Source organism: Lacinutrix chionoecetis, assembly GCF_053604665.1.
In genome coordinates this window covers 1-57,671 of the sequence record NZ_JBSHNQ010000070.1, presented here as the reverse complement: position 1 = coordinate 57,671, position 57,671 = coordinate 1, and the positions used below count along the sequence as shown (strand labels likewise).

Annotated in this window: 54 protein-coding genes (1 of these 54 running past the window's edge); 30 read left to right on the top strand and 24 right to left on the bottom strand. The window is 33.1% G+C overall.

The features are described 5' to 3' along the window. The 3 genes in view from cls to ACVC43_RS04590 are tightly spaced (at most 45 nt apart) and all read right to left on the bottom strand, a layout consistent with a single transcriptional unit that may run on beyond the window. Positions 1–527: the 5' end (the start) of a cardiolipin synthase gene (cls, locus tag ACVC43_RS04600; RefSeq protein WP_452223398.1), read on the bottom strand. 934 nt of this gene lie to the left of the window's left edge; the window shows 527 of its 1,461 coding nt (coding positions 1–527); the start codon lies at positions 525–527; the stop codon falls past the left edge of the window. Further along, positions 528–1,457 carry a lytic transglycosylase domain-containing protein gene (locus ACVC43_RS04595; RefSeq protein WP_452223397.1) on the bottom strand — a complete coding sequence of 310 codons (930 nt, stop codon included), beginning with the start codon at positions 1,455–1,457 and terminating at the stop codon, positions 528–530. It lies immediately after the preceding gene. 45 nt (positions 1,458–1,502) lie between these two features. Further along, positions 1,503–2,174 carry an alpha/beta hydrolase gene (locus ACVC43_RS04590; protein WP_452223396.1) on the bottom strand — a complete coding sequence of 224 codons (672 nt, stop codon included), beginning with the start codon at positions 2,172–2,174 and terminating at the stop codon, positions 1,503–1,505. A 121-nt stretch (positions 2,175–2,295) separates the two neighbouring features. Here ACVC43_RS04590 and ACVC43_RS04585 point away from each other — a divergent pair, with 121 nt between their 5' ends. Then, on the top strand, positions 2,296–2,592 hold the full coding sequence (locus ACVC43_RS04585) for an N-acetyltransferase (protein ID WP_452223395.1): 297 nt from the start codon (positions 2,296–2,298) through the stop codon (positions 2,590–2,592). A 63-nt stretch (positions 2,593–2,655) separates the two neighbouring features. Here the strand turns inward: ACVC43_RS04585 and mtaB are convergent, their stop codons facing one another. Further along, complete coding sequence (mtaB, locus tag ACVC43_RS04580) at positions 2,656–3,990, bottom strand: tRNA (N(6)-L-threonylcarbamoyladenosine(37)-C(2))-methylthiotransferase MtaB (RefSeq protein WP_452223394.1); 1,335 nt, start codon at positions 3,988–3,990, stop codon at positions 2,656–2,658. 109 nt (positions 3,991–4,099) lie between these two features. Here mtaB and ACVC43_RS04575 point away from each other — a divergent pair, with 109 nt between their 5' ends. Genes ACVC43_RS04575 through ACVC43_RS04565 form a run of 3 tightly spaced genes read left to right on the top strand, consistent with a single transcriptional unit; the run spans position 4,100 to position 8,654 of the window. After that, on the top strand, positions 4,100–5,254 hold the full coding sequence (locus ACVC43_RS04575; protein ID WP_452223393.1) for an ABC transporter ATP-binding protein: 1,155 nt from the start codon (positions 4,100–4,102) through the stop codon (positions 5,252–5,254). Between the two features lie 10 nt (positions 5,255–5,264). After that, positions 5,265–7,034 (top strand): hypothetical protein, encoded by a 1,770-nt coding sequence (locus ACVC43_RS04570; RefSeq protein ID WP_452223392.1) that lies wholly within the window; start codon positions 5,265–5,267, stop codon positions 7,032–7,034. Between the two features lie 6 nt (positions 7,035–7,040). Further along, positions 7,041–8,654 (top strand): ABC transporter substrate-binding protein, encoded by a 1,614-nt coding sequence (locus ACVC43_RS04565; protein WP_452223391.1) that lies wholly within the window; start codon positions 7,041–7,043, stop codon positions 8,652–8,654. On the opposite strand, the gene ACVC43_RS04560 is transcribed toward ACVC43_RS04565, so the two are convergent. The 5 genes from ACVC43_RS04560 to ACVC43_RS04540 all read right to left on the bottom strand — a co-directional run bounded on the left by ACVC43_RS04560 (position 8,649) and on the right by ACVC43_RS04540 (position 12,457). After that, entirely contained in the window at positions 8,649–9,335 is a 687-nt protein-coding gene (locus ACVC43_RS04560; RefSeq protein ID WP_452223390.1) for a lysoplasmalogenase family protein, read from the bottom strand. The genes ACVC43_RS04565 and ACVC43_RS04560 overlap by 6 nt on opposite strands. Before the next feature lie 39 nt (positions 9,336–9,374). Continuing rightward, positions 9,375–10,085, bottom strand: coding sequence for a lysoplasmalogenase family protein (locus ACVC43_RS04555; RefSeq protein WP_452223389.1), 711 nt, complete (start codon positions 10,083–10,085; stop codon positions 9,375–9,377). 25 nt (positions 10,086–10,110) lie between these two features. Beyond that, on the bottom strand, positions 10,111–10,812 hold the full coding sequence (locus ACVC43_RS04550; RefSeq protein ID WP_452223388.1) for a lysoplasmalogenase family protein: 702 nt from the start codon (positions 10,810–10,812) through the stop codon (positions 10,111–10,113). A 65-nt stretch (positions 10,813–10,877) separates the two neighbouring features. Continuing rightward, entirely contained in the window at positions 10,878–12,053 is a 1,176-nt protein-coding gene (locus ACVC43_RS04545) for a GlmU family protein (protein ID WP_452223387.1), read from the bottom strand. Between the two features lie 152 nt (positions 12,054–12,205). After that, the gene (locus ACVC43_RS04540) at positions 12,206–12,457 is read right to left on the bottom strand and encodes a type B 50S ribosomal protein L31 (protein WP_290469316.1); all 252 of its coding nucleotides are present in this window, start codon (positions 12,455–12,457) and stop codon (positions 12,206–12,208) included. Between the two features lie 157 nt (positions 12,458–12,614). On the opposite strand from ACVC43_RS04540, the gene ACVC43_RS04535 reads away from it, so the two are divergent. The 7 genes from ACVC43_RS04535 (at position 12,615) to ACVC43_RS04505 (ending at position 19,572) form a co-directional block, all read left to right on the top strand. Further along, on the top strand, positions 12,615–13,145 hold the full coding sequence (locus tag ACVC43_RS04535; protein WP_452223386.1) for a DUF4199 domain-containing protein: 531 nt from the start codon (positions 12,615–12,617) through the stop codon (positions 13,143–13,145). A 36-nt stretch (positions 13,146–13,181) separates the two neighbouring features. Continuing rightward, positions 13,182–14,147: a glycosyltransferase family 2 protein gene (locus ACVC43_RS04530; protein ID WP_452223385.1), complete on the top strand. Its 966-nt coding sequence runs from the start codon at positions 13,182–13,184 to the stop codon at positions 14,145–14,147. Positions 14,148–14,206: 59 nt separating this feature from the next. Next, the gene (locus tag ACVC43_RS04525) at positions 14,207–15,937 is read left to right on the top strand and encodes a phospho-sugar mutase (protein ID WP_452223384.1); all 1,731 of its coding nucleotides are present in this window, start codon (positions 14,207–14,209) and stop codon (positions 15,935–15,937) included. Continuing rightward, positions 15,938–17,767, top strand: coding sequence for an ABC transporter ATP-binding protein (locus ACVC43_RS04520; RefSeq protein WP_452223383.1), 1,830 nt, complete (start codon positions 15,938–15,940; stop codon positions 17,765–17,767). Between the two features lie 273 nt (positions 17,768–18,040). Continuing rightward, on the top strand, positions 18,041–18,583 hold the full coding sequence (locus ACVC43_RS04515) for an RNA polymerase sigma factor (RefSeq protein ID WP_452223382.1): 543 nt from the start codon (positions 18,041–18,043) through the stop codon (positions 18,581–18,583). A 64-nt stretch (positions 18,584–18,647) separates the two neighbouring features. After that, complete coding sequence (locus ACVC43_RS04510; protein WP_452223381.1) at positions 18,648–19,121, top strand: hypothetical protein; 474 nt, start codon at positions 18,648–18,650, stop codon at positions 19,119–19,121. Positions 19,122–19,131: 10 nt separating this feature from the next. Further along, positions 19,132–19,572, top strand: coding sequence for a hypothetical protein (locus ACVC43_RS04505; protein WP_452223380.1), 441 nt, complete (start codon positions 19,132–19,134; stop codon positions 19,570–19,572). A 69-nt stretch (positions 19,573–19,641) separates the two neighbouring features. Here ACVC43_RS04505 and ACVC43_RS04500 read toward each other — a convergent pair whose 3' ends face one another. The 13 genes from ACVC43_RS04500 to ACVC43_RS04440 form a co-directional block, all read right to left on the bottom strand. After that, positions 19,642–20,703 carry a WD40/YVTN/BNR-like repeat-containing protein gene (locus ACVC43_RS04500; RefSeq protein WP_452223379.1) on the bottom strand — a complete coding sequence of 354 codons (1,062 nt, stop codon included), beginning with the start codon at positions 20,701–20,703 and terminating at the stop codon, positions 19,642–19,644. An 82-nt stretch (positions 20,704–20,785) separates the two neighbouring features. Continuing rightward, on the bottom strand, positions 20,786–21,454 hold the full coding sequence (locus ACVC43_RS04495) for an SCO family protein (protein WP_452223378.1): 669 nt from the start codon (positions 21,452–21,454) through the stop codon (positions 20,786–20,788). Positions 21,455–21,458: 4 nt separating this feature from the next. Then, the gene (locus tag ACVC43_RS04490) at positions 21,459–22,076 is read right to left on the bottom strand and encodes a toxin-antitoxin system YwqK family antitoxin (RefSeq protein ID WP_452223377.1); all 618 of its coding nucleotides are present in this window, start codon (positions 22,074–22,076) and stop codon (positions 21,459–21,461) included. Between the two features lie 12 nt (positions 22,077–22,088). Continuing rightward, complete coding sequence (locus ACVC43_RS04485) at positions 22,089–22,874, bottom strand: YHYH protein (RefSeq protein ID WP_452223376.1); 786 nt, start codon at positions 22,872–22,874, stop codon at positions 22,089–22,091. Positions 22,875–22,965: 91 nt separating this feature from the next. Further along, complete coding sequence (locus ACVC43_RS04480; RefSeq protein ID WP_452223375.1) at positions 22,966–24,102, bottom strand: YHYH protein; 1,137 nt, start codon at positions 24,100–24,102, stop codon at positions 22,966–22,968. A gap of 12 nt (positions 24,103–24,114) precedes the next feature. Further along, positions 24,115–24,630 (bottom strand): EF-hand domain-containing protein, encoded by a 516-nt coding sequence (locus ACVC43_RS04475; protein ID WP_452223374.1) that lies wholly within the window; start codon positions 24,628–24,630, stop codon positions 24,115–24,117. A gap of 186 nt (positions 24,631–24,816) precedes the next feature. Beyond that, positions 24,817–26,199 carry a vanadium-dependent haloperoxidase gene (locus tag ACVC43_RS04470; RefSeq protein WP_452223373.1) on the bottom strand — a complete coding sequence of 461 codons (1,383 nt, stop codon included), beginning with the start codon at positions 26,197–26,199 and terminating at the stop codon, positions 24,817–24,819. A gap of 94 nt (positions 26,200–26,293) precedes the next feature. Continuing rightward, positions 26,294–27,043, bottom strand: a complete 750-nt coding sequence (locus ACVC43_RS04465; RefSeq protein WP_452223372.1) for a hypothetical protein — start codon at positions 27,041–27,043, stop codon at positions 26,294–26,296. A gap of 105 nt (positions 27,044–27,148) precedes the next feature. Continuing rightward, complete coding sequence (locus tag ACVC43_RS04460; RefSeq protein WP_452223371.1) at positions 27,149–28,576, bottom strand: CotH kinase family protein; 1,428 nt, start codon at positions 28,574–28,576, stop codon at positions 27,149–27,151. Between the two features lie 26 nt (positions 28,577–28,602). Next, positions 28,603–28,887 (bottom strand): EF-hand domain-containing protein, encoded by a 285-nt coding sequence (locus tag ACVC43_RS04455; RefSeq protein WP_452223370.1) that lies wholly within the window; start codon positions 28,885–28,887, stop codon positions 28,603–28,605. 132 nt (positions 28,888–29,019) lie between these two features. Beyond that, positions 29,020–29,481 carry a Spy/CpxP family protein refolding chaperone gene (locus ACVC43_RS04450; RefSeq protein WP_452223369.1) on the bottom strand — a complete coding sequence of 154 codons (462 nt, stop codon included), beginning with the start codon at positions 29,479–29,481 and terminating at the stop codon, positions 29,020–29,022. Between the two features lie 84 nt (positions 29,482–29,565). Continuing rightward, entirely contained in the window at positions 29,566–29,886 is a 321-nt protein-coding gene (locus ACVC43_RS04445; RefSeq protein WP_452223368.1) for a hypothetical protein, read from the bottom strand. 42 nt (positions 29,887–29,928) lie between these two features. Beyond that, positions 29,929–30,507 carry an RNA polymerase sigma factor gene (locus tag ACVC43_RS04440; protein WP_452223367.1) on the bottom strand — a complete coding sequence of 193 codons (579 nt, stop codon included), beginning with the start codon at positions 30,505–30,507 and terminating at the stop codon, positions 29,929–29,931. A 162-nt stretch (positions 30,508–30,669) separates the two neighbouring features. Here ACVC43_RS04440 and ACVC43_RS04435 point away from each other — a divergent pair, with 162 nt between their 5' ends. From ACVC43_RS04435 to ACVC43_RS04365, 15 genes are all read left to right on the top strand, one after another. Continuing rightward, positions 30,670–31,890 (top strand): RsmB/NOP family class I SAM-dependent RNA methyltransferase, encoded by a 1,221-nt coding sequence (locus ACVC43_RS04435; RefSeq protein ID WP_452223366.1) that lies wholly within the window; start codon positions 30,670–30,672, stop codon positions 31,888–31,890. A gap of 11 nt (positions 31,891–31,901) precedes the next feature. After that, positions 31,902–33,773, top strand: coding sequence for an endonuclease (locus ACVC43_RS04430; protein ID WP_452223365.1), 1,872 nt, complete (start codon positions 31,902–31,904; stop codon positions 33,771–33,773). A 166-nt stretch (positions 33,774–33,939) separates the two neighbouring features. After that, positions 33,940–37,641: a phosphoribosylformylglycinamidine synthase gene (gene purL, locus ACVC43_RS04425; RefSeq protein WP_452223364.1), complete on the top strand. Its 3,702-nt coding sequence runs from the start codon at positions 33,940–33,942 to the stop codon at positions 37,639–37,641. An 87-nt stretch (positions 37,642–37,728) separates the two neighbouring features. Further along, positions 37,729–38,529 carry a helix-turn-helix domain-containing protein gene (locus ACVC43_RS04420; RefSeq protein ID WP_452223363.1) on the top strand — a complete coding sequence of 267 codons (801 nt, stop codon included), beginning with the start codon at positions 37,729–37,731 and terminating at the stop codon, positions 38,527–38,529. A 269-nt stretch (positions 38,530–38,798) separates the two neighbouring features. After that, positions 38,799–40,571, top strand: coding sequence for an AMP-dependent synthetase/ligase (locus ACVC43_RS04415; RefSeq protein WP_452223362.1), 1,773 nt, complete (start codon positions 38,799–38,801; stop codon positions 40,569–40,571). A gap of 121 nt (positions 40,572–40,692) precedes the next feature. Next, complete coding sequence (locus ACVC43_RS04410; protein ID WP_452223361.1) at positions 40,693–41,142, top strand: MarR family winged helix-turn-helix transcriptional regulator; 450 nt, start codon at positions 40,693–40,695, stop codon at positions 41,140–41,142. Positions 41,143–41,147: 5 nt separating this feature from the next. Further along, a complete protein-coding gene (locus ACVC43_RS04405; RefSeq protein WP_452223360.1) occupies positions 41,148–43,556 on the top strand; it encodes a 3-hydroxyacyl-CoA dehydrogenase NAD-binding domain-containing protein in 2,409 nt (802 codons plus the stop codon). Between the two features lie 80 nt (positions 43,557–43,636). Then, entirely contained in the window at positions 43,637–44,827 is a 1,191-nt protein-coding gene (locus tag ACVC43_RS04400) for an acetyl-CoA C-acyltransferase (RefSeq protein ID WP_452223359.1), read from the top strand. A gap of 28 nt (positions 44,828–44,855) precedes the next feature. Beyond that, entirely contained in the window at positions 44,856–46,667 is a 1,812-nt protein-coding gene (locus ACVC43_RS04395; RefSeq protein ID WP_452223358.1) for an acyl-CoA dehydrogenase family protein, read from the top strand. A 190-nt stretch (positions 46,668–46,857) separates the two neighbouring features. Beyond that, entirely contained in the window at positions 46,858–47,118 is a 261-nt protein-coding gene (locus ACVC43_RS04390) for a hypothetical protein (RefSeq protein ID WP_452223357.1), read from the top strand. Between the two features lie 32 nt (positions 47,119–47,150). Then, positions 47,151–48,095, top strand: a complete 945-nt coding sequence (locus ACVC43_RS04385) for a mechanosensitive ion channel family protein (protein WP_452223356.1) — start codon at positions 47,151–47,153, stop codon at positions 48,093–48,095. A gap of 2 nt (positions 48,096–48,097) precedes the next feature. Continuing rightward, complete coding sequence (locus ACVC43_RS04380; protein WP_452223355.1) at positions 48,098–48,628, top strand: DUF421 domain-containing protein; 531 nt, start codon at positions 48,098–48,100, stop codon at positions 48,626–48,628. A 93-nt stretch (positions 48,629–48,721) separates the two neighbouring features. Next, positions 48,722–50,368 (top strand): M1 family metallopeptidase, encoded by a 1,647-nt coding sequence (locus tag ACVC43_RS04375; protein ID WP_452223354.1) that lies wholly within the window; start codon positions 48,722–48,724, stop codon positions 50,366–50,368. Between the two features lie 3 nt (positions 50,369–50,371). After that, on the top strand, positions 50,372–50,944 hold the full coding sequence (locus tag ACVC43_RS04370) for a YdeI/OmpD-associated family protein (protein ID WP_452223353.1): 573 nt from the start codon (positions 50,372–50,374) through the stop codon (positions 50,942–50,944). Positions 50,945–51,001: 57 nt separating this feature from the next. Next, positions 51,002–52,213 (top strand): bifunctional alpha/beta hydrolase/OsmC family protein, encoded by a 1,212-nt coding sequence (locus ACVC43_RS04365; protein WP_452223352.1) that lies wholly within the window; start codon positions 51,002–51,004, stop codon positions 52,211–52,213. Positions 52,214–52,276: 63 nt separating this feature from the next. Here the strand turns inward: ACVC43_RS04365 and ACVC43_RS04360 are convergent, their stop codons facing one another. Both ACVC43_RS04360 and ACVC43_RS04355 read right to left on the bottom strand, forming a co-directional pair. After that, positions 52,277–53,743: a magnesium chelatase gene (locus ACVC43_RS04360; protein ID WP_452223351.1), complete on the bottom strand. Its 1,467-nt coding sequence runs from the start codon at positions 53,741–53,743 to the stop codon at positions 52,277–52,279. An 87-nt stretch (positions 53,744–53,830) separates the two neighbouring features. Continuing rightward, entirely contained in the window at positions 53,831–54,955 is a 1,125-nt protein-coding gene (locus ACVC43_RS04355) for a vWA domain-containing protein (RefSeq protein WP_452223350.1), read from the bottom strand. Positions 54,956–55,050: 95 nt separating this feature from the next. Between ACVC43_RS04355 and ACVC43_RS04350 the strand changes: the two genes are divergently transcribed. The 4 genes from ACVC43_RS04350 to ACVC43_RS04335 all read left to right on the top strand — a co-directional run bounded on the left by ACVC43_RS04350 (position 55,051) and on the right by ACVC43_RS04335 (position 57,521). Next, positions 55,051–55,536 (top strand): YdeI/OmpD-associated family protein, encoded by a 486-nt coding sequence (locus tag ACVC43_RS04350; protein WP_452223349.1) that lies wholly within the window; start codon positions 55,051–55,053, stop codon positions 55,534–55,536. 71 nt (positions 55,537–55,607) lie between these two features. Next, the gene (locus tag ACVC43_RS04345; RefSeq protein WP_452223348.1) at positions 55,608–56,168 is read left to right on the top strand and encodes a superoxide dismutase family protein; all 561 of its coding nucleotides are present in this window, start codon (positions 55,608–55,610) and stop codon (positions 56,166–56,168) included. A gap of 22 nt (positions 56,169–56,190) precedes the next feature. After that, positions 56,191–56,718 carry an RNA polymerase sigma factor gene (locus ACVC43_RS04340; protein WP_452223347.1) on the top strand — a complete coding sequence of 176 codons (528 nt, stop codon included), beginning with the start codon at positions 56,191–56,193 and terminating at the stop codon, positions 56,716–56,718. Between the two features lie 2 nt (positions 56,719–56,720). Continuing rightward, on the top strand, positions 56,721–57,521 hold the full coding sequence (locus tag ACVC43_RS04335; protein ID WP_452223346.1) for an anti-sigma factor: 801 nt from the start codon (positions 56,721–56,723) through the stop codon (positions 57,519–57,521). Positions 57,522–57,671 lie beyond the last annotated feature (150 nt).

Here is a 57,671-nt window from a genome sequence, read left to right as displayed (position 1 = left end):
TCTTTTGCTTTGTCACATAATATATTTAGCAGCTCGGACCCAATTTCATCGTCCTTTACTATATAATATTCAATATGTATATGGTGAGTGGCTGCTTTTAGATCTTCAAATAAATGTTTAAATTTTACTTCTCCATTTTTAAGAATTTTTACAGAATTGCACAACGTTAATGGCGCTTTATCACTTTTTTGAAGCAATTTTACCAATCTAATTTTATCATTCAAAAAATCGTCTTCTAATTCGTCTAACTCTTGTTTGTTTTGCTCTAAATCATTATTTAATTTTTTAATTATATTTTGATTGAGAATGTGTTTACGATTAAAAATTTTATTTTTTCTGTATTCCTGCCCAAATAAGTAGTAAACCAATAATCCTAAAAAAGGAAAAAACACTAACGCAATTATATATGTTAGTGTTTTTGTTGGGTTTATGTTTCTAAATAGAATGGTTATTACAGCAGATATTGCTAGCAAGTAGTTTATACCTATAATAATTGCAAACCAATTGTTTTTAACAAAATCTATCATTTACGGTGTTGCTGTATAGTAACCTTTTTCAGGAATTTCAATAAAATATTGCTTTCTTGATGAATTATTTAATTTGTTTTCCCTAAGCCATGGATTATGTATTTTTAAAATCTTATAGTTAATACCAAACTCCTTGGCAAATTGAGCAAAATCTGTTACAGCAGTATCTACAGCCACTTTGTAAGTGGGAATATTAGAATACAAATCTTTACTTCTAAAATTGAAGCCGTATTTTTTAGGATGGGATAGAATTTCCTTTAGAGCAATGATTCTAAAAACGTAACGACCAGTTTCTTCACCTAAAAGTAAGTCGTAATAATTTTCCACTTTCTGAGCCTCTAACCGTTTAGATATTCCATAATTACCAGCGTTATATCCTGCTGCTGCGTTGGTCCACGACCCTAAACGCTCTTTTGATTTTTTTAAATAATCGCAGGCCACTTGTGTTGCCATTTCAAGATTGTAACGTTCATCTACATTATCGTTTACTTCTAAGCCATTTTCTTTTCCGGTTGCTTTCATAATTTGCCAAAAGCCACTTGCACCAGCAGGTGATCTTGCATTTGTTAAACCACTTTCTATAACAGCTAAATATTTAAAATCATCTGGAATACCATTTTTTGCTAAAATAGGTTCTATAATTGGAAAATATTTTTGAGCCCGCTTAAACATAAGCAAGCCATTAGATTGCCAATAAGTATTCACCAGCAATTCTTTATCCATACGCTCAAGAATATCTGGATTATTTAACGGTACACGCTCTCCAGCAAATTCTAAATAATCTGGAACCTGCAACGCATACACGTTGTAATCGTTAATCATTTTCTTTTCTAAATTTTCATCTGTAGGTGCATCTTGAAAAGCATTAATAAATAATGCTCCCAAACAAACTAAACCTATTCCTGCCAATACTTTTTGTACTATTTTCATCGTCATATTCGTTTTTTATAAAATTATAAATTATTTACCAATTAACTATTCCTTTTCTTCTAAAATTAATTTGGGCAAATTCTCATTAAACCATTTATATTTATCAATAATCATAATATGCGTCCCGTTTTTAATAGTAATACAATCTCCTAAACAATGGTGAGGAAATACAATGTCTTTTTCACCATGAATATGAATAGCTTCTGGTATAATTTCGGTTTGGTTCCAGTTTATTACTTGCGAAATAGACCAATCTAAATAATACTTATCGTTTACCGAAAGGTACTTTTTATATAAATCTATACGTCGTTTAATAAGATCTCCAAAGGCGAACTTTGCCAATAAATCTATATTACCAGCCAATTGTGTTGGCAGTAATTTGTAAGCCCTTGTGGCTTTTAAGACTTTAAAACGTTTGGGCAGTTCGTGTTTGGTTTTTACACTCGATACCACAAACAGTTTGCGAAGTTTAATATGCTTGCTCATTTCCTGAACCAAAATTCCGCCAAAAGAAACGCCCAACAAGACTACATTATCGTGTTTTATCTTTTTTGTCATTCTAAGCGCATAGTCACTTAATGTTTCATTTTTTAATGGAATCTCCCAATGTAGCTTGTGTGTTTTAAACAGGTTTTCGGGTAGTGAGATATTATCAAAAATAGAAGGATTTGCTGCCATACCTGGCATTAAATAAACATGTATTATCTCTTGATTCATAAGGTTTTAACAGTAATTGGGAACTTATTATCGATAATTTTTAGTACTTTTGCAAAGTGTAAATGATAAAAATAGTTGGCACTATTTTTGAATCCCTAAAAATAAATTAAAATTTTTACTTATGATTGATGCTGCTGAATTAGTTGACAATGAATTTTTACGTCAATTTGAATTAAAAACCCAAGACCATTTTGCAAAAATTGAATATTCGCTACAGGAGCGAAAGATATTTTTAACAAAATTAATTATTCCGGAAGGAATTGAAGACGAGAATTTTACCAGTGATTTTTTAAAATTAGTCTTTGAAAATGTTGAGGAAAGGAATTTAAGTATTGTACCTACAAGTCCTGAAATAGCTAAATTTATTAGACGAAACAGGCAATACAAGAAATTATTACCTGTAGGATTAAGGATATAATTGCAATAAAATCTATAAAAAATAAATATTAGTAAAGCTGAAAATAAACGTTTTCAGCTTTTTTTATGCCATTATATTCTCAAACTCGAACCTAACCAATCCATCCTCATCTATTTTTGTGAGATTTACTTGATGTGTTGTGTTTACAAGTTCCGGATTCCAAGGCGCTTTCACTTTTACATAATTCTCGGTAAAACCATGAATGTAGCCTGCTTTGTTTTCACTTTCAAACAATACTATTCGGGAGCTTCCTATTTGGTTTTCGTAAAATGCACGACGTTTTTTTGCACTTAATCCTCTTAGCATTTTACTGCGTTTGCTTCTTACATTTTTAGGCACCACCTCTTTAAACTTTGCAGCTTCGGTATTATCTCTTTCAGAATAAGTAAATACGTGTAAATAAGCAATATTTAATTCATTTAAAAAATTATATGTCTCTAAAAAATGTGCTTCGGTTTCGCCTGGAAACCCAACAATAACATCTACACCAATACAGGCATGAGGCATGACTTCATTAATTTTAGATACACGATCGACATACAATTCTCTCATGTAACGTCGTTTCATGAGCTTTAAAATATCGTTATGACCACTTTGCAACGGAATATGGAAATGAGGTACAAATGCACGCGATTTACTTACCACATTAATAGTTTCGTTTTTAAGCAAATTAGGTTCGATAGAAGAAATGCGCAAACGTTCTATCCCCTCAACTTTATCTAAAGCTTCAACCAGTTCTAAAAAAGTATGTTCGTGCTTTTTATTACCAAATTCACCTTTTCCATAATCTCCTATATTAACACCTGTTAGTACAATTTCCTTAATGCCTTTAGCCGAAATCTCTTCAGCATTTTTTAATACATTCTCTAACGCATCACTTCTTGAAATACCTCGAGCTAATGGGATTGTACAATAGGTGCATTTGTAGTCGCAACCATCCTGAACTTTTAAAAAGGCACGTGTTCTGTCTCCTATGGAATAACTGCCCACATAGAAATCGGCATCGTTGATATCGCAGGAATAGACTTCTCCAAAATCATTTTTTGTAAGATCGTTAAGGTAATCTGTGATTTTAAACTTCTCGGTTGCTCCTAATACCAAATCTACACCACGAATATCTGCCAATTCTTGAGGCTTTAGCTGTGCATAACAACCCACTGCAGCTACAAAAGCTTCAGGATTTGCTTTCTGTGCTTGCTTCACTATGGTTTTAAAACGTTTATCTGCATTTTCTGTTACAGAACATGTATTAATTACATATATATCTGCAGTTTCATTAAAATCCACACGCTCAAACCCTTCATCTTTAAAACTTCTTGCTATTGTAGAAGTTTCAGAAAAATTAAGTTTACAACCTAAGGTATAAAATGCTACTTTCTTTTTGGTATTAACTGTCAAAATTTTAAGTCTATTCCTTATTAGAATTCTTATATTTACTTCCTACTTTATCTAAAGCATGCAAATTTAAGTAATTGTTTGCAAGTAAGCTTATAAGTGATTTATAAATATGACAAAATTTGAAGAACGAATTGAAGACGTCGCTCAGTTTTTAAAGAACAACGATGTGGTTTTAGGCTACAGAAAATTAATGGATTGTGCTACCGATACTCAAAATCTTGACATTTACAGAGCTATCATTGCTTTAACAGATTGGAAAGAAAATAACCCAGATGAGGAGGAAAAATTAATTGAAAAATCGTTATCAATATTAGAAGAAATAGCAAAAGAAACTGTTATCCCTTACGATGTTTCTAATCCTATAATTAGCGCCAAAAACATAAAAAAAAGTTATGGTTTTAACAGGTTTGAATTAGGCCCTATCTCTTTACAAATAAACAAAGGCAACGTTTACGGCTTGGTTGGTGAAAATGGAAACGGAAAAACCACACTGCTTCGCGTATTAGCCAACGAGCTCAAAGCCACCGAAGGTGTTATTAATTACAATTTTGACAATGAGATAGAAAGTGCGTTCGAGTTGCGCTCCAACTTGGTTTACATTCCTCAACGCACCCAAAAGTGGTATGGTAGTTTAAAAGATAATTTAAAGTTTGTATTGTCAAGTTATAATATACCTGCAAATGAAAATGAAACCAGAGTACTAATGATGATTGCCAGATTAGGACTCTGGAATTACAAACATTTAAAATGGAGCGAATTGTCTTCGGGCTACAAAATGCGTTTTGAACTTGCCCGAACCTTACTAAGACAACCAGAGGTTTTACTTTTGGATGAACCATTAGCAAATTTAGATGTCCTGGCGCAACAAGTTATATTAGAAGATTTAAAATCTATATGTAATTCTGTTAACAATCCCATTGCATTAATTTTAAGCTCGCAACAGTTATATGAGGTTGAAAAAGTATCGGACAAAGTTATTTATTTAAAAGACGGAAAATATACAGAAAACATAAGTAGCACTAAAGCACAAGAAACGACAGGACTTATTGTTGAATTGGATTGTGATGCCTCCCGAGAGACTTTGTCGTCCATTTTTAAATCACTTCAACTAAACAAACTGGTTTTTAATGGTGGTATTTATATTGCATATTTCTCGCCAGAAACATCTTTTGCTTCTGTACTAGAAGCCTTAGGCAAAAATAAAATTGATGTTACATACACAAGAAATATCTCTGACTCAACACGTCGATTTTTTGTCTCTTAAAACCTACTAAATGAAAAACTTTATACATAAAACAAATACCTATTTACTGGAAAACCATCCTGCATTATGGAATACCAAAATTGTTTGGATGCTTGGTGCTTCTCTAATCATTCATATTATATTCTACTTGTTTGGAATGGGTTCTTTTACAAACCCAGAAACGCTACACGATAGAAATGCCATCGATATATTTTATAGAAATGGAATGGTATTTTTTAGTGTAATGGTATCCATAATACTTTTAGTTGGCTGGCTAATTTTTATGTTTAAAAATAATGCTTTCAAGAATTTTTATCCAACAAATACACTCGGGATATTTAAGCATTTTATTCTTTATTTCATCATTATTTTAACTTCCATTACGTTTTATTATTCCTATATGGCTGGTGTTAAAACTTTTATTTCGATCACCTACCAAGACAAAGAAATGGCTCAGGATATTGCCTTTGCTAATAAAGCAGCACCTTTTTTCTCTCATGGGATAAGCAATTATACACTTGCAAATGTAAACTATCCAGAGCCTTTAAATACATTGTATTGCGAGGTACGACCAGAAAATATAGATTATGAAAAAACGTATTATACGTTTTTAGATAAAGAATATCAATTTTACGATTTAAGAACCGAAACTATCAAAATTGGTAATAGCTATCAAAATAATGCTAACCGGTTTAGTTTATTTTCTGAGCGAACCGACTCCACAATAACCTACTATTTTAAAAATAAGGCGCAAGACATAAGTCCATACATTAAAACCATAGAGCCTAGTTACTACAACTATTCTAAACTATTTTACTCCTCTAAAATTAGTAGTTATGATTCTTATAAAAACTACAATAGTTATAACGACAACTATTACCATATAGATAAAATAAACAAGGGTAAGTTTAACAAAAAAGAGGAGCTATTTCTCATAAATAAAGCACATTATAATCTATTAGAAACTAAAAGTGCAATAGCAATAAAAGCTATTCTAAATAACTTTTTAGAATGCTCCAAAAAATATAAAATTAAACACAATCTCGATCCAGACATCTGGTTAGGTTTAATTTATAATCCTAACGATTTTAAATTAAAACACATTATTAATGACGAAGAGCGAAATATTCAATACAACCATTTGGAGTATAAAGAAAACTTAACACCGTTTGAGAAACTTCACCAAGAGCTGATAACCGATTATTTTATAGAAACCGATAACTTAGGAATTGCCTTCGAAAATATCGAGGAATTAAAAACCAAACCACTAGTTGGTAGTGAAATTCATTTCTTTTTGTGGATTAGCTTTATACTTACTACATTAATATTTGTCTTTAGAATTGCCGGTTTAAAACCACTGTTGTTTTCTATAATTTCGTCGGGAATATTAATGATTTTTGTAGCATTAGTGGCTGCATTAGTTAATTATACTGCATTTAACGGTCAAGGTTTTGAATATTTTATGCTCTATTTTATACTTGCAATTGGGACGACTATTCTTCTTGTAGCGCTCTTTTTTATTACAAAAATAAAAAAATCTATTGCTGCCATTTTTATGAATATTACTTTAGCTGGTTTCGTTCCTTATATACTTTTAATTTTTGGCATAATAACTATGCACCAATCCGATACTTGTAGAGTTTTATACAGCGATTACAGAGTGCGTAAAGAAAGCTGTTTTATACTATTGGAAACATTAGCTCCAGGACTGTGGAGTTATATCCTTCTTGCTATCGGTTTTATTTTCGTGTTCTTGTTCTCTAAACAAATATTAAACTGGAAAGCCATGCCAGAAGGTTAAATAATTATGATTTTAAACTTTAATACCGTATTGAACTATCTGTCTATCTTGTGGTTGTTTTTGCTTATTTTTTCCTGCGGAAATAATAATAAGACAAAGGACCGCAAACAGGTTTTTAGATATAATGAGCATAAAAACATTGGCTCTTTAGATCCTGCTTTTGCTAAAGACAATGCAGATATTTGGGCTGTAAACCAATTGTTTAATGGATTGGTTGAAATGGACGATAGTCTAAACGTACAACCTTGTATTGCTAAAAGCTGGACAATCTCAAAAGATGCACTCACCTATTCTTTTTCTCTTAGAAACGATGTTTACTTTCATAAACATGCCTTATTTGGAACAGACTCCACCAGAACAGTGAATGCTTCAGATTTTGAATACAGTTTATTTAGAAACTGCGATGAGCGTCTTGCAGCGTCAGGGAGTTGGGTGGTTAATAACATTTGGGATATTAATCCGGTTACTCAAGATTCTTTAGTCATTACCCTAAAGTCTACAGACCCTTCGTTTTTAGGTAAATTAGCAATGAAATATTGTTCGGTTGTGCCTAAAGAAATAGTAACACATTATGGTAACAATTTTAGAGCAAATCCAATTGGTACTGGACCTTTTAAATTTAAACGTTGGGAAGAGAACATTAAACTTGTATTCAGGAAAAATCAAAATTATTTTGAAACTGATGCCAACGGCAAGAAGCTACCGTATTTAGAAGCCGTTGCCATTACTTTTTTGCCCGATAAACAAAGTGAATTTCTTCAGTTTATACAAGGTAATCTCGATTTTTTAAACTCTTTAGATGCCTCGTATCAAGACGATATATTAACGACTAAAGGCGAATTAAGAGCGAAATACACCGAATCAATTAACATGATTCGAGGCCCTTATTTAAATACAGAATATTTAGCTTTCTTTATGGATTCTCAAGCTACAGAAATGCAATCGAAATTAATAAGACAAGCCGTTAATTATGGTTTCGACAGACAAAAAATGATGACTTATTTACGCAACGGCATAGGTATTCCCGCAACTGGAGGATTTATACCAAAAGGTCTGCCTGGTTTTAAGGCCAATATTGGTTATCATTATAATCCTGAGAAATCTAAAACCCTTATCAATACATTTAAAAAAGAAACTGGTATCAACCCAGAGATTACAATAACCACAACAAGTAATTATTTAAATTTTTGCGAATACATCCAGCGCGAATTACAAAAAGCAGGTTTAATTGTTAATGTAGATGTTATTCCAGCCTCTACTTTAAAAAGTGCTAAAGCCAATGGTAAATTAGATTTATTTAGAGCCAGTTGGGTTGCCGATTATCCAGATGCGCAAAACTATTTATCACTGTTCTATAGTGAAAATTTCGCGCCAAATGGTCCAAATTATACGCACTTTAAAAGCGATATTTTTAATACTTGGTACACTCAGGCATTAAAAGAAACAAATGCTAAAACCAGAGAAAATCTATATTCTAAAATGGACAGTTTAGTAATCTCAGAAGCACCAGTTGTCCCACTTTATTATGATGAAGTAGTGAGGTTTACAAGAAAAAACGTTAACAACTTAGGCATTAACCCAACAAATTTACTGGATTTAAAACGTGTAAATAAACTATAATTTATACGGCTTCTGCTCTTCTATTAATCCAGAAACAATTAAATATTGAGAAAGGCCATAAAGAAACATAATTAAAAACTTATGATATGGAAAATCTTGATAGTAAAAAGATTGTAATACACTAATACTATCGCACAATGTGGCAACAACTACTCCAATTAGAACGATAATAAAACTCTTGTAATTGACTTCATTTTTTCTAAGATAGGCAAATAATATAACCGATAAACAAGCAAATAAATATAATAATGTTGGTATAAAAAATGCCCCTAAATTATTCATCACGAAGTGCATAATAAATATCATATATAAAAAACATAAAACAAAAAAAGGAGTAAGCGATAACATGCTAAAATCCCTTTCATTAGAAAACCTGTAAACATAACACAATTTTCCGGCTACAAAAAGCACTAAGCCTATGATGTATAATGCTGTTATTTCGAAGAAAATTAATAAGAGATCTCCAATTAAAAAGCATAATAAACCAATAATAACATATTTGTTTTTTGAGTTATTATTTTTATTGATTAAGAAGTAAGCAATAAGGGAAATTACTACCAAAGACTTAGTTACTATTCTAATTTGGTAACTATCTAAATTCGTTTTTACATAAATATCAAAAAATAAGATTATGAAGAATAGAATTCCAAAGCAAATTTTATTGGTTAACAGAAACTTCATAAGGACAGCTTATAATCTTAATCTCGTTGTAATACTAAGTTAATCATTTTCTACCGTTTTAACTTCAATAATAATACCATAAACAGTTAAAAACTGAGCTATGCCGTAGCCTAACATTACCAATATACTTTCATAAGGAATAGGTTTATAGTATGTTTTTAATCCCATTAATATTTCAGCAAACAAGAAAAAAAACATGGCTATTATTACATAGTTATAACTCCTGCTATTGACATCATTCTTTCTTAAATAGGCAAACAAAAATAAAAGAAGACATACAAAAAAATAGCTGAGGACTGGCACAAAATAAATCCCTAAGTTTTTATACATTAATTTAAAAACAATAACCATACAAATAAAACTACCAATTAAAAATGGTATTAATCGCATTAAGTTAAAATCTTTATTGTTGGTAAATCGCATGCAATACATGGCTTTAGCCATAATAAACACAAACATAGAAACAAAAAATAGAGTGGTGTTTAATTGATTAATTACTGTTAGGTCTGCCACTAAGTAAAAAGTAAGAGCAAGCACCACATATGCGTGATTTCTCTTATTTACAACAATTCTATTTTTAATATAAAACATTAAGAGCATTACAATTAATAAAGCCTTAGTTATATACCGCAATGGAAATGGGTCTAAATTAATTTTTACAAAAATATCAAATAGTAATACTGAAAAATAACCTATAGCAAAGTATGGTTTTTTAATATTAAAAAAAACATTATAAAATTTAGATATCATGATAATTTAATTTTGGGGTGGTCTTTTATAAATATTTAAAGCTTATTTTTCTGTTTTCTTTAACAATTCCTAACACTATAAAATATTGCGAAAAACCATAAAATAGCATAACGGTATACTCATTATATGCAAAATCCTGCCTGTAAAATTCTTTTAGAATATTAATACTATCTGAAAACATTGATAATATAACTCCTAATAAAACCAGCCAGAAACTGGCCGTGTTAACTTCATTTTTTCTTAAATAAGCAAATTGAGCTGTTAACATTACTACAAACAAGTAAAACAGAATGGGTAGAAAAAAAATACCAAGATTTCTGTACACAACCATCATTACTGTGGTTATATAGGCAAAGCAAAATAACAAAAAAGGGATAAGTTCTCTAATCTCAAAATCTTTTTTATTGGAAAACCTTAAGGCATAGCATACCTTTGCGATACAAAAGAAAACGCCTCCAGCTACCAGTTGGCTAGTAACATCACCACCAATTAAAAAAAAATCCCCAATTATAAAGCAAGTTAAAGCTAAAATTACCTGAAGTTTTCTAATATTAGATTTCTCTTCTTGGTTAGTTAAATAATAAATTAATAATAATAGTACGAGAGAAAGCTTAGTTAGGTATCTAAACGATGTAGGTGTATAAAATACCTTGATAAAGATATCTAAAATAAAAATTAAAAAAAATACAAAAGAAAAAAGAAGTGTATTTTTAAAAAGTAGGCGCATATGATGTGGGAAAAATATGGCACAATATAATTATATTTTTTAAATAACTGTAGTACAGGTAACTATTAGTTACGTCTAAATTTTTTAGTATCTTCAAATACGTGCTTTAAAATGGCTTGATCAATTTCAGAAAACTCAATTGCTCTTCTCCGCATCACAACTTTACACACCTCAAAAGCCTTTTTTGTTAAATAGGTTGTAAAGCCACCATGACCTCCCCAACTGTAGCTCGGCACAAAATTTCGTGGGAAACCAGAACCAAAAATATTGGCGTTAACACCAACAACTGTTCCTGTATTAAACATCGTATTTATACCACATTTACTGTGGTCTCCCATCATTAATCCGCAAAATTGCAACCCTGTTTTTGCAAAACTTTCAGTTTCGTAATCCCAAAGTCTAACTTCAGCATAATTATTTTTTAAGTTAGAGTTATTTGTGTCTGCACCTAAATTACACCATTCTCCTATTACCGCATTTCCCAAAAATCCATCATGACCTTTGTTAGAATACCCAAACAAAACCGAATTATTTACTTCTCCTCCAACTTTACTGTGCGGTCCAACAGTGGTTGGCCCGTAAATTTTTGTAGCCAGCTTTAAAGTGGCATTCTCACACAAGGCTAATGGTCCTCGCACAACACTGCCTTCCATAATTTCGGCATCTTTGCCTATGTAAATTGGGCCAGAACTGGCATTTAAAGTAGTAAACTCTAATTTAGCACCTTCCTCTATAAAAATGTTTTCTGGTGCAATTATATTATTAGATTGCGGGATTGGTTGAGATGTTCTTCCTTTAGTTAACAGCTCGAAATCCTGTGTTATAGCCTCTCCATTTTTAGAAAATATATCCCAAGTATGCTCAATAGTTAATAAATGCTCATTAAATTCTATAGCTTCAAAAGTGGATAAATCTATATCCTCTTGGTCTTCTTCTGTATAGAAGGCAATTACTTCTTCTGCTTTAAAAATAGCTTGATTCTTTTTAAGATCTTTTATCTTTTCAACTAAAATTTCCGTGGGACAAAAAGAAGCATTAATCATCACATTAGTTTCCATTTCTGCCATTGGCCATTTTACAGACAAATAATCTTCTGTGACTGTAGTTGTAGTGGCTTGTAAAAACAGTTCCCATTTTTCTCTTATGGTTAAAATACCAACACGAATATCTGCAACAGGTCGTGTGTATGTAAAGGGTAATAACTGGTTACGAGATGGACCATCGAAGAGTATGTAATTCATAATATAGTTTAAAGTTTCAAAAGTTTGAAAACAGCAAAGTTAGACTTACTGTTTTTGTAAACTTTTGTTTAAAACAAAAATAACTTAATTGCCTAAAACAAAAAAACCTTTCATTTTTAAATGAAAGGTTTTTAAATATTATGTAAGCTAAATTACTTTTTAAATTTAGCGTATTTGTTTTTAAACTTATCAATTCTACCAGCAGTATCTATTAATTTAGATTTACCAGTATAAAAAGGATGCGATGTACGAGAAATTTCCATTTTTACTACTGGATACTCAACACCGTCAACCTCAATAGTTTCACTTGTATTTGCAGTAGATTTTGTTAAAAACACATCGTCGTTAGACATGTCTTTAAATGCTACTACTCTATAATTTTCTGGATGTATATCTTTTTTCATCGCTTTATGCTTTTATTGTATTCTAAATTCGAGGTGCAAATTTAATCATTTTTTATAATTCAGCAACACTTTTTACAAAAATAATTTAAAGTTATTTTTGTAACGTTTCATTATCTTTGAATACTAACTATTATCATTAACCAATAAACTAAAAAATATGGAAACTTCTACAAAATCATCTGCAATTAATTATGGACTTTATTTAGGTGGATTTATGGCACTTATAACCATTTTAGGTTATGCTCTTTATCTTGATCTTTTAACAAAATGGTGGCTTGGCCTTATTTTATTTGTTGTTATTATTGTTTTCGGGATACTCTCTGCATTAAAATCTAAAAAAATTCAAGAAGGATATATAACCTTTAAAGAAGCATTCAGTTCATATTTTATTACTGTAGCAGTTGGTATTATTATTAGTATGATAATAAGTATTATAATTTTCAATTTTGTTGATCCTGAAGCTGCGATAGCATTAAAAGAAAAAACAATTGAAGCCTCTGTACAAATGATGCGTAATTTTAACGCACCTGAAGAGGCGGTAGCCAAAGCTGTAGAACAAATGGAAGCTCAAAAAAATCAATTCTCAATTGGGCCTCAATTACAGTCTAATGCCATATTTTTAATAATTCAGGCTGTAATAGGACTTATTGTGGCTTTAATTATAAAAAGAAACCCAGTAAGCGAATAATATTCTATATTTGAAGTATAATTTTCAAATTACCACATGGATATATCAGTAGTCATACCACTACTTAACGAACAAGAATCAATTACAGAATTACACGATTGGATTGCAAAAGTTATGCAATCCAATCGTTTTTCTTATGAAATACTTTTTATAGACGATGGCTCTACAGATGGTTCATGGAAAACTATAGAAGCACTTTCGCAAAACAACAGCAACGTAAAAGGTATTCGGTTTTTAAAAAATTTTGGTAAATCTCAAGCCTTACATGCAGGTTTCGAAAAAGCACAAGGTGATGTAATCATTACTATGGATGCCGATTTACAAGATAATCCCGAAGAAATCCCTGCGCTTTACAATAAAATAACTCAAGAACACTTCGACTTAGTTTCTGGTTGGAAAAAAAAGCGTTTCGATAATAAATTTACCAAAAATCTTCCTTCCAAACTTTTTAACTGGGCTGCACGAAAAACGTCTGGTGTAAAACTTAACGATTTTAATTGCGGCTTAAAAGCCTATAAAAAAGACGTGGTAAAAAATATTGATGTTAATGGCGAAATGCATCGGTACATTCCGGTTTTAGCTAAAAATGCTGGTTTTACAAACATTGGAGAACAAATTGTACAACATCAAGCTCGAAAATATGGCGAAACCAAATTTGGAATGGAACGCTTTATTAATGGTTTTTTAGATTTAATAACCATTTGGTTTATCTCGCGTTTTGGAAAAAGGCCTATGCACTTATTTGGTGCTTTAGGTGTTATAATGTTTGCTGTAGGCTTCGTTTTTGCCGCTTATATTGGTGTTGATAAAATGTTTTTTCATACTGATGGAAGACTTATAACCCAACGCCCACAATTTTATATTGCATTAGTAACCATGATTATTGGTACTCAGTTTTTTGTTGCTGGTTTTTTAGGTGAAATTATTTTACGCTCCAAACAAAATAAAAAAAGGTATTTGGTTAAAGAGGAATTAAATCTCGACTATCAATCACCAAATTAACATACTGTTAAATATTAACTTTTTTATAATGCGTACTTTTGCATTCTATTACTTACAATATGATACACATCGAGCCACAATTATTAGACAGAGTTAACAAATGGTTAACGCCAACTTTCGATAAGGACACACAACTTTATATTAAAGATCTTATTGGCACCAACCCAAAATTACTAAAAGAAAGTTTTTATAAAGATTTAGAATTTGGTACTGGTGGTATGCGAGGCGTTATGGGTATTGGCACCAATAGAATAAATAAATACACGCTTGGCAAAAGCACGCAAGGCCTTTGTAACTATATGCACAAGGTGTTTCCTAACCAGGCATTAAAGGTTGCAATAGCTTACGACTGCAGACATAATAGTAAATCTTTGGCAAAAGTGGTTGCAGATGTATTTTCAGCAAATAACATTGAAGTATTTTTGTTCGAAGATTTACGTCCAACTCCAGAACTATCTTTCGCACTAAAGCATTTAAACTGCCATTGTGGTATCGTTCTTACAGCATCTCACAATCCTCCAGAATATAATGGATATAAAGTGTATTGGCAAGATGGCGGACAATTAGTACCACCAGAAGATACCGAAGTTATAAACATAATTAACGAATTAGATTATTCTGAAATTAAATTTGATGCAAACGATGAACGCATTCACTATATAGGCAAGACAGTAGATGATGCTTTTATTGATGCATCGGTTAAAAACGGAAGCTTTAATACTTCAGCAGAAGCAAGAAAAAATTTAAACATTGTTTTCACCTCTCTTCATGGAACTTCTATAACCGCAATTCCAGAAACACTAAACCGAGCAGGCTATACCAATGTAAATATAGTTGAAGAACAACGCGTACCTAACGGAGATTTCCCTACAGTTGTATCACCTAATCCTGAAGAACCCGAAGCCTTAAAAATGGCAATGGAACTGGCTGATAAAGTGGAAGGTGACATCGTTATTGGTACAGATCCAGATTGCGATAGATTAGGCATTGTTGTAAGAGATTTAGACAATGAACTGGTTATTTTAAATGGTAATCAAGCCATGCTTTTAATGACGGATTTTCTGTTAAAACAATGGAAAAAAGAAAACAAACTCAACGGCAAGCAGTTTATTGCCAGTACCATAGTTTCTACACCAATGATGTCGGTGTTAGGAAAAGCCTATAACGTAGAGGCTAAAATTGTGCTAACTGGTTTTAAATGGATTGCGAAAATGATTAAAGATTTTCCACACCTAAATTTTATAGGAGGTGGCGAAGAAAGTTTTGGCTTTATGGTTGGCGATTTTGTGCGTGATAAAGATGCTGTTACTGCAACACTTTTAGCCTGCGAAATTGCAGCTCAGGCAAAAGAAAAAGGAAGCTCTGTCTATCAAGAATTAATTAAACTATATGTAGACCATGGTTTATTTAAAGAACGCTTAATATCTATTACCAAAAAAGGTATTGAAGGTGCTCAAGAAATTAAACAAATGATGATTGACGCTCGAGAAAACCCGTTAAAAGAAGTAAATAACTCTAAAGTAATTTTAATAGAAGATTATCAATTATCCATTTCAAAAAACACATTAACTGGTGAGACTACAAAAATTAATATTCCAACATCTAATGTATTAATTTATTATACCGAAGATGGCAGTAAAATTGCCTTAAGACCAAGTGGTACAGAACCTAAAATTAAGTTTTATATAAGCGTAAATACTACTTTAGAATCTGCAGAGCACTTTTTAGAAACAGAGGCTAAATTAGAAAGTAAAATTGATGCCATAGTCAACGATATGAAGCTTAACTAAATGAAGAAAATATTAAATCAATTATTTCCTTTTATAAAAAAGTTTAAAAAACATGTTGTTTTAAATATACTTTTTAATATTCTCTATGCACTTTTTAGTTCGCTGGCATTTGTAGCATTAATTCCTATGCTTAATGTGTTATTCGATAAAACAAGCAGAGTAACCGAGGCTCCAACTTGGAATGGCATTGGTGATATTAAAAACTATGCAAACGATTTTTTAAATTATAATGTTAGTAGTCAAATAGATAGTGGCAATGCACAAATAGCATTGTTAATAGTTGTTGCTATAGTAATTGTAACCTTTATTCTTAAAAATTTATTTGGCTATTTTGCAATGCAACATGTTATGTATCTTAAAAATGGTGTCCTTACCGACTTAAGAAACGATATGTATGAAAAAATTATTAATCTGCCTTTAAGCTTTTACTCTAAAAGACAAAAAGGCGATGTCATGGCGAGGGTTTTAGGTGATATCAATGAAATGCAAAACTCTTTCTTCATTATATTAGAACTTGTTATTCGCGAACCTCTTACCATAATATTTTCTATCATTTTTATGTTTTCTATAAGCTGGCAACTCTCATTATTTGTGTTAGTGTTTATTCCAACGGCTGGTTTTGTTATCTCAAGAATTGGTAAAACCTTAAAAAGCCAATCGCTAAGTGCGCAACAGGAATCTGGAAGGTTAATATCTATAGTCGAAGAAAGCTTAACGGGCTTAAAAATTGTAAAAAGCTACAATGCAGAGCCAGTATTTAAATCAAATTTTGAAAACTCTTCAAACAAACTTTTAAAATTATCTAACAGTATAGGTTTAAAAAATAACCTTGCAGGTCCTGTAAGTGAGGTGTTAGGTATTGTAACCATAGCCGTTTTACTGTGGTATGGTGGTAAATTGGTACTAATCGATCAAGTCATTGAAGGCACAACCTTTATAGCCTTTATGGGTTTAGCCTATGCTATATTAACACCTGCTAAAGCCATTAGTAAAGCCTCTTATCGGGTTAAAAATGGTATGGCTGCTGCAGATCGTGTGTTCGAAATTCTGCATCACGATAATAAAATGATAGATTCTCCAAACGCAATACAATTAAAAGATTTTAACAAAGAGATTTCTATTAATAACATCTCGTTTAAGTACGATGATGATTTAGTACTTAAAAACTTTTCTATTAAAGTTCCAAAAGGAAAAACTGTCGCTTTAGTAGGACAATCTGGAAGTGGTAAAAGTACAATTGCCAATTTGCTCACGCGTTTTTATGATGTTAATGAAGGGCGTATTGAAATTGATGGAAACAACATAAAAGACATTACAAAAAAATCGCTAAGAGATTTAATAGGATTAGTAACGCAAGACTCCATTTTATTTAACGATACTATTAAAAACAATTTATTAATAGGAAAAGGAAACGCAACAGATAATGAAGTTATAGACGCCCTTAAAATTGCTAATGCATGGGAGTTTGTAAAAGAGTTACCAAAAGGTATAGAAACTAACGTTGGAGATGCAGGGAATAATTTTTCTGGCGGACAAAAACAACGTTTAAGTATTGCCAGAGCAGTGTTAAAAAACCCTCCTATTATGGTTTTGGACGAAGCCACCTCTGCGTTAGATACTGAAAGCGAACGTTTAGTACAATTGGCTTTAGAAAATATGATGAAAAACAGAACCTCCGTTGTTATTGCACACAGATTATCTACCATACAAAATGCCGACGAAATAATTGTAATGCACAGAGGTGAAATAGCCGAACAAGGCAAGCACAACGAACTTATTATTAAAGATGGTATTTACAAAAAGCTGGTAGATATGCAGAGTTTCGATTAACAGGCGCAAAAATAAAAAAAGGATAAACTTTACGTTTATCCTTTTTAGTTCTATGTATAGAATTGGGGCTCTACAACATAAATACGCTTATAGTGTAAACATATATTAAAAAAAGTATTCCTCCAAAGAAAAATACATTTAATCGATGAAATGCAACTTTTAATCGTATTTTTATTTATTTAAACGCGTCTTTAGTTATTTAAAAGTGTTAAAAAATATTAGGTTCAAATTAAACCTTTAATAAATTTTACAGTCAAATATAAAATATTTTTTGTGTTAGCAGAAACCGAACTTATTACACAACTCCAGTCTAAAGACAATAAAGATGCTGCTTTTAAAGCGCTTGTTTCGCTATATAAAGAACGTTTATATTGGCACGTAAGAAATATATTAAAATCTCACGACGACGCAGACGATGCTTTGCAAAATACCTTTATTAAAGTTTACAAGAGTATTGATGGTTTTAAAGGCGAAAGCAAGTTATACTCATGGTTGTACAGAATTGCCACCAACGAAGCCATAACAATTATAAATAAAAACGCCAAACGCTTACAAATAACCAATGAAGAAGTACAGGATTTAGCCATTAATAATATAGAGGCAGATGTTTATTTTGAAGGCGATGCCATACAGTTAAAACTTCAAAAGGCCATTGCCACATTACCAGAAAAACAACAATTGGTATTTAATATGAAATATTTTCAAGAATTAAAGTACAAAGAAATGTCAGAAATTTTAGAAACCAGTGAAGGCGCATTAAAAGCATCGTATCATATAGCTACCAAGAAAATTGAAGCCTATTTAAAAGGTGATTAAACCATATCGAAAATTTTTAGTCTTATAAGTGTACAGAATTTATAAAAAATTCTCAGAAAAAATCATGAAAAAAGAACATTTAAATAATAGAAAATCAGGATTTAAAGTGCCTCAAAATTATTTTGAAGGGCTTGAAGATTCTTTACTAGTTCACGCAAAACTAAAAAATAAAGTGAGTGAGTCTGGTTTAAAAACACCTGATGGCTATCTTGAAAACTTTAGTGTTTCAGTTGAAAAGGAAACCAAAGTCATTTCAATTTTTAGTAGAAAGAATGTGTTATTCGTTTCAAGTATCGCGGCAGCGCTGGTGTTGTTTTTCAGCTTAAATATTTTTGATAATTCACCTCTATCTCTTAACGATTTAGACACAACGACTGTGGATAGTTATATATTAAACGAAACTGAAGTAAGCGATTTATCATCACTTTTTCAAGAGAACGAATTAACTGAAGCTCAATTTATAGATTACTCGCTAAGCGACGAAACATTAGATAGTTATTTTGAAGATGTAGATGTTAGTGACTTAATATTAGATTAAAATTACAATTATGAAAAACTTATTTATTATATTATTATTGGGCATCTTCTCGGTAAATGCTCATGCACAAAAACCAGATAGAGAAAAGATAAAAGCCCTAAAAGTTGCTCACATTACAGAGCAATTAAACTTATCTGCGAATAAAGCACAAGCCTTTTGGCCAATTTACAACAGCAACCAGGAAGCAGAAGATAAACTTAAAGAAAACTCTAAGTTAAATCGATTGGAAGATATCGACGCCATTTCGGAAGCTGAGGCTAAAACACATTTGGAGAAAATTATTGCCATGGAGCAATCGAGACAAAAGCTTCAAAAAGAATATTATGCAAGCTTAAGTGCTGTACTTTCTTCTAAAGAGATACTTAAACTCATGCAGGCTGAGCGTTCGTTTAGGCGCAAAATGATTCAGGAGTTTAAAGCAAGGCATCGTGGAGAAAAAATTAAAGAATAGTAAAAAAATGATTACAAAAAAGAGCAGCCGTTGGCTGCTCTTTTTATTTTATCTCGAATTATTAGTTATTTATCTAAAGGTGAGTTTAGCAATTCTTTGGTTTCCCGCAGCATAAGCCACACTATCGTTTACAAACCTAAGTGTATAGAAACCTTCGTCGCTTAAGTGCTTCCAACTCTCACCAGCATCATTAGAATAGTCGATGCCTTTAAAACCAATAGCAACTAATTCTTTTGCTTTTCTGCCAGGAATATATTGTACGCAACTTCTATATCCTGGGCTTTGGTTTTCCGCAACCAATTGCCATGTTTTACCACCATCTTGAGTGCGAATTTTATTAGCAGTGCTATCGCCTGCTTTAGTATAATCGCCACCAATGGCAAATCCGTTTTTATCATCGTAAAAATCTAAGGAATACATGCCTGTGGTTTCTAAGCCTTGTACTATTGGCGTACTGAAAACCTCCCACGTTTTTCCTTTATCTGGAGAAAACAAAATTCGGCTTGCTTTTCCTCCTGTTGCAACCCAAGTTTTATCGCCAACTATTGCAATATTGGTGTCGCTGGCTGCAAAAGCGGCTTCGCCTTCTTTAGCTTTTGGCAATGTATCGCAAGATAGCTTGCTCCAAGTATTTCCTCCATCGCGTGTAATGATAATACTCATACAATCGTCTGTGGGATCACCAATGGCAATGCCTTCTTTATCGTTCCAGAAATCCATAGCATCGTAGAATGCTTTTTCGTGATCTTCCTGATAAACTAATTTTGTTTCTTCTTCCCCAATTTTATACAGATAAGCAGGACTTGCTACAGACAGAGCAAAACCAGCATCATTAGTACTGGCGAACGCTCTAAAATTTAAATTGTCTTGTTCTTCATCAATTTCTATTGGAAATAAAATATCGTCATCATCAATCATTCCTCCTTTTCCTTTAGAAGTTAAAAAAAACAATCCGTTGTAACCTTCCACCATTTCTATAGCTCTAACATTTAACGTAGAATCTTTTAACAGCAAACCAATCTCAACTTCGGTAAAATCCCGAGGCATAAAAAGCTCTTCTTTTTTCTCTTCATCTTTTTGACAAGACAATAGGGTAAGTGCGACACAAAATATAATGAGTAGTTGTTTCATAAGTTTTTTATAATTTCTATAAATGTAAAAAAGCTTTACGACATTTCCGCAAAGCTTTTTTCAATTAAACAAAAAACAAAACTTAATCTTCTTTTTTCAGTGCATTTATATCTACAATTAATTGTGCTATTGATGCTCTATTCAATCCGTTATAGATACCTCTTATGTGTTTGTTTTTATCAATTAATAAGAAATTTTCAGTATGAAGGAAATCATCTATACTTTTTACTTCACCTAAATCACTTTCTACAAAATAATGGTCTCTTCCAAGAGCATATATTTCATTTCTATCACCTGTTACTAAATGCCATTTGTTATCTATAACATTATTATTTTTAGCATAAGCACGTAAAACAGAAACTGAATCTGTACTTGGCATTACAGAATGCGATAGTAATAAAATATCCTTGTCGTTTTTAAATTCTTCCTGAATTTTTGCCATATTTCCAGTCATTTTAGGACAAATACCAGGACAGGTTGTAAAAAAGAAATCTGTGATATAAATTTTATCATCAAATGTTTTTTGCGTAACCGCTTCACCTAATTGATTTGTAAATGAAAAATCCGGAATTTTATGAAACGCTTTTTCTTCTTCCGTATTTGGTGTTAACCAATGTGGTGTAAAAGAATCATCATTATAATAAGGTAAATACTCTACTCTGCTATTTTCAGCAACTTTGATGTTTTCTTTTTTTACTTCCTTATTACAGCTTGCAAAAAACAATAGTATTATGATGCATAGATATTTCATAAGTTTAATTTTTTCTTATTATAACTTCATCTTCTAATCTAACACATGAATTAGCTCTTTGCAATCCAAAAACACGCCCGTTTTTGGCCTCATAATTAACATAAAGTTTGCCGTTGGCTAACCAAGCTTTTTGAAAACCATGTTCTTTTCCGTCAACAAAATGTCTTAGTTTATTTAATTGCCCATTAGCAAACCATTTTTTTTCAACACCTTGCTTAACGCCATTTTCGTAATAAGTTTCACCCGATAAAACGCCATTTTCCCACCAGGTTTTATAAACACCTACTAAGCGATTGTTTTTATAATAAGATTCTAATTGAAGTTTTTCATTTATTGTCCAACGTTTTGCAACGCCTTCTCTTTTACCATTGTAAAATCCCCATTTTTCTTCTAAAACACCATTTGGGTAATACTTTAGCGAATAGCCATTGTATGGTTTTTCCTTATAATACCATATGCCTTTATTTCCATCAAGAACTAAATCTTTTTTTAACACCTCAACATTAGCGATAACTATGGGTTGAAACTTAGTAACATCAGTATTGCTACTTTTACTTGAAGAAGGTTCCTTACAACCAGTTTTTAAAAACACAATAAGAATTAAAAAAAGAATTGGTTTCATATTTTTTTAACTTTAGTACCCTTGAAATGGTCCAGCAAAAAGAATATGCGCTGGAGCATAGGCATAATTACCTGCAGGATATTCTTCGTTAATAATGTGGTAGTGATATTCTTCTACTCCATCTGTATATTGTGTAGTCGACGTGTGACCACCTGAAGCATCTAAATCTGTAGGATGTGTTCCTGTCGAACTACACTGTCTTCCATAAATAAAAACACCATCAAGTAATATACCAACTAAACTATCATCGTCGTTAGAAATTGGTGTTGGCTCTAAATGATAGTGGTAAACACCAGGACCTTTATGAGCACCAGCCCAATCTAAGCTTTGTGCAGCTTGGTCCAAGTCTCCCATCCCTTCTTGATCATTAAATATAGATGCGCCGCTAACTGCAATACCAATGGTATTTAATTGCGTTGATACGGTTGCTCCTGTTAAATTTGGAGTTGCATCAACTGTAAAGCTCGCAGCTTCACCTTGTCCTCCACCAATGTAGGTGTCTTGAGTTGTTTTTGTAACACCAGGCTCGTCGATATAAAGTGCATGGCTTGGTTCCCAATAAATTGAAGTGTGGTCTGGAAATCCAGTCGTTTCGATATAATATTCTGTACCATCATCAGATAAAATAACGGTAACCGCATCTGGATTGAAGGCTGCAAAAGCAGCGTGCAATTCTGTTACTGCAATGTCGTCATCGTCGTCATTACCATTATCGCTTACAGAATCGTCACTACTACAAGCAAATAATGTTAAAGCAAAAATTATAATGCAGGCAAATGGTTTAAAATAAATTTTCATAGGTTTAATGTTTTAAGATTATTTAGTATTTAGATGCTAATTTTAAAAAAAGCTTGCGTTATTTATTTTTTTCTTTCAATCTTACTTTTTTTTACCGTTTTTGTCTATGACCACGAGCGCCTTTTTCTAATTCTTCCTTTGAAAGAAAACCATCGCTATTTGTATCTACTGTTGAAAAATTTTCCTGCAACGGTCCTTCTACTTCAGCTTTAGACAGTTTACCATCCTTATTGGTATCCAATTGTTTAATTAAATGTGCAGCGCTTGGCCTTTCTCCTTGTGGTCTTCTTTCATTTGTCCTTCCTTGTTGCTGTCCTCTTGGTGGACCTTGTCGTTCTTCTCGCTCGACTTCTCCCATTAAACAACGACTTACATAAGGGAACACGTTCGTGACGAGATACATGTATTGATTGTTAATGGTGATGCCGTTACATTCATCTAAATCGCCAAAGCCTTCTACGAATTCAAAATCTGAAGTGAATGTGCCGTCGTGATGACCACCAACTGCAACATTTATAGTATGTTTTGGGTTTTTATACGTGCAATCCTCACCTTCTCTATCACCATCAACTGCTTTGTAGCTTGGCTTGTATTTTCCGCTTTTTGAATAATACATAGGGAAGCCATCGTGTGCAAAACCTATGTGCACTAAGTCTTCTCCAGTATCAAATTGTTTTATGGCAGCTGTTGGTGAGCCATGATAATGATAAGCGCCAGTTGGCTGAACGTGCGCATGATTAAAATCGAGTCCTAAATCTATGAGATTTTGAAACGCTTCTACGCGATAATTCTCTCCAGTGTCGCATGCTACAACTTCTGCTGTTCCAGGTTCAAACTTAATGCCATTGAGTGCCACACCTGGTTCTCTAATCCATTGGGCTTTTCCTGAATATTCAGGATGTAACGGAAACGTGTAGGTTTTGTTTTGCGACGAAATTGTATTTGGATTACCCTGATTTGGAAAATCACCTGTTTTATGGTTTGGCAACGAATTGGTCACCATTACACGCGCATCGCCTTTAATAGAAACTTTTGTTTTTGTACCGTAATTAGCATCTTCTAATTCGTAAGCTCCAAAATAATTTGTGCTATTATTTGAAACCGTTTCATTGTCATGAGAATGATTTTCTGATCCATCATGAGTATTCGAATTAGCATTTTTTTGACTATTACAACCTACTAAAATACCTGCTGCAATAATTGCTAAAATTTTATATTGATTTTTCACCTTCAAATTAATTTAGTCTCTTTTTTTTCGCTTTGGTTTAGCTGCTTTGGCATAAAACGCTTTTAATTCTTCTAAATCAAGCTCTCCATCTTCATTAGCATCAATCGTTTTAAAGTTTTTTGATAATTCTTTTTTCTGTTTTGCGGCTACTTCAAGTTCATTTAAAGTGCCATCTCCATTATCATCTACTTCTTTTATTAGTTTTTTTGCTGAAACCTTTTTGGCTTTCTTACCATTTAACGCCTCTTTTAATTCTTGCAAATCTATTACCTCGTCACCGTTAATGTCTATAGCATCGAAATCTTCGGCTATTTTACCTCTCCTATCTTTTGAAGCTTCGTCTCTGTCTATTACCTTATCGTTATTCGTGTCTAATTTTGATAAAATTTCTGATGCATCAGGCTTGCTGCTTCTTTGCTGGTTTTGCCCTCTGCCTTGTCCTCTTCCTCCATTTGTAGGGCCTTGTGCATAAACACCTATAGTAAGCAACAATGTGAATAAAGTGAATTTTATTGTTTTGTTTTTCATGATTTTATTTATTTGTTATATATACTTTTTTAATAAAAATCTTGGGTTTCCTATCTGCTTCATTTAATAAAAAAGTTTCGTGAAGCTTAAAAGTTTAGCAATAGTATATTCTATTCTTCTTAATTTATACTTCTAAAATTTTCACTTACAACATACCTATTTCTGTACTTGATTAATTCTTTCTAATTAAAATAAATTAAAATTATTTACTGCAGTGGATATCTCATAACCAAGTCGTAATCCCTCGTCAGCATCTTCTTGAATATGAACACCAAGTGGCACTCTTGAATACGCATTTTCTTCTGCCATTGTAGAAAATGAACTAAAACTTCTTGGAGTCCCAATAAATTCGGTTCTGCCTTCATGACTTCTATCGGTAAAGTCGATGCTGTCTGTTCCAAACTGGTCTATAAAAACGCCTGCAGCTGCCGAAGCAAATGTGGCGTGACCTGATGGATATCCTGGAAATGAAGGATTGGGTACAATTACCAGACGAGCGAGATTGGTTTCGAAATCTGCATTTATGTATTCATTAATGTAAGTACTTGGTCGCTCTGTATTGTAAGTGTATTTATCATCCCAGGTCGACACAGCCGCGTCATTAATAGCAAACCCTAATCTTAATAGAAGTTCTAAAGACTGCTCATGAGTTAAATCTTCGTTTGCAATGAATTGAATGGCTATGGAAATTTGTCTTCCAGGTGGACTCATCATTAATCCTTCTACATCATCAGACCAAAATTCTGCTATCCATAAGTCTTCATTGTTTTGAGCTGCCGCTGTAGTTGCAACGACGTTAACTTCATTCATAGTTGCATAGTATGCACTTGAAGTATCTGTACTATATGTTGTAGGAAATGGAACACTGGTTGTTTCGCTTGGCGAAATAACAAAAGTGCGAACTTGTCCCCAATATGGAAACCAAGCGACTTCTCCTTCATCTGCCACCCACAAACCATCACCAACAGGTGCTACATAATCATCAGGCGTTTGGTTTATAATTTGGTCTTCGGCTGCCTCGTCTGTTCTACTATACGCAATAACTCTTCGTGCCACGTGCCTTCCCCATTGTCTTGAATTCTCACGCTCAGACTGAGATAAATTTTGCGATAATTCCTCAGTCTTTTCATCTCTTAAATCAAAAATATCTCCTCTTGCATTGGGTGATATGTTAAACATAAAATGATCGAAAGCCTCTGCGTAAGCTATATTTAATGCAAGATTTAAATCTACGTTGTCTTCCCTTTGGCTAAAGTCTATATTTAATTCTTCAAGTCTGTCCTCGTTTGATGTATAACCAGCCATGTCTGTGACTGCTGTTTCGTAGGCTGCAAGGTGAATATAACCTAAAGCTCTTGCTGTTGCATTGGGTCTCATACCGTTAGTAAAGCGATCGAGCTCCAACCAGAGTTCGTTCCAATCGTAAATAAGTTGAGTGGTAGCGTCTGTAAACACTACAGATTCCTCACTCTCTTCTACAATAGTATTAACATCATCGTCTGAACATGACTGAAATACAGTAGTTATTACTACCATTAAAAATGAAATTTTAATTAGTTGATTTTTCATGGTTGTTTATTTTAATATTTAACATTTAATGTTTAGATGTTTTTTTTAAAAAAAACTTGTGATTTAAACTTTAGTTTTTTTTATTAAACTATAATTAGCTCCCTAATTCTTTATTTAATTTCACAGCCATTGTATGCGTTTTTTCTTTTAAACTTTTGGCAATTGCTAATTGATTTTCGGTTTGTAATAGCCTATCTACTAAAGCATTCTGGTATTCTCTACTATCAAGCAACTTCATATAATTTGATGCTTCTAAAAAGGTTTGAATACGTTTGTACTCTAAATCGCGCTCCGAAAGAATATCTAATAAAGACACATGTTTTTCTATTACTGGTTGCAATCTATTAACAACAATATTTTTAATTTTAGCCTCTTGACTTTCAAAACTATCTAACTCATTTGGATATGAGGCGATTAGGTCTTTTAATAAAACACTTTGTATAAACTCAAATTTGTTAGTGCTGTTAATCGAATTAATTGCTCCGTTATGCAATTGTACTGGTTTAAAATTGACGTTTACAATGCCTTCCTTAATTTTCTCGGTCAATTGTTCTGGTTGCAAACCAATGCTTTTAATGGTTGTTCGTATGGTTTTTAGGTTGTTAGTGTAATTAGCAATTGAAGAATCTAAAACTTTTGAATTTGAATCTAACTCTTGTAATAACGTCTGGTAAATTTTAAGTTCAACAATTTTATTTTTTCTTATTTCATTTAAACTGTTAATCTTCCAGGCGATTAATATCCCAATTACGATTAAAAGAATTTCTCCAAAAGCATAAATAACATAGCTCTTAGTTTTTCCTGATACTATTAATGACCTTCTAATTTTTCTGAAAATTCTCATATTTAAAATTTTAGCTACTTTTTATTTTTAATGAAAAAGACTCTGTAGCTTTTACACCACAAAGCCTTTAACCACTACTAACCAAAAAACTATTTCAAATTCCTTTTAATCTAAATAAGTAGTAACGGCAGATGCACGAGATGCAACATGAGCATTTAATTCGTTAATTGCCATTTGAAATTCGTTACTATTATTTAAAAAGGTATAACCAGCAACTTCTGATGTTGCATAAGGCTGTACTAAAGCTGAATAGGTCGTGTATAAAGATTGTATTGTATTAACATTAAAGGCACCATCTACCACGTCTTGCACATAAGCATCATATTGTGTTTTATATACCGAATCTTGATACATGTAGCCTATTAAAGGCCAATCATTAGCATTTAATCCTGAAAAATCCAACGGAAGCGAACCTCCCATTTTCCCTAATTGTAATGCTTCGTTATTATCCCAGGGAATCCATGTTAATTTATTATTGTCTGGATTGTTGTACAGAAAATAATTATGTGTCATTTTTCCATAGGTGTCCCAATTTTGAATGACGGTATTTACTGCCAAATATTTTAAAAACACTTCTGTATTTAACGTGGCATCTAAATTGGTTCTCCAAGTTGCTGGATCTGTTGTTCTTGTTCCATCATTAATAATGGCTAATAAATTAGAAACGTCGCTAAAATCTGCATCGTCTTCATTGGTTTTCTTTACATATTCATCTTCATCATAAGTACCTGCTACAAAACTTGCTGCATCTCCATCTGGCTTGTATAAATTACCATTGTCATTTAAAAACTGAGTCTCGATAACAGTATCATCAACCTCTTCTACCATAGTATACAAGCCAAAATATTGTGGTCCATCGCCATGATCTACATAAACAGTATAAAATGCTGTGTGTGATGCTACTAATCCTGCATTTCTAAAAACATCTGTCGCTACTTTTTCACGTAGCATCGATTTATCATCAAAATTGTTTTTTAGACTTAATTTTTTAAAGCCATAAAAACGTTGGTTGTCTATTTGCGGATAATCGTCTTCAAACTCATCAAAGTCTAATTTAAATGATAATTTTAAAATACCATTTCGCCAGCTTGTTTGTAAGCTGGAGTTCCCTTTAAAACGCACACCAACACGGTACCATTCTATACTGTTATAAAAAACTTCTGCAGGCACAAAAATTGGGTCTTCGTCTGCATCAAGTAATCCGCCTCCTTGTCCGCCTCCTGAACCAAAAGTGCCATAAGTTTCTGTCATGTCGTCCAGCATACTTTGCCATCTTGCTGGTGTAATAACAATATCGAGTCTTTTTACTGTATTGTCTTCAAAAACTTCATCAAAATTTGGGTCTGCATCGTTACTATGTGTTTCGGTTGTCCAGTCTGTTGCCTCAAAATCTGTATCGTCAACCTCGTCTGTTGTTTCTTCTTGCTGTTCGGTTATATCATCATCTTCGCTGCAAGCATTAAATGTTATTACAAAGGCACTAAAAATAAATGCTGTTAATACTAAGTGAAATTGTTTAGTGAATTTAGTCATCGTTTTTGATTTTTATAAGGTTACTTTTATTTTCTCTGTCCTTGTTTAGGTTTTGGTGCTTTTTTAAATTCTTTCTCTGTAATAAAGCCATCTTCGTCTAAATCCACTTTATCAAAATGTTCACTTAATGGGCCTTTAATTTCAGCTTTTGAAAGTTTTCCATCTTTATCCTTATCCATTTCTTTAAGTAATTCTTTAAAGGTAGGTGGCTTTTTTCCTTGTCTGTCTTGAGATTGCCCAAAAGAATTATTAGATATTAATAGAGTAAAACCAAGAATGAATACTGTATTTGTAATAGAGTTACTTTTCATAATTAAATTTTTATTGTTACGTTTTTTAGATGCCAATAATCGAAAGAACTTGTGCAGACATTTGTTAAAAAAAGCACAAAAAAAAGACCTTATATTTATTAAGGTCTTTTTTTAGAATATTTATTTAAAGTGTTACTCTTCTCTTCTTGGTTTTTTTGGACGTCGATTATCAAATTGGCGTGCATTTTTTAGTATTTCACTAAAACGCTCCTTTTGTTCATCGTTACAAAGTTCGTAAAGACTTCTAAGTCTGCTAAACATTTCCTTTTCCCTAATGCTCTCCTTGTTTGTAATCGATTCAATTAAACTATCAACTGTTTTGTGACTCATTGATGGTGCTGTAATGTTGTTGAACAAGGCATCTTTATCAGATTTTATATTGTTATTAATAGCTTTCATAGCCTTGTGATGCTTATCTTCAAGTAACTTAAACTGCTCTATTTGTGCTTCATTTAGTTTAAGTTCTTTTGCAATAAAATTACCAGATTCTCTTGGCCCTTTTTGTTGTGGCCTTCCTAAATAATTGAATAAGAAAAAACCATTCATTATTATTAAGACTGCCAATAAAATGTATAAAACGGTATTTTTTTTCATGTTGTTATTATTAATCGATTATTTACTGCTTGTAAATAATGCTTTTTAGTACCTGACGATTATTACAATATATTCGTTTCATATTTACAAATTAAAAAGTGAAGACTCAGATGATGTAGACAAACCATAATCTGTAGCAAAACTTGAAATCGACTCATTATATTTTAAACTTTTTATTTGTTTAATAGCGTACACATTAATCGCTAAAACACAAATTAAAGTCGCTAATTGTAATTGTGGTGTAAACCAATTCCAAATCGATACTGGTACTTTTTCTTCTTTTTCAGTAAATAAACGCTCTAATGTTTTGTCCTTAAAAAAAGGAGATACTTTAACCTCGTTAATATTATCCAAGGCGTGTAGAGTGCGCTCCACTTTCTTTTCTATGTTGTTATTTGTTTTCATATTTCTTAATTATTAGATGCACAATAATTATAATACTTGCGTCTAATTATGATTTTTATAAAATTCGGTTAATACAATTTGCAAATTTTTTTTTGCTCTAAATAATAAAGACTCAATGGCGCTAATACTTTTATCTGTAATCTCGCTAATTTCTTTGTAACTCTTATCGTCTATTTTGTTTAACGTAAAGACTAAGCGTTGAGCTTCTGGCAATTTATTAATTGCTAAAAATAGAGTGTCACTTGTCTCTTTTTGCTCTAAAACTAATCCAGGATGATTAATCTCTGTAAAATAACTTGCTTTATCCAGGTTATAATCATTACCAGATAAGGATTGTAGAAAAGCAAAGCGCTTTTTGGCATTTCGTTTTCTAATAAATTCTAAACATTTATTTGTCGTTATTCTATAGATCCAGGTTGATAGTTTAGAGTTGCCTTTAAATTTATGTATAGAATTAAATACTTCTACAAATACCTCTTGTGTAATATCCTCTGCATCTTCCCTATTTGGCACAAAAGATAAACATGATCCAAATACTTTATGCTGAAAATCGTCCAATAACTTACTGTAAGAAGCTCTGGTTTGTTTTTTTAGTTGTTCTATAAATTCGGTTTCGGTCAAATAATGGACATTGTGTTAATACAGTTTAGATGCCATAATTTAAAAAAACTTGCGCTAACTGGTTAATTATTTTAAAAAAAACAATCTATCGATCTAAATATAAAAAAGCAATGAAAATTCGTGTTATTTAACGTACCTTTGCACGTTTTTAAAACTCAAAAAATGCGCTTACACAGGAACTTATGTTTTGCAACTGTTGATGGATTACTAATAATCTTTAACGAAGGACAATATGCAGATAAAGTAGTACAACAATTATTAAAACGCGACAAACGTTGGGGAAGTCGCGATAGAGGTTTCGTTGCCGAAACCACATACGACATAGTGCGTTGGAAACGCCTTTATGCTGAAATTGCAAACGTAAAGGAACCTTTCTCGCGTGACGATATTTGGCGCTTGTTTGCCGTTTGGGCTACCTTAAAAGGCGTTACATTACCAGATTGGAAATATTTTGAAAACACACCAACCAGAAAAATTAAAGGACGCTTTGATGAGCTATCTAAAATTAGAAAAATTAAAGAATCTTTTCCTGATTGGATGGATGAACTTATTGTTAGCGAGCTAGGAGAAAAAGTATGGAACAAAGAAGCCACAGCGCTTAACGAACAGGCTGATGTGATTTTACGAGTAAATACACTAAAAACGACCAAAGAGAAATTAAAATCAGAATTATTCGATTTAGATTTCGATACCGAAGAAATAAAAGGTTATCCAGATGCGCTTAAATTAAAAGAGCGTGCCAATGTGTTTACAACCGAAGCTTTTAAAAATGGATGGTTCGAGGTGCAAGATGCATCTTCACAAATGGTTTCAGAATTTTTGGACGTTAAACCAGGTATGAAAGTTGTAGATACTTGTGCAGGTGCTGGCGGAAAAACATTGCACATTGCGGCCTTAATGGAAAATAAAGGACAGGTGATTGCTATGGATATTTACGACAATAAATTAAAAGAATTAAAACGTCGTGCTAAACGTGCTGGAGCTCATAATCTTGAAATGCGCGTAATAGATTCTACAAAACCAATTAAAAAATTATACGACAAGGCAGATCGTGTTCTTATAGATGCGCCATGTTCCGGATTAGGTGTTTTACGCAGAAATCCAGATGCCAAATGGAAATTAGAACCAGAATTTTTAGAACGCATTAAAAAAACGCAAGCCGAAATTTTAGACAGTTATTCAAGAATGGTAAAGCCTGGAGGAAAATTAGTCTATGCAACCTGCTCTATTTTACCTTCAGAAAATCAAGTACAGGTTGATAAATTTCTAACATCGGAAAACGGAAAAAACTTTACCTTTATAAAAGATAAAAAGATTTTAAGCCACGAATTTGGATATGATGGATTCTATATGGCCTTATTGGAAAAGAAATCCTCAAATTAAACTTCTATATTATGAAACATTATTACCTAACATTAATCTTTATACTAACAGTCTGCATAGGTTTTGCTCAAATTCCGGCAAACTATTACGATAGTGCAAACGGACTTTCTGGCTATACGTTAAAAACCGAATTAAAAAACATAACATCAAACGGTCATACAGCTAGGACATATGATCAATTATACGATGGTGTTGGTGTTACTGGCTCTCAAGGTTACATAGATACACATTCCGATGTTAATGTTACTGGCGGCACTAACTATGAAAATGACGGAACTATTTTAGATATGTACTCTGAAGATCCATCTGGCGCAGATCCATATAATTTTACACATGGTAATATGCAATGCGGTAACCAATCTGAAGAAGGCGATTGTTATAACCGTGAGCACATTGTGCCGCAATCTTCCTTTAATAGCGCCTTTCCAATGCAAAGCGACATTCATCATGTTATTCCAACGGATGGTCGTGTAAATAATTTTAGAGGTAGTTTACCCTTTGCGAATGTGGCCACACCAGACTTCATTTCAGAAAATGGTTCTAAAAGAGGTTCAAGTGCAGTGTCTGGCTATAGTGGTGTGGTTTTCGAGCCAATAGACGAATTTAAAGGCGATATTGCAAGAGCACTACTCTATTTTGCAACACGTTATGAAGATACTGTAGATAATTACACAGGTTTTGATATGTTTAACGGCTCAAACGATCAAGTCTTTTTTCCTTGGGCAATTACAACCTTATTAGATTGGCATTATAATGTAGATCCTGTAGATCAAAGAGAAATTGCGCGTAATGATGAAGCTTATAATTTTCAAGGTAATGCTAATCCGTTTGTAGACCATCCTGAATACGCAAACCTGATTTGGAACCCAACGCCAGACACAACACCACCTACAAACCCAACTAACTTAGTCGCTTCAAATCCAACAGATAATTCTATAGATTTAACCTGGACCGCTTCTACAGATGATGTAGCAATAGCCTCATACAATATATATATAAATACCGCTTTTAGTTTTAACACTAATAATACATCTGGCACAGCAGCAGGCTTATTACCAGACACAACCTATTGTTTTACAGTTACAGCTGTAGATACCTCAGGTAACGAATCTGGCTTTAGTAACCAAACTTGTGAAACCACTACAGATAACGGTTCTACAGGAGGAAATGTAGATTTGTTTTTTTCAGAATATGTTGAAGGTGGTGGCACGAATAAAGCTTTAGAAATAGCAAATTATACTGGCTCTGCGGTAAACCTATCTGCTTACACTTTAAAATTAGCCTCTAATAATAATGGCTTTGGTACGGCCTATTCTTTTGCAACGTCTTCACTGTCTGATGGCGATGTTTATGTAGTTGCAAACAGCGGATTATCTGTTGCTTGCCAACCACAACAGGACGATGTTAATAACAGTATTACTGGATTTTCTGGTAACGATGCTATTGGTTTATTTAAAAATGATGTATTAATTGATATTATAGGCATTGAAGCGGATGGTGGAACCTTCGCTCAAAATGTAACCTTAATTAGAAAACCAACTATCGCATTTCCAACGACTACGTTCGACATTAATGAATGGAACCAATTACCACAAGACGATTGCTCTAATTTAGGCACGCATTTACAAACCTTAAGCACAAGCACATTTGAAGCGAACACATTTAAAATATATCCAAACCCAATTAACGGGACGCTTTTAAATATTGAAGTGAAACAAAATACACATTTTGAAATTTATAACATTTTAGGTAAAAAAATGTTAGAGGGCAATGTTACACCAGCAAACAAAGAAGTTAGTGTGTCAAGATTAAACAAAGGTGTTTATATTTTAAAATTAAATACGCAACAGGGAAGCATCTCTAAAAAATTAATAAAAGGATAACTAATTTTTATAATATAAAATTTAAAAGCGACTTTAATTAAAGTCGCTTTTTTTTGGTTAATAACCTAGTGAATAACTCTAAAATTAAGGCGACTTTTATAAGTTACAATTCCACTAAAAAACTTAAATTTGTGCTTTTAAAAAACAACACACAAACTATATTATAATGATTCACTTCTTCGGAAACCAAAACAGTAAAGTATTTGCTGTTCAAGCAACAAAAGAATTATCAACAGCAACCATTTCAAAATTGATTTGGTTATTTGGCAACCAGCCAAAAATAGAGCAAGCATCGTTAGATGCTTTTTTTATTGGACCAAGAGCTGCCATGATAACACCTTGGAGTACCAATGCCGTAGAAATTACCCAGAATATGGGTATAGAAGGTATTACGAGAATTGAAGAATTTAAAAGTTGTACTCAAGAGTTTCAGGATTTCGATCCTATGATTTCAGAAAAATACAAGACTTTAAATCAAGAGTCTTTTACTATCGCCATTAAACCAGATCCTATTCTTGAAATTGAAGATATTTCAGCATACAACAATCAAGAAGGTTTAGCATTAAATGAAGAAGAGATTGAATATTTAGAAGGCGTTTCAAAAAAAATTGGTCGTCCGTTAACAGATTCTGAAGTTTTTGGGTTTTCCCAAGTTAATTCAGAGCATTGCCGACATAAAATATTTAACGGTACGTTTATAATAGATGGAGAAGAAAAACCAACATCGCTATTTAAATTAATAAAAGAGACATCTAAGCAAAATCCAAATTCAATAGTTTCGGCATATAAAGATAATGTTGCCTTTATTGAAGGTCCAAAAGTAGAACAATTTGCACCAAAAACTGCCGATAAACCAGATTTCTACCAAACCGAAGATTACGACTCTGTAATTTCTTTAAAAGCCGAAACACACAACTTCCCAACAACTGTAGAGCCATTTAATGGCGCAGCAACTGGTTCTGGTGGTGAGATAAGAGATAGATTAGCAGGTGGAAAAGGTTCACTACCATTAGCAGGAACAGCTGTTTATATGACATCGTATTCGCGATTAGAAGAAAACAGACCATGGGAACAAAAATTTGAAGCGCGCGATTGGTTATACCAAACGCCAATGGATATTCTTATTAAAGCAAGTAATGGTGCTTCAGACTTTGGAAACAAATTTGGGCAACCACTAATTTGTGGTTCTGTACTTACTTTCGAACATGAACAAGATGGCAGAAAATTAGGTTACGATAAAGTAATTATGCAAGCTGGCGGAATAGGCTATGGCAAGGCAGAACAGGCTATAAAAGATATACCAAAAGAAGGCGATAAAATAGTAATATTAGGCGGTGAAAATTACCGTATTGGAATGGGTGGAGCAGCCGTTTCAAGTGCAGATACTGGCGAGTTTGCTTCCGGAATTGAATTAAATGCAGTACAACGTTCTAATCCAGAAATGCAAAAACGTGCTGCAAATGCCGTTCGAGGTATGGTGGAAAGTAAGGAGAATTTTATTGTTTCTATTCACGATCATGGCGCTGGTGGACATTTAAACTGCTTGTCTGAATTAGTTGAAGATACTGGTGGGACAATAAATTTAGATGCACTTCCTGTTGGAGACCCAACGCTGTCTGCAAAGGAAATTATTGGTAATGAATCTCAAGAACGTATGGGATTGGTTATAGCAGAAAAACATTTAGACACTTTACATAAAATTGCAGAACGTGAACGTTCCCCAATGTATACTGTTGGTGATGTTACTGGAAATAACCGGTTTACCTTTCAATCTAAAACTAATGGTGATAAACCAATGGATTTAGCATTAGAAGACATGTTTGGAAGCTCTCCAAAAACCGTAATGAATGATGTTACTGTAGATAGAAATTACGGTGGCATTTCGTACAATCCAGATGAATTTTACAAGTATTTAGACCAAGTGTTACAACTGGAAGCTGTGGCGTGTAAAGACTGGTTAACTAATAAAGTAGACCGTTGCGTTGGCGGGAAAGTAGCCAAACAACAATGTGTTGGCCCATTACAAATACCGCTTAATAATGTTGGCGTTATGGCCCTGGATTATCAAGGAAAAGAGGGTGTTGCCACATCTATTGGCCACTCGCCTATTTCAGGATTAATAAATCCTGTTGCTGGTAGCCGTAACAGTATTACAGAGGCTTTAACCAATATTATTTGGGCGCCTTTAAAAGATGGATTAAAAAGCGTGTCTTTATCGGCAAACTGGATGTGGCCATGTAAAAATGAAGGCGAAGATGCGCGTTTGTATGAAGCCGTAAAAGCCATTTCAGAATATGCTATAGATTTAGGGATTAATGTTCCAACTGGAAAAGACTCTTTATCTATGAAACAAAAGTATCCTAACGAAGAGGTTATTTCTCCGGGAACAGTAATCATTTCGGCTGCTGGAAACTGTAGTGCTATTTCTAAAGTGGTTGAGCCTTTGTTTAAACAAAACGCTGGTGATATTTACTACATTAATTTATCGCAAGACGATTTTAAATTAGGCGGAAGCTCTTTTGCCCAAGTATTAAATAAAATTGGTAACGATGCGCCAAATGTAAACAATACAGCCTTTGTAAAAACAGTTTTTAATACCATACAGCAATTAATTAAAGACGGACAAATTGTTGCCGGACACGATGTGGCATCTGGTGGATTAATAACGACGTTATTAGAAATGTGTTTTGCCAATGTTAATATTGGTGCAGAATTAGATATTACAGCGTTAAATCAAAAAGATTCTTGCAAAGTATTATTTGGTGAAAATGCAGGTATTGTATTTCAATCTAAAGATGCTTCAATAGAAGAAATATTGAATGCTGCAAGCATAGAGTTCTTCAACATAGGTAAAGTTACAAATACCGATGTTTTAAGTGTTATTAATAATGCTGAAGTATTTACTATGACAGTCTCTCGTTTGCGTGATGTATGGTATAAAACGTCATTCCTTTTAGACCAGAAACAAACCGCAAATAATTTAGCTGAAGCACGCTACAAAAACTACGCTATTCAGCCATTAAAATATAAATTCCCCAAGCATTTTACTGGAAAATTAGAAGACGTATTAAAACTGAATACTGTCACTTCGAGTGATTCGCCAAAAGCGAATCGTATCGAGAAGCCAAAAGCAGCAATATTACGTGAAAAAGGAAGTAATTCTGAACGAGAAATGGCAAATGCTATGCATTTAGCTGGTTTTGATGTTAAGGATGTACACATGACCGATTTAATTTCTGGTCGTGAGGATTTAAAAGACATTCAGTTTTTAGGTGCTGTTGGTGGTTTTTCCAATAGTGACGTTTTAGGCTCCGCAAAAGGTTGGGCTGGAGCAATTAAATACAATGAAAAAGCAAACAAAGTTATTAACGATTTCTTTAACCGTGAAGACACTCTTTCTGTTGGAATTTGTAATGGTTGCCAATTATTTATGGAGTTGGATTTAATCAATCAAGAACACAATGTACATGGAAAAATGCTTCATAACGATTCTAAAAAACATGAAAGTTCATTTACTTCTGTAGCCATTCAAAAAAATAATTCGGTAATGTTATCGTCGCTTGAAGGTACAGAATTAGGTGTTTGGATTTCTCATGGTGAAGGAAAATTTAGTTTACCAAATACAGAAGACCAATATAATATTGTTGCAAAATATGGCTATGAAGGTTACCCAAATAATCCAAATGGCTCAGACTTTAACACAGCAATGCTTTGCGATAAAACCGGAAGGCACTTGGTAACAATGCCACACATAGAGCGTTCAACGTTTCAATGGAACTGGGCAAATTATCCAGAAAACAGACAAGATGAAGTTTCACCATGGCTAGAGGCTTTTGTAAATGCAAGACTTTGGATTGAAAAAATCTAAAAGTTAAAAATAGTGGATAGTTAGTTTGTTATAGTAAGAAAATTCATATTTTTGTGGTGCTATTTAATTGAATAACATTCCTTTATTATGACATATAATGCTATTACAAGCAACGATCCTAATAGCTTGGTTGAAGCATTTTTTGAACTTTATTTTTCTGAAACAGTAGTACCTTATAAGAGTTTAATTATTCCTACTGGATTGCATACTCTCACCCACACCTCTAAAGGGATGAATAAGATGTTAGTGGACGATAAAATTTACACTAGTGAGAAACTTATTATATCTGGACAATCCACTAAGTCCTATTTATTAAATGTAGACGAAGAAACTAAATGCTGCGGTTTATTGCTTAGGCCTACAACATTCTACAAATTAACCCAACAGAATGTATCTAAATTAAACAATAAACATGTGCCATTACAAAACATATCGAAATCTCTTTTCGAGACATTCAACACCTTTTTTTTAGAAAATAATAGTGGAGGAAAAGCGCTTAAAAATATAGAAACACTTATTAAAAAGCTTCCATTAACTATTGATAAAGATACTGAAAATGTGGACAATGCCATAGCTATAATAAACCGTAGAAAAGGAAAAATTTCAATTAATGATCTTTTAGAACATATACCTGTATCCCAAAAAACGTTAGAGCTACAATTCAATAAAATTGTTGGTTTAACTCCAAAAAAATATGCAAGACTGTACCGCTTTAGCTTAATAATGAAAAAATACAATGCCAGCGACTTAAAATTGAAAGATTTAGTAGAAATGTACAATTTTCACGACGCCTCTCATTTTATTAAAGAATTTAAATATTTTATGAACGAATCGCCAAAATCATATTTTAAAAATGAAAGTGAATTGATAAAAAAATACTTAAAATAGTAGATATTACGATTTTTTACACCTTTATTTAACATAAACTGTTTATATTTACACAGAATTTATACCGATTCTTTATTTAATTAAATGAAAGTTAAGGGATTCATTTAAAAATAGTTAGTTATTAAATAAAATTTAAATTAAGGTATAATTTCTTGCTATCAATCAATTAGCAGAGGAGCTGTTTTTCAACAGCTCCTTTTTTTTGCAACATATTTGAAATGCTACTAAAAATTCATACTTTGCAGAACTAATAACTTCCAATATAATCCATGACTGAAATAACTCGCCTTTTCGATTTTCCGCATTATCAACTAAAGCACAAACCAAATGATAAAGCTTTAATAACAAAATATAATGGTAAGTGGGAAGCTATATCAACTCAAGAATATGTAGATAAAGCTAATACAATAAGTAGAGCTTTATTACGATTGGGCATCGAAAAAGACGATAAAATTGCAGTTATCTCAACTACCAATAGAACCGAATGGAATATTATGGATATTGGTATTCTACAATTAGGAGCACAAAATATTCCTATATATCCAACCATCTCTGCAGAAGATTACGAATACGTATTAAACCATAGCGAATCTATATATTGTTTTGTTTCTGATGCTGAAGTTTTAGAAAAAGTAAAAAAAGTACAAGCAAATACCAATGTTAAAGAAGTATATTCTTTTAACCACATAGAGGGTTGCAAACATTACTCAGAGCTATTTGAACTAGGTAAAGACGATAGTAATCAACTTGAAGTTGAAGCAAGAAAAGATGCAGTTAAACCTAACGATTTAGCAACAATAATTTATACATCTGGTACAACGGGTAAACCAAAAGGTGTTATGCTCTCTCATTGGAATATCACTAGTAACGCCTTGGATAGTTCGCCAAGAGTACCTTTAAAAAATGGTGAAAACAAAGTCTTAAGCTTTTTACCTATTTGCCATATTTTCGAACGTGTACTTATTTATGTATATCAATACGCTGGCACCTCTATTTATTTTGCCGAAGCTATTGATAAAATTGCAGATAACTCAAAAGAAGTAAAACCTAATTTAATGAGTGTTGTACCAAGACTCTTAGAAAAAGTTTTTGATAAAATAATGCTTAAGGGAGAAGAATTATCTGGCATTAAAAAAAATCTTTTTTATTGGGCAGTTAGATTGGCCGAAAAATGGGAGCCTTATGGAAAAAACGGCTGGTGGTACGAATTTAAACTTAGCATTGCCAATAAACTCATTTTTAGTAAATGGCGAGAAGCTCTTGGTGGTGAATTAAGCACAATGGTTTCAGGTAGTGCTGCTTTACAACCTCGATTAACACGTATTTTTTGCGCTGCAGGTATGCAGGTTATGGAGGGTTACGGTCTTACAGAAACCTCTCCGGTTGTAGCTGTTGGAGTTTATAAAGATCATGGTTTTAGAGTGGGTGCGGTTGGTAAACCTATAAGGAATGTCGAAGTTAAAATTGCAGAAGATGGAGAAATTTTAATTAAAGGACCTAACGTAATGCTTGGTTATTATAAAGATCCGGAAAAAACTGCAGAGGTGATGACTAAAGATTATTTCCATACTGGTGATAAAGGAGAAATTGATGCAGACGGTTTCTTAAAAATTACAGGTCGTAAAAAAGAAATGTTCAAAACGTCTGGTGGAAAATATGTTATTCCACCTCTTTTGGAAAACGATATGAAGCAATCCCTTTTTATAGAACAAATTATGGTTGTTGGTGAAAGTGAAAAGATGCCCGCAGCCATAATTCAGCCTAATTTCGATTTTATTCGCGATTGGATTGACCTTAAAAAGCATAAGGTTGGAAAATCTAATTCAGAAATAGCCAATTCGGAAATTGTTATAAATCGTATTCAGGAAGAAGTAGCTAAATACAATAAACATTTTGGCAAATGGGAACAAATAAAACGTTTTGAACTAACTCCAGACGTGTGGTCTATTGAAGGTGGTCACTTAACACCTACTATGAAAATGAAACGTAAAATAATTAAAGAAATTTATCAAGATCTTTACAATAAAATTTATAGAGCTTAAAGATAAAACATCTTAATCTGTAGTTTTTTTCGTTTCAAACAAAAACTTTCAATAATTTATTATGCATGCATAGTATTTTTTCACTATCTTTGAATATCATTTCTAAATGATTTTAAATTTAATGAAAGAAAAAACCATAGATTATCTACTACGTACCACTTGGTTAGCAGTTAATAAAATGTATAATGAAGAAGCCGCAAAGTTCGATACAACTATGGCTACTGGTTTTACATTATTAAGCATCGATCCAGAAAATGGTACACCATCAACTTCTCTCGGTCCCATTATGGGCATGGAGGCAACAAGCCTTTCTCGCATTTTAAAGAAAATGGACGAACTAGGTTTAATTGAGCGTAAGCCAAACCCAGACGATGGACGTGGCGTACTCATTTACTTAACCGAATTTGGCAGAGAAAAAAGAGAATATTCTCGCGAACGCGTGCTCACTTTTAATAACAAAGTTAAAGAGCATGTATCTGAAGAAAAATTAAAACACTTTCAGGAAGTAACTGAAACTATTAACGAATTGATTTCAAACAAAAAAATATACAACCAAAAACAATCTGTTTAAATAATATGAGCACACGTAGAATTAAAAAAGTAGCAATTATAGGTTCCGGAATAATGGGATCTGGTATTACATGCCATTTTGCAAATATTGGTGTCGATGTCTTATTATTAGATATCGTGCCAAGAGAACTCAATGACAAGGAAAAAGCTAAGGGACTTACATTAGAAGATAAGGCAGTAAGAAATCGCTTAGTAAACGATGCCTTAACAGCATCTTTAAAATCGAAACCTTCTCCAATTTATCATCCATCATTCGCCAATAGAATTACTACAGGAAATTTAGAAGACGATATTAAAAAAGTCGCTCACGTAGATTGGATTATGGAAGTTGTAGTAGAAAGACTTGATATTAAACAACAAGTATTCGAAAAACTTGAAAAATATAGAACTCCAGGTACTTTAATTACTTCTAACACTTCTGGTATTCCAATTAAATTTATGAGTGAAGGACGAAGTGAAGATTTCCAAAAACACTTTTGTGGTACGCACTTTTTCAATCCTGCACGCTATTTAAAATTATTCGAAATCATTCCTGGACCTAAAACCGATGCATCAGTTTTAGAATTTTTAAATAATTATGGAGAAAAATTCTTAGGCAAAACCTCTGTAGTGGCGAAAGACACACCGGCTTTTATTGGAAACCGAATAGGAATTTTCAGTATTCAAAGTTTATTTCATGCTGTAAAAGATTTAGACTTAACAGTAGAAGAAGTTGATAAGTTATCAGGACCAGTAATTGGTCGTCCAAAATCTGCTACCTTTAGAACAGTAGACGTTGTTGGATTAGATACATTAGTTCACGTAGCTAACGGTATTAGAGAAAACTGTCCTAAAGATGAAAGATTAGAATTATTTAAATTACCAGATTTCATCAATACCATGATGGAAAACAAATGGTTAGGAAGCAAAACAGGTCAAGGTTTCTACAAAAAAGTTAGAAAAGATGATGGTTCATCAGAAATTTTAACACTAGACCTAAATACATTAGAATACCGATCGGCCAAAAAAGCAAAATTTGCCACTTTAGAATTAACAAAAACAATCGATAAAGTAGCAGACCGATTTAAAGTATTAGTAAAAGGAAAAGATAAAGCCGGAGAATTTTACAGAAAAAGTTTTTCAGCATTATTTGCATACGTTTCAAATCGTATTCCTGAAATCACAGACGAGCTATACAAAATTGACGATGCTATGAAAGCTGGTTTTGGCTGGGAACATGGTCCTTTCCAAATCTGGGATGCGATTGGTGTGGAAAAAGGAATAGAAATGATGCAAGCCGAAGGTTTAAAACCTGCAGACTGGGTTCAAGACATGATTGCCTCTGGAAGCGATAGCTTCTACTCTATCAAAGATGGTGCTACATATTTTTATGATATTCCTAAGAAAGAACAACAAAAAATCCCTGGACAGGATGCGTTTATCATTTTAGATAACATTAGAAAAACGACCGAAGTGTTTAGCAATTCTGGTGTTTCTGTTCAAGATTTAGGAGATGGTATTCTTAATGTAGAATTCCAATCTAAAATGAATACTATAGGTGGAGATGTTTTAGCAGGATTAAATAAGGCAATTGATATGGCTGAAAAAGATTTTGCAGGATTAATTGTTGGTAATCAAGGACCAAACTTCTCTGTTGGTGCAAATATCGGGATGATTTTTATGATGGCTGCAGAACAAGAATACGATGAACTTAATGCAGCAATTAAATATTTTCAAGACACAATGATGCGTATGCGTTACTCTGCAATACCAACAATTTCTGCACCTCACGGTATGGCTTTAGGTGGTGGTTGTGAATTATCACTACACGCAGATAAAGTAGTAGCCGCAGCAGAAACTTATATGGGACTGGTAGAGTTTGGTGTAGGAGTTATTCCAGGTGGTGGAGGTTCTAAAGAAATGGCCCTAAGAGCATCAGATACGTTTAAGAAAGGTGATGTGCAGTTAAACACTTTACAAGAATATTTCTTAACAATAGGAATGGCAAAAGTATCAACTTCGGCATACGAAGCATTCGATTTAGGTCTATTACAAAAAGGAAAAGACATAGTCGTTGTAAATAAAGATCGCCAGATAGCAACAGCAAAAGCACATGCGAAATTAATGGCAGACGCTGGTTATACGCAACCTGTTCTTAGAAACGATGTATTAGTACTTGGTAAACAAGCATTAGGTATGTTTTTAGTAGGAACAGATTCTATGCAAGACTCTAATTATATTAGTGAGCATGACATGAAAATCGCCAATAAATTAGCTTATGTTATGGCTGGAGGAGATTTATCAGAACCAACTAAAGTTAGCGAACAATATTTGTTAGACTTAGAACGAGAAGCTTTTCTTTCACTTTGTACAGAACGCAAAACATTAGAGAGAATACAGCATATGTTAACTAAAGGAAAACCGCTTAGAAATTAGAACCAAGAACCAAGACATAAAGATTCAGGATATAAGTCTTGATTCTTGACTCTTGTTTCTATTAATCTTAAAGAAAAAAAATGAAAACAGCATATATAGTAAAAGCATATAGAACAGCAGTTGGTAAAGCACCAAAAGGCGTGTTCCGTTTTAAAAGAACAGATGAATTAGCGGCAGAAACCATTCAGCACATGATGAAGGAACTGCCTAATTTAGACAAAAAGCGTATTGACGATGTTATTGTTGGTAACGCAATGCCAGAAGGCGCACAAGGTCTAAATATGGCACGATTTATTTCACTAATTGGTTTAGATAGTGTGGACGTTCCAGGTGTAACCGTTAATCGTTTTTGTGCTTCAGGAATTGAAACAATTGGTGTTGCGACTGCTAAAATTCAAGCAGGAATGGCAGATTGTATTATTGCAGGTGGTGCAGAGAGCATGAGCGCAGTACCAATGACAGGGTTCAAACCAGAACTAAATTACGATACCGTAAAAGCTGGTCATGAAGACTATTATTGGGGAATGGGAAATACCGCAGAAGCCGTAGCGAACCAATTTAACGTTTCTAGAAAAGATCAGGATGAGTTTGCTTATAATTCTCATATGAAAGCTTTAAAAGCTTTGGCTGAAGATCGTTTTCAAGATCAAATTGTACCCATTGAAGTTGAACAAACTTATATTGATAGCAACGGAAAAAAAGCCACTAAGAAATATACAGTAACCAAAGACGAAGGACCTCGTGCAGGAACAAATCTCGAGGCATTGGCAAAATTACGACCAGTATTCGCAGCCAATGGTAGCGTTACAGCAGGTAACTCATCGCAAATGAGTGATGGTGCCGCTTTTGTTATGATAATGAGTGAAGACATGGTAAAAGAATTAAATCTTGAACCTATCGCACGATTAGTAAACTACGCTGCTGCTGGTGTTGAACCTCGCATTATGGGAATTGGTCCTGTTAAAGCCATACCAAAAGCATTAAAACAAGCAGGTTTAGAGCAAAAAGATTTAGAATTAATAGAATTAAACGAAGCTTTCGCATCACAATCGATAGCAGTAATTAGAGAATTAGATCTTAATCAGGAAATTATAAATGTAAATGGTGGAGCTATTGCTTTAGGGCATCCATTAGGGTGTACGGGAGCTAAATTATCTGTTCAACTATTTGATGAGATGAGAAAACGCAACATGAAAGGCAAATATGGTGCTGTTACAATGTGTGTAGGTACTGGCCAAGGTGCCTGTGGAATATTTGAATTTTTAAATTAGAAAAAAGAACATTTTAGATTATATAGTTATGGAAACAACCCAAGAAAAAGACATACTAAGAGGAGGACAATTCTTAGTTAAAGAAACAAAATGCGAAGACGTATTTACTCCTGAAGATTTCTCAGAAGAGCAACGTATGATGAAAGAGGCAGTAATGGAATTTAACGAACGTGAAATTATTGCTCACAAACCAAGGTTCGAAGCTAAAGATTATGCATTAACCGAAGAGGTTATGCGTAAAGCAGGAGAATTAGGGTTTTTAGGTGTCGCTGTTCCAGAAGCCTACGGTGGATTAGGAATGGGCTTTGTTTCAACTTGTTTAACATGTGATTATATTTCATCTGGAACAGGATCTTTTAGTACAGCATTTGGTGCACATACAGGTATTGGTACAATGCCAATTACATTGTATGGTACAGAAGCTCAAAAACAAAAATACGTACCTAAATTAGCTACTGGCGAATGGTTTGGTGCTTATTGTTTAACCGAACCTGGTGCTGGATCTGATGCTAATTCAGGAAAAACAACTGCAGAATTAACTGCAGATGGTAAATCTTACAAAATTAACGGACAAAAAATGTGGATCTCAAATGCTGGCTTTTGCAGTTTGATGATTGTTTTTGCCCGTATTGAAGACGATAAAAATATCACTGGCTTTATTGTTGAGTATGATCCAGAAAATCCAAATGGAGTAACACTAGGAGAAGAAGAACATAAATTAGGAATTCGAGCAAGTTCAACACGTCAGGTGTTTTTTAATGACACTGTTGTTCCTGTAGAAAATATGCTGGCTGGTCGTGGTGAAGGATTTAAAATCGCCATGAATGCTTTAAATGTTGGTCGTATTAAGTTGGCCGCAGCCTGTTTAGATTCTCAAAGAAGAATTTTAACCACTGGAGTGCAATATGCTAACGAAAGAAAACAGTTTAAAACACCTATCTCAGATTTTGGAGCAATTAAAGTAAAATTAGCCAAAATGGCTACCGATGCTTATGCTGGAGAATCTGCAACTTATAGAGCTGCAAAAAACATTGAAGATCGAATAGCCATGCGCGAAGCTGCTGGGAACACACACCAAGAAGCAGAACTTAAAGGTGTAGAGGAATACGCTATAGAATGTTCTATTTTAAAAGTTGCAGTATCGGAAGATGTACAAAATTGTGCAGATGAAGGTATTCAAATTTTTGGAGGTATGGGCTTTAGTGAAGAAACGCCTATGGAAGCTGCCTGGAGAGATGCGCGTATTGCACGTATTTACGAAGGAACTAACGAAATTAACAGAATGCTTTCTGTTGGTATGTTGGTTAAAAAAGCAATGAAAGGTCATGTAGATTTATTAAATCCTGCACAAGCCGTACAACAAGAGTTAATGGGAATCCCGTCATTCGATACACCAGATTTTTCTGAGTTGTTTTCTGAAGAGAAAGCGATGATTGCAAAACTTAAAAAAGTATTTTTAATGGTGGCTGGTGCTGCTGTTCAAAAATTTGGACCAGATTTAGAAAAACACCAACAATTATTAATCGCTGCTGCAGATATTTTAATTGAAATCTACATGGCAGAATCTACAATTTTAAGAACAGAGAAAAATGCAAAGCGCACCAGCGAAAAAGAACAAGCTGTGCAAATTGCAATGTCTAAATTATACTTATACAATGCTGTAAGTATTGTTGAAGGTAAAGGAAAAGAAAGTATTATTTCTTTTGCTGAAGGCGATGAGCAACGTATGATGCTTATGGGACTAAAACGTTTTACAAAATATACAAATTATCCAGATATCGTTGACTTGCGCAACGAGATAGCTGAAAAAGTTAAAGCAGAAAATAAGTACTGCTTTTAGCTAGTTTTTTTTAAGTAGAGTTAAAGCCGTTTCAGAAGTGAAACGGCTTTTTTTTAACCCTAATCTGTTTAACTTTAGTTTTATAACGTTGTTTTTTTTACTTCTGTTAAATTCTATCTACATTAGAAAAAAACTAAAATTTAAAACCATGAAAACTAAAACTTTATTATTAGCACTAATCTTCATTTCAATGACCGTTTACACATCCTGTAAAGATAGTGTTGGAGAGAATGTTGAAGAGAAAATGGAACAAAAATCAGATGATTTGGAAGATAGATCTGATGACATTGAAGATGCCGCAGATTATGTAGAGAGTGGATTTAATGACATAGAAGATGCTATACAGAATTTTAAACAAGCTTTAGAAGAAGTTGATAATCCTGAAGATCGTAAAGCGATTAGAAAGCGTATTAATGAAATTATGGATTCTATAGAATTGAGCAAGAAATAATTATTTCCATATTTAAAAATTATTTAAACACTATGTTATCACTATTACAAGAAACACCTAAAGACCAAAAGGGAGAAATAGACATAAATACCACCAGTATAATTGAAAAATTAGATACGTGGCTGGATGGACTAGTAAGAAACTTGCCTAATATTCTCGTTGGAATCCTAGTTTTTATAGCTATGATTTATATTTCGAAATGGATTGGAAGAGGTGTTAAAAAGTTATTAGTAAAAAGAGGGCGTAATAATTTTGGAGAAATATTAGGAGGATTTCTTCGGTGGACACTAACCATCGTAGGATTGATGCTAAGTTTAACCATAATTTCACCTAATTTAAGTCCTGCCGATTTAATCGCTGGTTTAGGTGTAAGTTCTGTTGCTATAGGTTTTGCATTTAAAGATATTCTTCAAAACTGGTTAGCAGGAATTTTAATTTTAATGAGACAGCCTTTTGAAATTGGTGACCAAATTCAAGTTAACGATTTTGAAGGCACTGTGGAGCGTATTGAAACGCGCGCAACCATTATTAGACAATATGATGGTCAACGTATAGTGGTTCCAAACAGTGAAATTTATACAAATTCGGTAAAAGTCATTACTGCTAACGAGTTAATTCGTTCGCAATACGACATTGGTTTAGGATACGATCAACCCAGAGAAAAAGCTTTCGAAATTTTAAGAAAAACCATAAAAGAAACCGAAGGTGTTAGCAGCGACAAACCAATTGATGTTTTGCCTTGGGATCAAGCAGATAGTTGGCTAACGGTTCGTGTACGTTGGTGGACAGATAGCACAAGATCTAATGTTGTAAAAGTATATTCTAATGTGATATTGAACACTCAAAATGCTATGGACGATGCTGGTATCGATTTACCATTCCCAACTTCTACTGAATTGCAAAATGCCAGAAATTTAGTTGAAGCTAAAGAAATGGTAAAAGGAAAAGACACTAATACTAAAGAAAAGGAGCAATAAATATGAAGTGGTTATACAGTGCAAGCGATCCTATTTTACAAACCTTAGCTGGGTGTTTTTTAATTTTTATAATAATTATAGTACTTACCAGAATTATAGGCTTAAGATCTTTCGCCAAGTTTACGGCATACGATTTCGCATTCACTGTTGCTATTGGTAGTATTATTTCTTCAATATTAACATCGTCTACCTCGATTGTTCAAGGTTTAGTTGCAATTGCTGGTTTATTAATACTCACTTTTATTTTTTCAACATTACAAAGAAAATATTCGGTACTAAGTAAATTAATTTCTAATGCGCCTCTCCTACTCATGGATGGTAGCCAAATTTTAGAAAGCAATTTAAAATATGCAAGAATTGAAAAAAAACAACTGATAGCAAAACTACGAGAAGCAAATGTGTTGAACTATAATCAAGTTTATGCTGTAGTGTTAGAATCTACAGGCGCTATATCTGTGCTTCATAAATCTTCAGATACAGAGAATGACATCTTTGATGACGCATTGCTTTTAGGAGTTAGAAGGCAACCGTAAATAATGGATACTATAGGTTAATTAAATATTAAAAAGCTGTCTTGTCAAGAGATAGCTTTTTATTTTTTCACTATTTTTAGATAAATTTTTTTTATGACAATTAATAAGTTTCTTTCTTTAATACTTACTCTTTTTATAACCTCATCACTATTTTCTCAAGGATTATTAGAAGAAAAAAATAATTTTACCAGACAAGATACACTGCGTGGTAGCATAACACCAGAACGCGAATGGTGGGATTTAACTTATTATCATTTAGACATTAGAGTTAATCCAGACGAAAAAACAATTTCTGGGAAAAATACTATTCAGTATAGAGTCTTACAGCCGAATCAAATTTTACAAATAGATTTACAACCTCCATTAACGCTTACCAAAGTAACACAAAATGACCAGGAGCTTGACGTTGCACATGATGGAAACGCACACTTCGTTACGCTAAAAGAAGTACAAAAAAAAGGTGATATAAACAGTGTTGTTGCCCATTATAATGGAGAACCTCGGGAAGCCATAAGAGCGCCTTGGGATGGTGGAATTTCTTGGAAAAAAGATTCAAATGGTAAGCATTTTATTGCGTCATCCTGTCAAGGTTTAGGAGCCAGTGTCTGGTGGCCTAACAAAGACCATATGTACGACGAGGTCGATAGCATGCTAATTAGTGTGAATGTTCCTAAGGGACTAATAAATGTCTCTAACGGCAGACTAAGAAGTGTAGATGAAAACAAAAATACAACCACTTATAATTGGTTTGTAAGTAATCCTATTAATAATTATGGTGTGAACATAAATATTGGCGATTATACTAATTTTTCTGAAGTATATAAAGGTGAGAAAGGCGATTTAGATTTAAATTATTACGTATTAAAAGATAATTTAGAAAAAGCCAAAAATCATTTTAAAGATGCACCAAAAATGATGAAAGCTTTAGAGCATTGGTTTGGTCCATACCCTTTTTACGAAGATAGTTTTAAACTCGTTGAAGTCCCTTATTTAGGGATGGAACACCAAAGCTCTGTTACTTATGGAAATAAATATATGAAAGGTTATTTGGGTCAAGACTTATCTGGAACGGGTTGGGGACTTAAATTCGATTTTATTATTATCCATGAAGCCGGACATGAGTGGTTTGCAAATAATATTACAAACAAGGACATTGCAGATATGTGGATTCATGAAAGCTTTACATCCTATTCCGAAAATCTGTTTTTAGATTATTATTACGGTAAGGAAGCTGCTGCAGATTACGTAATTGGAACAAGAAAAAATATTCAGAATAACAAACCACTTATTGGAAAATACGATGTAAATAATGAGGGTTCTGGAGATATGTATTACAAAGGTGCTAATATGCTGCATACCTTGCGTCAAATGGTAAATAATGATGATGAATGGAGGCAATTATTACGGACTTTAAATAGTAAGTTTTATCACCAAACAGTAACTACAAAACAAATAGAATACTGTATCGCAGAAGAGTCTGGATTGGACTTAACTGGTTTTTTTAATCAATACCTTAGGACAACTAAAATTCCTGTTTTAGAATTTACACATAAAAATAAAGTTTTAAAATACCGCTGGACAAATGTAGTCGACAACTTTATAATGCCAATAATTGTAAGCATTGGAGATAAAGAACATTGGATAACACCAACTACAGAATGGCAAACGTTTAAAACACCATCAAGTAAAATGCCTGTTAATATAAAACGTGATTTTTATATAATTAGTAAACAACTTTAAGTTTTGAAAGTAGAAGAACATTATTTTAAAACGGAAAAAGCGTGGCGAGAATGGTTGCATAACAACCATGAAAGCGATTCTGGTGTTTACCTTGTTTTCTACAAAGTTGCGCACGAAAACGAAAGTATGCGTTGGGAAGAAGCTGTTAGAGTAGCACTATGTTATGGCTGGATAGATAGTACTGTAAAAAGTTTAGGTAACGGGAAACGTAAACAGTATTTCTGTAAACGAAATGAAAAAAGTGTTTGGAGTGCTTTAAATAAAAAACACATTAGTGAGCTAATTGCCAATAATTTAATGCATGAAAGCGGATTAGAAATTATTAAAAAAGGTAAAAAAAATGGTTCTTGGATCGCTTTAGACGATGTAGAAAATGGCATCATACCACCAGCGCTCGAAGTCGCTTTTAAAGCAAATTTAAAAGCTTTTGAAAACTATAAAAATTTTGCACCATCGTATAGAAAGAGTTATCTCTATTGGTTAAATCAAGCAAAAAGAGAAGCCACAAGAGAAAAAAGAATTGCAGAAATAATTAAATTATGTCATAATAATATTAAATCGCGTAATAACTGGTAGCTATTTTTTTCTGAAAGTATTCTATTCTTTTTCGACTTAACACTAAAATAGTACATTATGAATAGCCAAAAATTAAACTTTACAAATAACGAAGGTGTAACATTAACAGGTAGGTTAGAACTTCCTGTAGATCAACATCCACATAATTTTGCCATTTTTGCCCATTGTTTCACGTGTAATAAAAACTTTTCGGCAGTAAAAAATATTAGTCGTGCATTAACCTCAAACGGTTTTGGTGTATTGCGTTTCGATTTTACTGGACTGGGAGAAAGCGATGGCGAATTTGAAAACACCAATTTTTCTGGAAATGTTGAAGATTTAATTAGTGCTTCGGCTTACTTAAAAGAAAATTATAGTGCGCCTACGCTGTTAATTGGTCATTCTTTGGGTGGTGCTGCTTCCATTTTTTCGGCTGCCAAAATCGATTCTATTAAAGCCATTGCTACTATTGGTGCGCCTTCTAATCCGAAACATGTTAAACATTTATTAGAGAGCAGTGTTGACGAAATTAAAGCTAACGGAAAAGCTAAAGTAAATATTGGTGGAAGACCGTTTACTATAAAAAAACAATTTTTAGATGATATTGAAACAAAATCCTTACCAGATGTTGCTAAAAATTTAAAAAAGGCGCTCTTGGTTATGCATTCACCACAAGACACCATTGTTGGTATACAAAATGCCGAAGATATTTATATAGCAGCTAGGCACCCAAAAAGTTTTGTATCTCTCGATGGCGCAGATCACTTACTAACGAAGAAAGAGGATTCTACTTATGTAGGAAATGTAATTTCAAATTGGGCAAAACGCTATATTTCTGCTCCCGAAACCGAAACCATTGCTACAACGCATCAAGTAGTGGCTAGTTTAGATAACGATGATGGCTTTTCTACAAAAATGAAAGTAGGTAATCATTATTTAATGGCAGACGAGCCAACAAGTTTTGGAGGTAATGATTTTGGGCCTTCACCTTACGAATTTGTTTCTGCCGGATTATCGGCCTGTACAGCAATGACTATTCAAATGTATGTAAAACGAAAAGGATGGGATTTACAAAATGTAGAAGTACATACAAACTATGGTAAAACCCATGCAACAGATTGTGAGGATTGCGAAAATACTTCAGCTAAAATTGATACTTTTAACAGAGCAATAAAATTAACTGGGAATTTAGACGAAAAACAAGAAGCACGTATCTTACAAATTGCAGATAAGTGCCCTGTTCATAAAACGCTGCATAACGAAGTGAAAATCACTACTAAATTGCTTTAAATAAAAACAGCCTCATTAATTTTCTGAGGCTGGTTTACATTTTTACCTAATGCTTAACGTGATTTATATATCGCTTATAAAACTCCCGTAAGGATCCTTAAACTGAATTCCTTCAGTGAATCTATATTTACTTAATTGCTTATACTCCACTAATGCCCAAAGCACAAATTCCTTAACAAAATAACTCTCTTCTTTAGTTAATTTGGGTTGGTACTCTCCCAATAAATCATCTAACGGTGAAATAGCATCAAGTAAATTTTTGTATTCTTTATCTCTTAAATCGTCTAATAACTCGAAACCATCTCGATTGTTAAAAAACCAAGATACAATATCGTCATACGGACTCTCGTCTTCTTGCTTTTTAAGTTTTTCTATCTTCGGAAAAAACTCTGAAAATAAACTTTTTACAGCTTCACCAATTAAATTATAGGCTACTTTTGCAGCACCTTCCTGCTCACCTTCGTAAACCAACTCTACTTTACCCGTAATGGCTGGAATAATACCTAAAAAGTCTGAAAGCCTTACCGTAGTTTTACGCTCACCGCCTTTTAAAGCGCGTAATTCTGCAGTACTTAGTAAATTCTCGAAAGCAGTAATACTTAATCGTGCACTAACACCACTTTTTTCGTCTATAAAGTCACTTTCTCTCGCTTCAAAAACTATTTGCTCTAATAAATCCTTGGCCAGTTCTGGAACGTGGATATTCTCCTTTTGTCTCGCATCTAACTTCGCTTCTTGCTCTGTAATTATTTTTGCAGTTTCAATATCTGTTGGATAATGCGTTAAAATTTGCGAGCCAATTCTATCCTTTAAAGGTGTTACAATACTTCCACGATTGGTATAGTCTTCAGGGTTTGCAGTAAAAATAAATTGCATGTCTAAGTTTAAACGTAATTTAAAACCACGAATTTGAATATCTCCTTCTTGTAAAATATTAAATAAAGCCACCTGTATTCTGGCTTGTAAATCTGGTAACTCATTAATAACAAATATACAGCGGTTGGCGCGAGGAATCATGCCGTAATGAATTACACGATCATCGGCATAACTCAATTTTAAATTCGCTGCTTTTATAGGATCTACATCACCTATAATATCTGCAACGGTTACATCTGGCGTCGCCAATTTTTCGGCAAAACGTTCACTTCTATGCATCCAGATAACAGGCGTATTATCACCTTTTTCATTAATTAGTTCCGTCGCAAAACGTGAAATGGGCTGTAATGGATCGTCATTAATCTCACTACCTTCAACTATTGGAATATATTCGTCTAATAAATTTAGCATCAAACGTGCTAAGCGTGTCTTTGCCTGCCCTCGCAGTCCTAAAAAATTGATATTGTGTCGTGATAAAATAGCACGCTCTAATTCTGGTACTACAGTATTTTCATAGCCGTGAATGCCTTTAAAGGTGGTTTCTTTATTTTTTATTTTTTCTATTAAATTATCTCTTAACTCATCTTTTATCGATTTGCTTTTATATTCCGCTTTTTTTAATTCGCCTAAAGTTTTTATGTTTTTTATTTCCATTTTATAGCTTTTGGCTATTTGCTTTTGGCTTTTAGCTCACTCCATTTGAAACTAATGACTAATACCTATAGGCTAATAGCTAATTATTTATCCTTTAATCCTTTTTTTTCTGTTTGTTTCGTAATCTTCAAAAATCATTTCACCTAATCCTTTTAAGCCTGTATAAAAGGCTTTTCCTTGATTAGCTTTGGTGAATTCCTGAACAAATTGCATCAGGTAATTATCTTGGGCAATCATAAATGTAGTAATAGGAATGTGCAATTTTCTTGCTTGCTGTGCCATGGCATAGCATTTATTTGTTATGTATGGATTTAATCCATTACTATCTTTATAATATGTACCATCTGGTAAACGCAAGCAACTTGGTTTGCCATCGGTTATCATGAAAATTTGCTTATTCGTATTTCTTTTTCTTCGAAGCAAATCCATAGCCAACTGCAAACCAGCAACAGTATTGGTATGATAAGGCCCTACGTTTAAATACGGTAAATCTTTAATTTTTATTGGCCAGGCATCGTTACCAAACACTAAAATATCGAGCGTGTCTTTTGGGTAACGTGTGGTTATTAATTCGGCTAAAGCCATAGCTACCTTTTTAGCAGGAGTTATTCTATCTTCGCCATATAAAATCATACTGTGGCTAATATCTATCATTAAAACGGTAGACATTTGCGATTTATGGATGGTCTCTTCTACCACCAAATCGTCTTCCGTAATGCTAAAATTGCCTATCCCATTATTTATTTGTGCGTTTCTAATGCTTTCGGTCATAGACACTTTATCTAAAGCATCGCCAAATTGATAGTTTCTAAAGTCGCCTGTATGCTCATCGCCTATACCAACACCTTTGCTTTTATGGTTGCCACTTCCACTACGTTTTATCTGTCCAAAAATTTGATCTAACGCTGCTTGCCTAATGGCGCGTTCGGTTTTAGCAGTTATACCAATACCTTTTTTTCCATTAGGTTTTATTTCTTCCCGAATATATCCTTTGGCTTTTAAATCTTCAATAAAATCGTCGATAGTGTAATCTGGAGTAGTTAGTTTATATTCCTTATCCAATTCACGTAACCAATCTATCGCTTCATCAAAATCTCCAGAGGTATGTGTTATAAGCTCTTTAAAGATATCGAAAAGGATTTCGAAAGGTGTTTGCGAAGGTGCTTTGTATTGTTTAAAAACAAAGCCTTTTTTTAAATTTTCTTTTTTCATTCTTTATAAAAATACGATAATTTCAACTTAAAATAAATGAGTTAACATCTATTTAAGATTTAGTTGGTTAACTTTAACCCAACCACATATTTAAAATGAAAACAAAACCATTTAGCATAACATTGTTGGACAAATACGGTATAGATATTCCAGAAGCAATGGGTAATCCATTTACAAGTGAGAATAAAAATCGTGTTAAAGTTGAGGCCACCAATAATGATAATAAACTGTCCTATCATGCTGCTTTAAAAAAAAATAAAAATGGTGGATACAGAATGTATTTAAGTATGGAGAAACAAAAAGAACTTGACGTTACTGTTGGCGATACTTTTACCTTACAACTTTTTGAAGACCAATCTAAATATGGTGTTGAAATGCCGGAAGCCTTAAATGAAGTATTATTAAGTGATGTTGAAGCTTATAAAATATTCGAAACTTTAACACCTGGAAAACAACGCTCTATAATCTATAGTATTAAGCGTTATAAAAGTTTACAAACACAAGTGGACAAATCTATTATAATAACAGATAATCTAAAACGTGGCGTAAAGGATTTAAAATTACTCTTAAAAAGTAAATAACACGAAGTTTCTTGCAAAAAACTATTAATAATGTTAACTTTCATAAATTATATAACCAAAAAAAACTAACAATGAAAAAAATAGTATTTATCACCATTTTATCGCTTCTTGCATTTACAACAAGTTGTAAAAAAGAGGAAAAAGACAAAGTAGAACCTGTAACTAAAGCAGAAACAGCTAAGAAGGTAAAACTTAAATTAAACTCTAAAAGCGGCAGTAATGTTACTGGTACTGTAATATTTACCGAGGAAGAAAATAATGAAATTAAGATGGTAGCAATGATTGATGGTTTAGCACCAGGAGAGCACGCTATACACATTCATGAAACGGCAGATTGCTCTGCAGAGGATGGTGCTTCGGCAGGAGGACATTGGAACCCAACAGGACAACCGCATGGAAAATGGGGTGATACAGCTGGATACCACAAAGGAGATATTGGAAACATAACTGCAGACGATAAAGGTAACGTAGTAAAGTATTTTACTACAGACCAATGGTGCATTGGTTGTGGAGACGAAACAAAAGATATTTTAGGTAAAGCAATTATAGTACATGAAGGCATAGATGATTTTACGTCTCAACCAAGTGGAGCCGCCGGAAGTAGAGTTAGCTGCGGAGGCATTATTAAGTAATTATTTATTATAAAAATAAAATATGCAATTAGAAGCCTTAGTAGTTAAGTTCAAGGAAAAAGATGAAAAAGCCTTTGAATCTTTATACAACATGTACAGTGAAAGTATGCATGGTGTCATTTATAATATAGTGAGAGATCACGATATTGCTCAAGAAGTTATGCAAGATGTCTTTATTAAAGCATGGCATAAGTCTGATTCTTACAACTCAAGTAAAGGACGGTTTTTTACATGGATATTAAACATCTCGCGCAATGCTGCCATCGATAAAACACGTTCTAAAAGTTTTAAAAACAGTTCTAAAAACCTTAATTCCGATTACTTCGTAGATATATTACCAACTCAAGATAACTTGGACCGATCTACAGATGCGATTGGTATTTCAAAATATGTAAGCAAACTTGCAGAAAAATGTAAGAAAGTTATCGAGCTCCTTTATTTTAAAGGGTACACCCAAAAAGAAGCATCTGAAACATTAGACATGCCTATTGGTACGATAAAAACACACAATAGAAATTGTATTAAAGAATTAAGAGAAATGGTATTATAATTATGAACGCACAAACCTACATAGAATCTGGAATATTAGAACTCTACGTTGCTGGTTCGCTTAGCGAAAAAGAAAATAAAGAGGTCTATAACATGATGTTAAAACATCCTGAAGTACTTCAGGAGGTTTTAGACATAGAAGCAGCTGTAATAAAATTAACTAAAGCGGTTGCACCTAAAAACAATATAATCTCTTTCAAGTCAATCTTAAGCAAATTAAGTAATGATAGCGATTCTAAAGTTGTATCTATTAGCAAACCAAGAAACAAATGGTATGGCTCTTTAGGTTGGGCAGCTGCAGTTATATTAGGAGCTGGTATGTTATGGATGTATAATCAAAACAATACTTTAGAAAGCAAAATAAGTGAAATACAAACTGAAAAGGATTTCTTTGAAACGCAAATTGAGGATTTGAATAGCGATTTAGCAGATTCTAAGAAAATAATCAATGTTTTTAGAGATAAAAACGTTATTAGTGTGCCACTTGCCGGACAAGCCGTTTATCCTGAAGCTTATGCTAAAGCGTATTGGAATAAAACAGATAAAACGGTTTATTTCGATTTACAAGGTTTACCAGAACCTCCAGAAGGCAAAGTTTACCAAGTGTGGTCGCTTACTTTAAATCCGCTGACTCCAACAAGTTTAGGTACTATAGATAACTTTACATCTGATGATAATAAAATCTTTAGTTTAGAAAACGCTAACGAGTCTCAAGCCTTTGGTATTACATTAGAACCTGCTGGAGGAAGTGTATCTCCTACGCTTGAACAACTATATACTTTAGGAGTTGTAGAATCTTCTTAAAATAAAGATCTGTCTAGTCCTAAATAACCGATACAGATTATTAAAGGATTAAATTTATTAATTAAAGCTGAACAATCATATGATTGTTCAGCTTTTTTGATTTGTATTGTTTTCTTTTCAATTTGTTTTGTGCGTGCATTTGTATTGGTG

Coding starts and splice junctions, on each gene's coding strand:
- ACVC43_RS04405 (WP_452223360.1), top strand. CDS start 41,148: ATGAGCACACGTAGAATTAAAAAAGTAGCAATTATAGGTTCCGGAATA.
- ACVC43_RS04380 (WP_452223355.1), top strand. CDS start 48,098: ATGAAGTGGTTATACAGTGCAAGCGATCCTATTTTACAAACCTTAGCT.
- ACVC43_RS04505 (WP_452223380.1), top strand. CDS start 19,132: ATGAAAAACTTATTTATTATATTATTATTGGGCATCTTCTCGGTAAAT.
- ACVC43_RS04460 (WP_452223371.1), bottom strand. CDS start 28,576: ATGACTAAATTCACTAAACAATTTCACTTAGTATTAACAGCATTTATT.
- ACVC43_RS04345 (WP_452223348.1), top strand. CDS start 55,608: ATGAAAAAAATAGTATTTATCACCATTTTATCGCTTCTTGCATTTACA.
- ACVC43_RS04545 (WP_452223387.1), bottom strand. CDS start 12,053: ATGAATTACATACTCTTCGATGGTCCATCTCGTAACCAGTTATTACCC.
- ACVC43_RS04470 (WP_452223373.1), bottom strand. CDS start 26,199: ATGAAAAATCAACTAATTAAAATTTCATTTTTAATGGTAGTAATAACT.
- ACVC43_RS04375 (WP_452223354.1), top strand. CDS start 48,722: ATGACAATTAATAAGTTTCTTTCTTTAATACTTACTCTTTTTATAACC.
- ACVC43_RS04430 (WP_452223365.1), top strand. CDS start 31,902: ATGAAACATTATTACCTAACATTAATCTTTATACTAACAGTCTGCATA.
- ACVC43_RS04390 (WP_452223357.1), top strand. CDS start 46,858: ATGACCGTTTACACATCCTGTAAAGATAGTGTTGGAGAGAATGTTGAA.
- ACVC43_RS04395 (WP_452223358.1), top strand. CDS start 44,856: ATGGAAACAACCCAAGAAAAAGACATACTAAGAGGAGGACAATTCTTA.
- ACVC43_RS04560 (WP_452223390.1), bottom strand. CDS start 9,335: ATGAAGTTTCTGTTAACCAATAAAATTTGCTTTGGAATTCTATTCTTC.
- ACVC43_RS04485 (WP_452223376.1), bottom strand. CDS start 22,874: ATGAAAATTTATTTTAAACCATTTGCCTGCATTATAATTTTTGCTTTA.
- ACVC43_RS04575 (WP_452223393.1), top strand. CDS start 4,100: ATGACAAAATTTGAAGAACGAATTGAAGACGTCGCTCAGTTTTTAAAG.
- ACVC43_RS04495 (WP_452223378.1), bottom strand. CDS start 21,454: ATGAAATATCTATGCATCATAATACTATTGTTTTTTGCAAGCTGTAAT.
- ACVC43_RS04415 (WP_452223362.1), top strand. CDS start 38,799: ATGACTGAAATAACTCGCCTTTTCGATTTTCCGCATTATCAACTAAAG.
- ACVC43_RS04420 (WP_452223363.1), top strand. CDS start 37,729: ATGACATATAATGCTATTACAAGCAACGATCCTAATAGCTTGGTTGAA.
- ACVC43_RS04535 (WP_452223386.1), top strand. CDS start 12,615: ATGGAAACTTCTACAAAATCATCTGCAATTAATTATGGACTTTATTTA.
- purL (WP_452223364.1), top strand. CDS start 33,940: ATGATTCACTTCTTCGGAAACCAAAACAGTAAAGTATTTGCTGTTCAA.
- ACVC43_RS04550 (WP_452223388.1), bottom strand. CDS start 10,812: ATGCGCCTACTTTTTAAAAATACACTTCTTTTTTCTTTTGTATTTTTT.
- ACVC43_RS04510 (WP_452223381.1), top strand. CDS start 18,648: ATGAAAAAAGAACATTTAAATAATAGAAAATCAGGATTTAAAGTGCCT.
- ACVC43_RS04570 (WP_452223392.1), top strand. CDS start 5,265: ATGAAAAACTTTATACATAAAACAAATACCTATTTACTGGAAAACCAT.
- ACVC43_RS04450 (WP_452223369.1), bottom strand. CDS start 29,481: ATGAAAAAAAATACCGTTTTATACATTTTATTGGCAGTCTTAATAATA.
- ACVC43_RS04490 (WP_452223377.1), bottom strand. CDS start 22,076: ATGAAACCAATTCTTTTTTTAATTCTTATTGTGTTTTTAAAAACTGGT.
- ACVC43_RS04410 (WP_452223361.1), top strand. CDS start 40,693: ATGAAAGAAAAAACCATAGATTATCTACTACGTACCACTTGGTTAGCA.
- ACVC43_RS04595 (WP_452223397.1), bottom strand. CDS start 1,457: ATGAAAATAGTACAAAAAGTATTGGCAGGAATAGGTTTAGTTTGTTTG.
- ACVC43_RS04385 (WP_452223356.1), top strand. CDS start 47,151: ATGTTATCACTATTACAAGAAACACCTAAAGACCAAAAGGGAGAAATA.
- ACVC43_RS04475 (WP_452223374.1), bottom strand. CDS start 24,630: ATGAAAAACAAAACAATAAAATTCACTTTATTCACATTGTTGCTTACT.
- ACVC43_RS04530 (WP_452223385.1), top strand. CDS start 13,182: ATGGATATATCAGTAGTCATACCACTACTTAACGAACAAGAATCAATT.
- ACVC43_RS04500 (WP_452223379.1), bottom strand. CDS start 20,703: ATGAAACAACTACTCATTATATTTTGTGTCGCACTTACCCTATTGTCT.
- ACVC43_RS04445 (WP_452223368.1), bottom strand. CDS start 29,886: ATGAAAACAAATAACAACATAGAAAAGAAAGTGGAGCGCACTCTACAC.
- ACVC43_RS04365 (WP_452223352.1), top strand. CDS start 51,002: ATGAATAGCCAAAAATTAAACTTTACAAATAACGAAGGTGTAACATTA.
- ACVC43_RS04400 (WP_452223359.1), top strand. CDS start 43,637: ATGAAAACAGCATATATAGTAAAAGCATATAGAACAGCAGTTGGTAAA.
- ACVC43_RS04565 (WP_452223391.1), top strand. CDS start 7,041: ATGATTTTAAACTTTAATACCGTATTGAACTATCTGTCTATCTTGTGG.
- ACVC43_RS04350 (WP_452223349.1), top strand. CDS start 55,051: ATGAAAACAAAACCATTTAGCATAACATTGTTGGACAAATACGGTATA.
- ACVC43_RS04455 (WP_452223370.1), bottom strand. CDS start 28,887: ATGAAAAGTAACTCTATTACAAATACAGTATTCATTCTTGGTTTTACT.
- ACVC43_RS04465 (WP_452223372.1), bottom strand. CDS start 27,043: ATGAGAATTTTCAGAAAAATTAGAAGGTCATTAATAGTATCAGGAAAA.
- ACVC43_RS04590 (WP_452223396.1), bottom strand. CDS start 2,174: ATGAATCAAGAGATAATACATGTTTATTTAATGCCAGGTATGGCAGCA.
- ACVC43_RS04360 (WP_452223351.1), bottom strand. CDS start 53,743: ATGGAAATAAAAAACATAAAAACTTTAGGCGAATTAAAAAAAGCGGAA.
- ACVC43_RS04540 (WP_290469316.1), bottom strand. CDS start 12,457: ATGAAAAAAGATATACATCCAGAAAATTATAGAGTAGTAGCATTTAAA.
- ACVC43_RS04340 (WP_452223347.1), top strand. CDS start 56,191: ATGCAATTAGAAGCCTTAGTAGTTAAGTTCAAGGAAAAAGATGAAAAA.
- ACVC43_RS04585 (WP_452223395.1), top strand. CDS start 2,296: ATGATTGATGCTGCTGAATTAGTTGACAATGAATTTTTACGTCAATTT.
- ACVC43_RS04525 (WP_452223384.1), top strand. CDS start 14,207: ATGATACACATCGAGCCACAATTATTAGACAGAGTTAACAAATGGTTA.
- ACVC43_RS04335 (WP_452223346.1), top strand. CDS start 56,721: ATGAACGCACAAACCTACATAGAATCTGGAATATTAGAACTCTACGTT.
- ACVC43_RS04520 (WP_452223383.1), top strand. CDS start 15,938: ATGAAGAAAATATTAAATCAATTATTTCCTTTTATAAAAAAGTTTAAA.
- ACVC43_RS04555 (WP_452223389.1), bottom strand. CDS start 10,085: ATGATATCTAAATTTTATAATGTTTTTTTTAATATTAAAAAACCATAC.
- ACVC43_RS04435 (WP_452223366.1), top strand. CDS start 30,670: ATGCGCTTACACAGGAACTTATGTTTTGCAACTGTTGATGGATTACTA.
- ACVC43_RS04355 (WP_452223350.1), bottom strand. CDS start 54,955: ATGAAAAAAGAAAATTTAAAAAAAGGCTTTGTTTTTAAACAATACAAA.